We start from the raw sequence: 45,978 nt of genomic DNA on the forward strand, positions 1-45,978 counted from the left end.
GGCAAGGGCGCCAACATCGTCTTCGACGACGCCCCGATCGACCAGGCCGTCGAGGGCATCGTCACCGGCATCTTCTTCAACCAGGGCCAGGTCTGCTGCGCGGGCAGCCGCCTGCTGGTGCAGGAGTCGATCCAGGAGGAGCTGCTGGACTCGCTGAAGCGCCGGCTGTCCACCCTGAGGCTGGGCGACCCGCTGGACAAGAACACCGACATCGGCGCGATCAACTCCGCCGAGCAGCTCGCCCGGATCACCGCACTCGCCGAGCAGGGCGAGGCAGAGGGCGCCGAGCGCTGGTCCCCGGCCTGCGAACTGCCCGCCTCCGGCTACTGGTTCGCCCCGACGCTCTTCACGAACGTCACCCAGGCGCACACCATCGCCCGCGACGAGATCTTCGGCCCGGTGCTGTCGGTCCTCACCTTCCGCACCCCGGACGAGGCGGTCGCCAAGGCGAACAACACCCAGTACGGCCTGTCGGCGGGCATCTGGACCGAGAAGGGCTCCCGGATCCTGGCGGTCGCGAACAAGCTGCGCGCCGGTGTCGTCTGGTCCAACACGTTCAACAAGTTCGACCCGACCTCGCCGTTCGGCGGTTACAAGGAGTCGGGCTTCGGCCGCGAGGGCGGCCGCCACGGCCTGGAGGCTTACCTCGATGTCTGACCGTCTGAGCGTCTTCAAGACCTACAAGCTGTACGTCGGCGGGAAGTTCCCGCGTTCCGAGAGCGGCCGGGTGTACGAGGTGACGGACTCGAAGGGCAACTGGCTGGCCAACGCGCCGCAGTCGAGCCGTAAGGACGCGCGGGACGCGGTCGTGGCCGCGCGCAAGGCGTTCGGCGGCTGGTCCGGTGCGACGGCGTACAACCGCGGCCAGGTCCTCTACCGCGTCGCGGAGATGCTGGAGGGGCGGCGCGAGCAGTTCGTGCGCGAGGTGGCCGACGCCGAGGGCCTGTCCAAGTCGAAGGCGGCGGGCGTCGTGGACGCGACCGTCGACCGCTGGGTCTGGTACGCCGGCTGGACCGACAAGATCGCCCAGGTGACCGGCGGCGCCAACCCGGTCGCAGGCCCCTTCTTCAACCTCTCCTCCCCCGAGCCGACGGGTGTGGTCGCCGTACTGGCCCCGCAGGAGTCGTCGTTCCTCGGGCTGGTGTCCGTGGTCGCCCCGGTGATCGCGACGGGCAACACCGCCGTCGTGGTGGCGAGCGAGAAGGCACCGCTGCCGGCCCTGTCCCTGGCCGAGGTGCTGGCCACCTCCGACGTCCCCGGTGGCGTGGTCAACGTCCTGTCCGGCCGCACCGCCGAGATCGCGGCCCCGCTGGCCGCGCACCAGGACGTCAACGCGATCGACCTCGCGGGTGCGGACGAGGAACTGGCCGAGGAGCTGGAGATCGCCGCGGCCGACAACCTCAAGCGCGTTCTGCGTCCACAGGCTGTGGATTACTTCGAGACGCCGGGCATCGAGCGGATGACGGCGTTCCTGGAGACGAAGACGGTGTGGCATCCGACGGGGTCGCTGGGCGCCGGCGGCTCGTCTTACTGACGGGGTCCGGGCGGGGAACTGCGTGTTTCGCCGACTGCGGGTCGTCCGCGGTCGATCGCGCAGTTCCCCGCGCCCCTTTGGTCTTCCCTTCCGGGGCGTCTCAGTGACCCAGTGCTCCCAGTGCCTGGCCCACCACCGGTACCGCCCGCAGTGACTCGGCCTCCGCCACCGGAGCCGTCAGCATCTGGGAGCCCACCGGCTTGAAGTCGGCCACCTGGGTGCCCACCCCGTTGTTCAGGGGGTCGACCCCCGTGCCCGCCAGCGGGTTGGGCTTGAGGCCTGCCACCGGGCCCGTGACATAGCGGACCGCGCCACTGGTGGCGGCCAGGCCGGCCTGGGGGTCGATCCTGCCGAGGGAGGTCGGGCGCCACGGCACGTCCAGGACCGGGGCGGTGTCCGCGTGGGCCGTCGCCGCGCCGGCGCCCAGGGCCGCTCCGGCGGTCGCCAGGGCGATCAGGGCGCGCTGCGCGACGGGGTGCTGGGAAGAGGTGTCTCGGGCCATCGCCGGGTGCCGCCTTCTGGTGCGCAGGGTAATGCTGTCGGCACGTAGGGTAGTTGAGGCGGGAGTCACGCTCAAAAGCCGACCCGCGGGCTCGGCAGGCGGCTCCCCATACGACAAACTGGTGTTCCGTGAGCCTTCATCCCCCGTCTCCCGCCCGTGTCGTGCTGCTGTGCGGCCCCTCGGGCTCGGGCAAGTCCCTCGTCGCCGCCCGTGCCGGGCTTCCCGTCCTGCGTCTGGACGACTTCTACAAGGAGGCCGGCGACCCGACTCTGCCCCTGGTGGAGAGGAGTTCGGACATCGACTGGGACCACCCGGGGTCGTGGGACGCGGACGTCGCGGTCGAGGCCATCGCCCGGCTGTGCGCGACAGGTTCGACGCCGGTGCCGGTGTACGACATCGCGCTGAGCGCCCGTACCGGCGAGAAGACGCTGCACATCGGCCGTACCCCGGTGTTCATCGCGGAGGGCGTCTTCGCCGCGGAGATCGTCGAGCGCTGCCGGGAGCGGGGCGTGCTGGCGGACGCGCTGTGTCTGACCCGCGGGCCGGTCGTCACCTTCCGCCGGCGGTTCCTGCGGGACCTGAAGGAGGGCCGCAAGTCGGTGCCGTTCCTGCTGCGCCGGGGCTGGCGGCTGATGCGCGCGGAGCGGTCCATCGTCGCCCGTCAGGTGTCGCTGGGCGCCCATCCCTGCGATCGCGACGAGGCGCTGGGACGGCTGGCCGCGGCGGCGGGGCGGCATATAGACGCGAAGAGCACCGCAACCATTCATTGAGGCACCACGACGGCGAGCAACCACGTCCGCGAGAGCGGCGCCGGCTTAGGCGCAAAAAGCGAAACGGGACTGGATGGGTCCCCCCGACCCTCCAGTCCCGCCCCTTGCTCCCCCGTGTTTCCCCCGTACCCCCCGTTTCCCCCTCGGGTCACTCCCCAGTGACCCCTGGCCTTCAGGCGACGAGCTCGCCGAAGGCGTTCTCCTCGTCACGGCCGAAGCTGAGGACCTCGTCCTCGCGCAGCCGGCGGAGCGACCGCCAGATGCTGGACTTCACCGTGCCGACGCTGATGCCGAGGATGTCCGCGATCTCCGGGTCCGTGCGGCCCTCGTAGTAGCGCAGGACCAGCATGGTGCGCTGGAGCTCGGGCAGCCGGGCCAGCGCCTGCCACAGGACCGCGCGCAGTTCGGTGCCGCGCATCGCGTCCGTGTCGGAGGCCGTCTCCGGCAGTTCCTCGGTCGGGTACTCGTTCAGCTTGCGGCGGCGCCACGCGCTGATGTGCAGGTTCGTCATGGTGCGGCGGAGGTAGCCCCCGACCGCGGCCTTGTCGCTGATCCGGTCCCACGCCTTGTACGTCGAGAACAGCGCGCTCTGCAGCAGGTCCTCGGCCTCGAAGCGGTCCCCGGTCAGGTGGTACGCGGTGGCGTACAGGGAGGCGCGGCGCTCCTGGACGTAGGCGGTGAACTCCGCCTCCGTCAGGGAACGGCGCTGCTCCCCCGAGTCCTCCCTGTACGCGCTTCCCCCGTGTGCCTCCCCCGTGTGCGCGTCAACCACCGTCATGAACCCGGCGTGCTGACGCCCGGTGCCGCGAGCGCACCCCCGCCCGCTCACTGCACCGGACTTCTCGGATCCCCGGTGCACATCGTGCAGACGCGTGACCACTGCGCTGGTGCTGATGCTGTGCAGCGTGTTCATCTCGCGCTCCCCGTCGTGTACTTCCGGTGATTCGGTCCTGCCGGGCCGGCTGCGGCTCCCCCGTCCGGCCCGTGCCCAAAAGACTGCCGGGGCGACTTCATCGCCGTGTCCGCCGACTGTCACAGACCTGTCACAGGGGTTCCGGCCCCCGGCCTCGTCACAGGAGGTGCACAGAGGGTGGCGGTAGGAAGGCCCGGCGCCCGCGGGTCGTACGACGGCCCGTCCATGGGCCAGAATGAGCCCGTGCCTTCCCTGTTGCTGATCGAGGACGACGACGCCATCCGCACGGCCCTGGAGCTCTCCCTGACGCGCCAGGGCCACCGGGTGGCGACCGCTGCCAGCGGAGAGGACGGTCTGAAGCTGCTGCGCGAGCAGCGGCCCGACCTCATCGTGCTGGACGTGATGCTGCCCGGCATCGACGGTTTCGAGGTGTGCCGGCGCATCCGGCGCACCGACCAGCTGCCGATCATCCTGCTGACCGCGCGCAGTGACGACATCGACGTGGTGGTCGGGCTGGAGTCCGGCGCCGACGACTATGTGGTCAAGCCGGTGCAGGGCCGGGTGCTGGACGCCCGGATCCGGGCCGTGCTGCGGCGCGGGGAGCGCGAGTCCAGCGACTCGGCGACGTTCGGCAGCCTCGTCATCGACCGGTCGGCGATGACCGTGACGAAGAACGGCGAGGATCTGCAGCTGACCCCGACCGAGCTGCGGCTGCTGCTGGAGCTGAGCCGGCGGCCCGGTCAGGCGCTGTCCCGGCAGCAGCTGCTGCGGCTGGTGTGGGAGCACGACTATCTCGGTGACTCGCGCCTGGTGGACGCCTGTGTGCAGCGGCTGCGCGCCAAGGTGGAGGACGTGCCGTCGTCCCCGACCCTGATCCGTACCGTCCGTGGTGTCGGCTACCGCCTGGACGCGCCTCAGTGACCGACACGCAAGGGGGGCTGCGCGGCTGGTCCGCGCGGCGCACGGGAAGTCTGTCGCGGCTGAGGTTCACCAGTCTGCGGCTGCGGCTGGTCGTCGTCTTCGCGCTGGTGGCCCTCACGGCCGCCGTGTCGGCGTCCGGCATCGCCTACTGGCTGAACCGGGAGGCGGTGCTCACCCGCGCCCAGGACGCGGTGCTGCACGACTTCCGGCAGGAGATGCAGAACCGCGCGGGCGCCCTGCCCGCGCACCCCACGCAGGACCAACTCCAGCGTGCGGCGGGCCAGATGGCGGCCGGCAGCCAGCACTTCACCGTGCTCCTGGTCGGCCAGGACGCCGACGGCAGGCCGGTGTACGGCAACTCGGGCGGGATCAACGGCTTCTCGCTTCAGGACGTGCCCAGGTCGCTGCGCGCCGCGGTGAACAAGCAGCAGAAGGTCACCGACGGCAACAAGGACCCGTACCACCTGTACTGGCAGCGGGTGGTGGACCACGGCACGCCGTATCTGGTGGCCGGCACGCGCGTGATCGGCGGCGGCCCGACCGGTTACATGGCGAAGTCGCTGGAGCCGGAGGCGAAGGACCTCAACTCGCTGGCCTGGTCGCTGGGCATCGCCACCGGTCTTGCGCTGATCGGCGCCGCGCTGCTCGCGCAGGCCGCCGCCACGACCGTGCTCAAGCCGGTGCACCGGCTGGGGGTGGCCGCGCGGCGGCTCGGCGAGGGCAGGCTGGACACGCGGCTGCGGGTGTCGGGGACCGACGAACTCGCCGATCTGTCCCGGACGTTCAACAACGCGGCCGAGGCGCTGGAGCAGCGGGTCGCGGAGATGGCCGCGCGGGACGAGGCCTCGCGGCGGTTCGTCGCCGACATGAGCCATGAGCTGCGGACCCCGCTGACCGCCATCACCGCCGTGACGGAGGTGCTGGAGGAGGAGCTGGACTCCGAGGCCGGAGGCATCGACCCGATGATCGAGCCCGCGGTGCGGCTGGTGGTCAGCGAGACCCGGCGGCTGAACGACCTGGTCGAGAACCTGATGGAGGTCACCCGCTTCGACGCGGGCACCGCCCGGCTCGTCCTGGACGACGTCGACCTCGCCGACCAGATCACCGCCTGCATCGACGCCCGCGCCTGGCTGGACGCCGTGGAGCTGGACGCCGAGCGCGGCATCCACGCCCGGCTCGACCCGCGCCGCCTGGACGTCATCCTCGCCAACCTGATCGGCAACGCGCTCAAGCACGGCGGGTCGCCGGTGCGGGTGTCGGTGCGCGTGGCCGACGAGGACCTGGTGATCCAGGTCCTCGACCACGGGCCCGGCATCCCCGAGGACGTCCTGCCACACGTCTTCGACCGCTTCTACAAGGCGAGCGCCTCCCGGCCGCGCTCCGAGGGCAGCGGGCTGGGCCTGTCCATCGCGATGGAGAACGCCCGCATCCACGGCGGCCAGCTCACCGCCGCCAACTCGCCCGACGGCGGCGCGGTGTTCACCCTGCGGCTGCCACGCGACGCCTCCCGGCTGACGGAAGAGGCCGACGGGACGGCGAAGAACGACGCGCCCGACAGCGACCGCAGTCCCGGAAAGGAGGGGTCATGACCGTACGACGCCCGGCCGCACGACGCCTGCTGGCGCTGCCCCTCCTGGGCCTGCTGCTCACCGGCTGCGGCATCCGCGCCACCCAGGTGCCGACCGACTTCGGGGCGGCGCCGTCCCGGGTGCCGTGCTCGCTGGCCGGGCCCGACCTGGCCACGCAGTCCGCGCAGGGCGTGCCCGTGCAGGTCTTCCTGCTGTGCGGGGCGTCGCTGGTGGCCGTCGACCGGACGGTCCGCGTCCCGGTGGGCACCCCGGACGCGCGCCGCCGGGTGATCGTGGCCCAGGGCCTGCTGGACCAGCTCGCCGCGTCCCCGTCCGCGGCCGAGCGCTCGGCGGGCTATACGACGTACGTGCCGGGCGGTGTGACGGTGCGCGGCCCCGGCCCGGGGGAGCCCGAGGACGCCCTGCACCTGAGCACGGCCCCGTCCCGGCTCTCCTCCTACGCCCTGGCCCAGCTGGTGTGCACCCTGTCCGACTCGGCCGCCACGGAAGGCGACGGCTCGGTCATCCTGGGCGGTCCCGGCACCGGCCCCCTGCGCCGCTACGCGTGCACGGACGACGTCCGCGACCGTCCGGGCAACACGGCGCCGCCGTCCAGCGAGGTCGAGGGCGGGTAGCGGCTCGGGGCACGGCCGCGCACCCGGAAAGCGCCGGTGCGGAACCGATGGTGTCCGGTGGTGCGTCTAGGGGTTCGTGCAGCGTCAAGGCTCCATCGGCGGCAGCGCCGCGATCCGTGTCCGGGTGACAGGGGGTGTCCTCCTCGTCGCCCACCTCGCCCTCGTCGCCTGGCTGATGCTGCGGCCGCTGGACGTGCCCTGGGTGGCGCCCGCCAACGTGCACCCCCTCGCCGGCATACGCGCCGACCTGGCCCTGGGCTGGCCGCGGGCCGCAAGACCCCTCGGCGAGGGCCTGGCCCTGCTCGCCCCGCTGGGCGTACTGCTGCCGATGGCCCACGGCAGGCTCGACGTCTCCCCGCTCGGCTCCCTGATCCGTACGACCGCTTCGGGCGCCCTGGTCTCCACCGGCATCGCCCTGCTGCAGACGGGTGTGCCCGGCAGGGTGGTGGACGTCGACTCGCTGCTGCTGAACACCGTGGGCGTCGCCCTCGCGCACCTGGCCGTCATACCGGCGGGGCGCGCCCGGCTGCGCCGCCGGGAGGTGCGGCCGGGCGGCCCGGCAAAGGCGTCCGTCACCGTGCCGGAGGAGCTGCCTCAGGGTCGTACCCCGACGATTCCCAGGGTCGGGATCGCCCCTTAGAGCGACGCTTCGCCCGCTTCGTCTCCGTACCGTGGAAGACAGTTGGAAGACAGTCGAGGGGCGCCACCGGGGCGCCCCGGCCCCGGCTCCCGAGCGAGCCGACGACCACGGAGGAGACGCCATGTCCGCCCTTGCCCGCCCCACCCACGGCCGCATGATCGGCGGCGTCTGTGCCGCGCTGGCACGGCGCTTCGGCACCTCCGCGACGACGATGCGGGTGATCTTCCTGCTGTCCTGCCTGCTGCCGGGCCCGCAGTTCCTGGTCTACATAGCGCTGTGGATCCTGCTGCCGTCCGAGGACAAGGCGCGCACCGCCTGGTGAGGGTCGCGCGTGAACGCCGCTGGGGCGCCCCGGACTGCTTCGGGGCGCCCCAGCGGCGCGTCGTACGGCCGTACGGCCGGCGGTGTCAGCCGAGCGGGAGCCCGTTCACCGGCACACCGTGCGTGGGCAGGCCGGTGTTGTGCAGCGGCAGTCCGCCGAGCAGCCCGGCGACCGGCGCGGTCGGGCCCTTGGCGAGCACGTTCTCGACGGCCGGCTGCGCGGCGGCCAGCCCGGAGCCCACGGCGCCCTGCCCCTGGGCGAGGGCCTCGGTGGCGCCCGGGACCGCCCTGGAGACGTTCTCGGCCGGCAGCGTCCGGGCGACGCCGCCCAGGGCCTGCGTGGCCTGGCCGGCGTCCGGGACGGCCGGGGCCGCGTTGGCCGCGCCCGCGCCGACGGCGGCGAAGGCGGCGCCGAGGGCGGCGACACCGAGGGTCTTGGCAGCAGACTGCTTCATGGTGAATGCGTCCTTGAACTTGAATGCGGAGACGGAGATCACAAACGATCCGAGCGGTCCACGACCGTAAACATGCCGACCCGCCCCCCGCAAACACCGAAATGCGGACGCCTTGTGAAAGCGCGTCCGCATTCCGGGTCCGGATCCGAGGCGCCTTCAGCCCTTCGGACCGGCAGAACCGCTGGTCGAGGCCGTCTGCTGGAACAGCCATTCGGATTTCAGTTCTGCATATCCGGGCTTGATGACGTCATTGATCATCGCGAGTCGTTCATCGAAAGGAATGAACGCTGATTTCATCGCATTGACGGAGAACCACTGCATGTCGTCGAGCGTGTAACCGAACGCTTCGACGAGATGCTCGAATTCCCGGCTCATGGTCGTGTGCGACATCAGCCGGTTGTCGGTGTTCACGGTGGCCCGGAAGTGCAGTCGGCGCAGCAGCCCGATGGGGTGCTCGGCGTAGGAGGGCGCCGCCCCCGTCTGCAGGTTGGAGCTGGGGCACAGCTCCAGCGGGATCCGCTTGTCGCGGACGTACGACGCGAGCCGCCCGAGCGAGACGGAGCCGTCCTTATGGACCTCGATGTCGTCGATGATCCGCACCCCGTGCCCCAGCCGGTCGGCGCCGCACCACTGCAGCGCCTGCCAGATGGACGGCAGCCCGAAGGCCTCGCCGGCGTGGATGGTGAAGTGGTTGTTCTCGCGCTTGAGGTACTCGAAGGCGTCCAGGTGCCGGGTGGGCGGATGGCCGGCCTCGGCGCCGGCGATGTCGAAGCCGACGACGCCCGAGTCCCGGTAGCGGTTGGCGAGTTCGGCGATCTCCAGGGAGCGGGCCGCGTGCCGCATGGCGGTGAGCAGGGCGCCCACGCGGATCCGGTGCCCGTTCTCCCGGGCCAGCCGCTCGCCCTGCCGGAAACCCTCGTTGACGGCCTCGACGACCTCTTCGAGGCTGAGCCCCTCGTCGAGGTGCTGCTCGGGGGCGTAGCGCTCCTCGGCGTAGACGACCCCGTCCTCGGCGAGGTCCTCGGCGCACTCGCGGGCGACCCGGACGAGCGCGTCCCGGGTCTGCATCACGCCGACGGTGTGCCGGAAGGTCTCCAGATACCGTTCCAGCGAGCCGGAGTCGGCGGCCTCGCGGAACCAGATGCCCAGTTTCTCGGGGTCCGTCTCCGGCAGGCCGGAGTAGCCGGTCGCCTGGGCGAGTTCGACGACGGTGCCCGGGCGGAGCCCGCCGTCGAGGTGGTCGTGCAGCAGAACCTTGGGCGCCCGGCGGATCTGGTCCGGCGTCGGCACGTGCGCCGGGACGGTCGCCGGCTGGGTCCCGGTCGGTGCGGTCTGGCTCGTCATCTCCGCACTGTAACGCCTACGCGCGTAGAGGACGGGGTGAACGCGGCAGCTCTTTCACAGCGCTTTTCCGGCGCTTTCCCGTCGATACGCAACGGTGACCGCGAGTACGGGTTTCGTACACCGCCTCTTCTGACACTGTTCTGTCATGGGACAGCAAGCGACGCCGGTCCGAACGGCCGGGCTGGGGAAGGCAGTCGGACCGGTGCCGACGGCGGTGAGCGGAGCGGTGCTGCTGCTCCCCGGCGGCGAGGAGGTCTCCGCCCGCAGGCCGTCCCCCGTGCGGGCGGCGCTCGCCCTGCGCTCCCTGGCCCGCAGGCTCGCCCGCGCGGGCCGGAGGGAGGGGCTGGCCGTCCATCCCGTCCACTACCGGTACCGGGGCTGGAACGGCAGCGAGGCGAATCCGGCCGCGGACGCCGAGTGGGCGGCCGACGAGGTCGTACGGCGCTACGGCGACGTCCCCGTGTGCCTGGTCGGGGTGGACATGGGCGGCCGGGCGGCGCTGCGGGCCGGCGGGCACGAGGCCGTCAACTCGGTGGTGGCGATCGCCCCCTGGCTGCCGGAGGAGGACGTGGCCGCGCCCGCCGAGCCGGTCAGACAGCTCGCGGGGCGGCGGGTGCTGATCGTGCACGGCACGAACGACCAGCGGACCGATCCCGAGCTGTCGTTCCGGTTCGCCGCGCGGGCGAAGAAGGCGAACCGGGAGGTGTGCCGGTTCGAAGTGCACTCCGACGGACACGGGTTGCACGGACACCGGGACGAGGTCGCCTGTCTGGCCGTCGACTTCATGATGGGGGCGTTGTTCGGGCACCCCGTGTCCCGGCCCGTCGAGGACGCGCTGGCGGCTCCGCCGCCGATCGGTCTGCGGATGCCGCTTGCTGCGGGGTTCGGGAAGTCGTTGAAGCGGTAGGGCCGGGGGCGCCTTTGCTCACGTCGGGAGCAGGTTGCCCCTTCGCGAGAGCAGGAACTTCTTGAAGGCCGCCACCGGTGGGGTGTCCGGGCGGTCGGCGAGCCAGGCGACGCCGATCTCGCGGACCGCCCTGGGGGACGTCACGGTGAGTTCCACGACCCCCGGCCGGGGGACCGTCGGCGGGGGCAGGAGGGCGACTCCCAGGCCCGCCGCGACCAGACCCCTCAGGGTTTCCGCCTCCTCTCCCTCGAAGGCGACCTTGGGGCGGAAACCGGCCTCGCGGCACAGGGAGTCGAAGATGCGGCGCAGGCCGTAGCCGGGTTCCAGGGTGACGAAGGTTTCCTCGGCCGCCTCGGCCAGGCGGACGCGGCGCCGGGCGGCCAGCCGGTGGTCGGCGGGCACGACCAGGCGGAGTTTCTGCTCGTCCAGGCGGCGGGCGACCAGGTCCGGGGCGTCCGGGACCGGGGAGGTCAGGCAGAGGTCCAGTTCCCCCGCCCGCAGCCGCTCCAGCATCGCCTCGCCGTAGTTCTGGACCAGGCTGAAGCGGACGCGCGGGTGGTCCTCGCGGAAGGCGTGCAGCAGGCCGGGGACCGTCTCGGCGCCCATGGTGTGCAGGAAGCCGAAGGCGACCTTGCCGGTGGCCGGGTCGGCGTCGGCGCGCACCTCCTCGGCGGCCCGCTCGATCTCGGCGAGGGCGCGTTCGACGGAGGCGAGGAAGGTGCGGCCGGCCGGGGTCAGGGAGACCGTGCGGCCGTGCCGGGCGAACAGGTCGACGCCCAGGTCCTGCTCCAGGCGGGCCATCGCGCGCGAGAGGGTGGACTGCGGGACGTTCATCTCCAGGGCGGCCCGGGTGACGTGCTCGGTGCGGGCCACGCCGGCGAAGTACGCGAGGCGCGGCGCCAGCACCCGTGCCATCCGGGACATGTCTTCTGTGTCACTGTTCGGTGACAGGCGAGTCTGTGAGCTTCGCTGATGCGCCATGGGAACGATTATGGCGATTCCATGCATTGGACGGATCAGACGGGCCGTACCTACGGTCGTGTCATGACTCCCGCCAGTACCGGGGCGTCCACCACCGTGGGCGCCGTCACGTCCGTCACCGCCGCCGATCCCGTCGCCGACTCCCGTATGACTCCGGGCGGGCCCGGTTACCGCCGGATGAGCCTCGCCCTCTTCCTCGCCGGAGTCGCGACCTTCGCCCTGCTGTACTCCACGCAGGCCCTGCTGCCGCTGATCTCCGGTGAGTTCGGGGTCGCGGCGAGCGAGGCGAGCTGGACCGTGGCGGCCGCCACCGGCGGGCTCGCCCTGTTCGTGCTGCCGATGAGCGCCCTGTCGGAGCGCTTCGGCCGCCGTACGGTGATGACGGCCTCGCTGGCCGTCGCGGTGGGCGTCGGGCTGCTGGTGCCGTTCGCGCCGTCCCTCGGCGTGCTGGTGGTGCTGCGGGCGGTGCAGGGCGCGGCGCTGGCCGGGCTGCCCGCCTCGGCGCAGGCCTATCTGGCCGAGGAGGTGCGGCCGAAGGCGCTGGTGACGGCGATCGGCCTGTTCGTCGCGGGCAACAGCGTCGGCGGCATGAGCGGCCGGGTGATCACCGGCTGGGTGGCCCAGGAGTGGGGCTGGCGGGTCGCGGTCGGCGTGATCGGTGCCGTCGCGGTGGCCTGCGCGGTCGCCTTCCGGCTGCTGCTGCCGGCGCCGCGGCACTTCACGGCGGGCTCACTGCGGCCCCGCGTGCTGCTCGGCACCGTGCGCGACCACCTCGCCAACCCGCTGCTGCGGCGGCTGTACGCGATCGGCGCGCTGTTCATGACGGTGTTCGGCGGTGTGTACACGGTGATCGGCTACCGGCTGACCGGTGCGCCGTTCGGTCTGCCGCAGGGCGTCATCGGCTCGATCTTCCTGGTCTACCTGGTGGGCACGGTGTCGGCGTCCACGGCGGGCCGGCTGGTGGGCCGGCTCGGCCGCCGGGGCGCGCTGTACCTGGCGGGCGGTACGACGGCGGCGGGCCTGCTGCTGTCCCTGGCCCCCTCGCTGCCGCTGGTCCTGCTGGGCCTGGTGCTGATCACGGCGGGCTTCTTCGCGGGCCACGCGGTGGCGTCGTCGGCGGTCAGCAAGACGGCCACCCGCGGCCGCGCGCAGGCCTCGGCGCTGTACCAGTCCATGTACTACGTCGGCTCCAGCGTCGGCAGCACGGTCGGCGCGACGGCGTTCCACGCGGCGGGCTGGGCCGGCACGGTGGGCGTCGGCCTGCTGGCGGTCGTGGGGGTCGTGACGATCACGGTGCTCGGCTCGGTGGCGGCCCGGCGCACGGTCGCAGCGCACGCGCACTGAGCCGCGCCCCACCCCTCACCTGCACGTTTCCCGACTCGGGGGGCCATTGTCAGTGCCCTGCGGTAGCTTCCAAGTGCTGGGGCGCAAAGAGGCGCCGCAGGGACGGCCACAGGGGTGGGTGGACGATGGGAAACGGGACGGCGACGGCGGACCTCGACGTCGCACTGGAGAAGCACCGGACCGAGCTGACCGGTTACTGCTACCGGATGCTCGGCTCCTCCTTCGAGGCCGAGGACGCGGTGCAGGACACCCTGGTGCGGGCCTGGCGGAGCTACGGCACCTTCGAGGGCCGCTCCAGCCTCCGCTCGTGGCTGTACCGGATCGCGACGAACGTGTGCCTGGACATGCTGACGGCGGGCAACAAGCGGGCGCGGCCGATGGACCTGACCGAGTCGACCCCGCTCGCCCAGGCGGCGCTGGCCCCCCGCCCGGACAACACCTGGCTGGAGCCGGTGCCGGACGCGCGGGTGCTGCCGACGGTCGACGACCCCGCGGAGGCGGCCGTGGCGAAGGAGTCGATCCGGCTGGCGTTCATGGCGGCGCTGCAGCAACTGCCGCCCAAGCAGCGGGCGGTGCTGATCCTGCGCGAGGTGCTGGCGTGGAAGGCGAGCGAGGTCGCCGAGCTGCTGGGCACCTCGGTCGCCTCGGTCAACAGCGCGCTGCAGCGGGCGCGGGCCACGCTCGCCGAGCGCGACCCGGGCCCCCAGGGCGCGGTGTCCGACCCGCTCGACGAGGAGCAGCGGAAACTCCTCGAGCGCTATGTCCAGGCCTTCGAGGGGTACGACATGACGGCGCTGACGGCGCTGCTGCACGAGGACGCCGTCATGACGATGCCGCCGTTCGACCTGTGGCTGCGCGGCCCGGCCGACATCACCGGTTTCATGACCACCCTGGGCGCCTCCTGCGCCGGCTCCCGGCTGCTGCCGGTGCAGGTCAACGGCCTGCCGGGGTTCGCGCACTACAAGCCGGACCCGGAGCAGGGCGGCTTCAGCCCCTGGGCCGTACAGGTGCTGGAGCTGTCAGACGGCCGGATCACCGGTTTCCACTGCTTCCTCGACACCAAGCGCTGGTTCCCGCTGTTCGAGCTGCCGCTCCATCTGGAAGCGGAGTCCGACGAGGTCGAGAAGGGCGGGTAGGGCGGGGTCGGGGTCCCGCAGCCGGATCCGCCCGCCGGCCCGGCGGGCGGCCAGCTCCAGCCGGGCCAGCAGGTCCACGACGGCCAGTCCCGGTGGCCCGAGCCCGCCCACGTCGCACACGACGACCCGGCTCCCGCCGCCGGCGAGCAGCAGCCGCACCCGCTCGCACAGCCCCGCCACCTCCTCCCGGGTGACAGGGCCGGCCAGCACGAGCACGGCGGGTTCCTCGGCGTTCACGTGCGGTAGACCGGCGGGCCGGGCGGAACTCATCGGCGCCGCCGGGGCCTTCGGGCGCGTGCCCGGTCAGGCGATGCGTTCCAGGACCACCGGGGAGGGGGTGAAGCCGGTGCCGGGGGCCGCGATGTCGTAGGAGCCCTCCACCGCCTCCAGGGCGTACGCGAAGCGCTCCGGGGTGTCGGTGTGCAGCGTCAGCAGGGGCTGGCCCTCGGTCACCGTGTCGCCCGGCTTGGCGTGCATCTCGACGCCCGCGGCGGCCTGCACCGGGTCCTCCTTGCGGGCGCGGCCGGCGCCCAGGCGCCAGGCGGCGATGCCGATGCCGTAGGCGTCCAGGCGGGTCAGCACGCCCGAGGAGGGAGCCTTGATCACGTGCTGTTCCTTCGAGGTGGGCAGCGGCGCGTCCGGGTCGCCGTCCTGCGCCGCGATCATCCGGCGCCAGACGTCCATCGCCGAGCCGTCGGCCAGCGCCTTCACGGGGTCGGCGTCCTTCAGCCCGGCCGCGTCCAGCATTTCGCGGGCCAGGGCGAGCGTCAGTTCCACCACGTCCGCCGGGCCGCCGCCCGCCAGGACCTCCACCGACTCGCGGACCTCCAGGGCGTTGCCCGCCGTCAGGCCGAGCGGGGTCGACATGTCGGTGAGCAGGGCCACCGTCTTCACGCCGTGGTCGGTGCCCAGGCCGACCATCGTGCTGGCCAGTTCGCGGGCGTCGTCCAGGGTCTTCATGAAGGCGCCGCTGCCCACCTTCACGTCCAGCACCAGCGAGCCCGTGCCCTCGGCGATCTTCTTCGACATGATCGAGGAGGCGATGAGCGGGATCGCCTCGACGGTGCCCGTCACGTCCCGCAGCGCGTACAGCTTCTTGTCCGCCGGGGCCAGGCCGTCACCCGCCGCGCAGATCACCGCGCCGGTGCCCTCCAGCACGGACAGCATCTCCTCGTTGGAGAGCAGCGCCCGCCAGCCGGGGATCGACTCCAGCTTGTCCAGCGTGCCGCCGGTGTGGCCGAGGCCCCGGCCCGAGAGCTGCGGGACGGCGGCGCCGCACGCGGCCACGAGCGGCGCCAGGGGCAGCGTGATCTTGTCGCCGACGCCGCCGGTGGAGTGCTTGTCGGCCGTCGGGCGGGACAGCGAGGAGAAGTCCATGCGCTCGCCGGAGGCGATCATGGCCGCCGTCCAGCGGGCGATCTCACGGCGGTTCATGCCGTTGAGCAGGATCGCCATGGCGAGCGCGGACATCTGCTCGTCGGCGACCTCGCCGCGGGTGTACGCGTCGATGACCCAGTCGATCTGCTCGTCGGTCAGCTCGCCGCGGTCCCGCTTGGTGCGGATCACGGAGATGGCGTCCATGGCCATGGCGGGTGTGGTTCCTTCCGGGAGGTGCGAAGTGCGCGGCCCCCCTGCGAGCGGGGCAGGGGGGCCGTACGGGAGTTACGAGGAGAGGTGTCCGGGCCCGAAGGCCTGCGGCAGCATCTCCGACAGGGGCAGGACGCCCTGGGGGGTGTCCAGCAGGAGGTCCGGGCCGCCGAACTCGTACAGCAGCTGGCGGCAGCGGCCGCACGGGACGAGCAGGCCGCCGGTGCCGTCCACGCAGGTGAAGTGCGTGAGCCGGCCGCCGCCGGTGCGCTGCAGGTCGGAGACCAGGCCGCACTCGGCGCACAGCCCGATGCCGTAGGAGGCGTTCTCCACGTTGCAGCCGGTGACGGTGCGGCCGTCGTCGACCCGGGCCGCCACGCCGACCGGGAAGCCGGAGTAGGGGGCGTACGCGTGGGACATCGCCTCGCGCGCCACCGCCCGCAGCGCCTCCCAGTCGAAGTCGGCCGTGTCCCGGGTCATTTGCCCTGGCCCTTCCGGTAGCGCATGCCGTCCGCCTTCGGCATCCGCAGGCGCTGCGCCGACAGGGACAGCACCAGCAGGGTGACGACGTACGGGGTGGCGCCCACGAAGTCGCTCGGGACCTCGTCGGTGACCAGGTACCAGACCAGCACCAGCGCGGCGACCAGGAGGCTGATTCCGCCCTGCCACAGGGTCTTGCGGTACAGCTTCCAGCCGGCCAGGGCCACCAGCAGGACGACCAGCAGGAGCAGCAGGGCGTGCACGGTCGTGCCGCCGTTGCGCAGCTGGAGGGCGTCGGAGTAGCCGAACAGGCCCGCGCCCATGGCCAGGCCGCCCGGACGCCAGTTGCCGAAGATCATCGCCGCGAGGCCGATGTAGCCGCGGCCGCCGGTCTGGCCCTCGAGGTAGGTGTGCGAGGTGACCAGCGCCAGGAAGGCGCCGCCGAGCCCGGCGAGGCCGCCGGAGACGGCGACGGCCGCGTACTTGTACGTGTAGACGTTGACGCCGAGCGACTCGGCGGCGACCGGGTTCTCGCCGCAGGACCGCAGCCGCAGACCGAACGGGGTGCGCCACAGCAGCCACCAGCTGCCGACGAAGAGCACCGCGGCCAGGATCGTGATCACCGACAGGTTGGTGATCAGACCGCCGATGATGCCGGCGAGGTCGGAGACCAGGAACCAGTGGTGCTTCTCGACCGAGGCGAGGCCGTCGGACAGGCCGGGCACGGTGACCTGCGGCAGCGAGTCCACGGGCGGGGACTGCTTGGGGTTGCCGCCCGCGGTGGCCGCGCTGCCGCCCGCGAAGAACAGCTTGGCGAGGTACTGGGTGGCGCCGAGCGCGAGCAGGTTGATCGCGACACCGGAGACGATGTGGTCGACGCCGAAGGTGACGGTGGCGACGGCGTGCACGAGGCCGCCGAGGACACCGAAGCCGATGCCGCACAGCAGGCCGAGCCAGGGGCTGGACTGCCAGCCGACCCAGCCGGCGCCGAAGGTGCCGAGGATCATCATGCCCTCGAGGCCGATGTTGACCACGCCGGAACGCTCGGACCACAGACCGGCGAGGCCGGCGAGGCCGATCGGCACGGCGAGGCCGAGCGCGGCGCTGACCTGGCCGGCGGAGTCGAGCTGGTTGGAGCCGGTGATCAGGCGGACCGCGGCCAGGAGCAGCAGCGCACCCGCGACGAGCAGGAGGATCTGGCCGAAGGAGCGGCCCGAGCGCTGCGGCGCGCCCGCCGCCTTGGGCGCCGCGGGCGGCGGCGCGTCGGTCATCGTGGCAGTCATCACGCCACCTCCTGCTTCTTCGTCGGGGCGGCGGCCTGGGCCGCGAGTTCGGCGCCGACCTTCTGCTGCTGGCGCTTGAGGCCGTAGCGCCGTACGACCTCGTAGGCGATCACGACGCACAGGACGATCACGCCCTGGATGACGCCGAGGATCTCCTTGTCGTAGCCCTGGAACTCCAGGTGGTTGGTGGTGCGCTCCAAGAAGCCCCACAGCAGGGCGCCGAGCGCGATGCCGATCGGGTGGTTGCGGCCGAGCAGGGCGATGGCGATGCCGGTGAAGCCGATGCCGACCGGGAAGTCGTTGCTGAACGCGTAGGAGTCGTTGAGCAGGGTCGGCATGCCGATGAGACCGGCCACCGCACCCGAGATGATCATGCTGGTGGCGACCATCTTCTTCACCGACACACCGCTCGCGGAGGCCGCGCTCTCGGACTGGCCGACCGTGCGCAGGTCGAAGCCGAAGCGGGTGCGGCCGAGCACGAACCAGTACGCGATGCCGACGATCGCGGCGATGAAGATGAAGCCCCACAGCTCGCCGGCCGGGCCGGTGTTGATGGTGAAGAAGTGCGACGCCGACGGCAGCGGCTTGGTGGACACGACGGTGCCGCCCTGTTCCAGCTGGGCCAGTTTCCCGGGCTGCAGCAGATAGGCGATGATCGCGGTGGCGATCGAGTTCAGCATGATGGTCGAGATGACCTCGCTGACGCCCCGGGTCACCTTCAGGACGCCGGCGATGGCCGCCCACACGGCGCCGGTCGCCATGGCGCACAGCAGGATCAGGATGATGGACAGCCAGCCGGGCGTGGTCAGCGCGCCGCCGAGGACGGCGGCGAAGAACGCGGCGAGCCGGTACTGGCCGTCGACACCGATGTTGAACAGGTTCATCCGGAAGCCGATGGCCACCGAGACGCCCGCGAGGTAGTAGGTGGTCGCCTTGTTCAGGATGTAGACCTGGCTGTCGCTGGCGAAGCCGTAGGTCACCATGTCGCTGAACGCGTCGCCGGGGTTCTTGCCGGTCGCGAGGATCACCAGGGCGGTGACGACGAGCGCGGCGACGACCGCCAGCACCGGCGCGGCGAGGCCGAGGAGCAGCCGCTCCTTGTCGATCCGTGAGGTCAGCTTGTTCATCGCTCGTCGTCCTCTGTGTGCTCCAGGTGGCCGGTGGCCGCACCCGTCATGGCGGAGCCCAGCTCTTCGGGGGTGATGGTGGCGGGGTCGGCGTCGGCGACCAGGCGGCCGCGGTACATCACCCGCAGGGTGTCGGAGAGCCCGATCAGCTCGTCCAGGTCCGCGGAGATCAGCAGCACGGCCAGGCCCTCGCGGCGGGCCTCGCGGATGTGGTCCCAGATGGCCGCCTGGGCGCCGACGTCCACGCCCCGGGTGGGGTGGGCGGCGATGAGCAGCTTGGGGGCGTGGCTCATCTCGCGGCCGACGATCAGCTTCTGCTGGTTGCCGCCGGACAGCGAGGCCGCGGTCACGTCGATGCCGGGGGTGCGGACGTCGTACGCCCGCACGATCCGCTCGGTGTCGGAGCGGGCCGCCTTGATGTCGAGGAGCTGTCCGCGCGCGTTGGGCTTCTCGGTGACGTGCCCGAGGATGCGGTTCTCCCACAGCGGGGCTTCCAGCAGCAGGCCGTGGCGGTGGCGGTCCTCGGGGATGTAGCCGATGCCGGCCTCGCGGCGGTCGCGGGTGGCGGCGTGGGAGATGTCGGCGCCGTCGAGGGTGACGACGCCGGCGTCCGGCCGGCGCATGCCCATGATCGCCTCGACCAGCTCGGACTGGCCGTTGCCCTCCACACCGGCGATGCCGAGGACCTCGCCACGGTGGATGGTGAAGGAGATCTGGTCCAGGATGATCCGCTCGATGCCCTCGAGGTCGGTCTGCGCCAGGTGCAGCCCGTCGACCTCGAGCACGGGGACGTCCGTGACGGTGGACTCCTCGGTCTCCGGGGTGGGCAGTTCGCTGCCGACCATCAGCTCGGCGAGCTGCTTGGGGGTGGTGCCCTGGGGCGAGACCGTGCCCACGGTCGTGCCGCGCCGGATGACGGTGATCTCGTCGGCGACCGACAGCACCTCGCCCAGCTTGTGGGAGATGAAGATGACGGTGAGGCCCTCGGACTTCAGCTCGCGCAGGTTGTCGAAGAGCGCGTCCACCTCCTGCGGCACGAGCACGGCGGTCGGCTCGTCGAGGATGAGGGTCTTGGCGCCGCGGTAGAGGACCTTGAGGATCTCCACGCGCTGGCGGTCGGCGACGCCCAGCTCCTCCACCAGCACGTCCGGGCGGACGTTCAGGCCGTACGCGTCGGAGATCTCCTTGATCTTCGCGCGGGCCCTGTTCCCGATGCCGTACAGCTTCTCCGCGCCGAGGACGACGTTCTCCAGCACGGTGAGGTTGTCGGCGAGCATGAAGTGCTGGTGCACCATGCCGATGCCGCGGGCGATGGCGTCGCCGGGGTTGTGGAAGACGACCTGTTCGCCGCCCACGGTGATGGTGCCCTCGTCCGGCTGCTGCATGCCGTAGAGGATCTTCATGAGGGTGGACTTGCCGGCGCCGTTCTCACCGCACAGGGCGTGGACGGTGCCCGTGCGGACCGTGATGTCGATGTCGCGGTTGGCGACGACGCCGGGGAAGCGCTTGGTGATGCCGCGCAGTTCGACGGCAGCGGGAGGGCTGGACGCGTTGATGGCGCACTCTCCTCGGGGAAAGGGGCTGCGGGGGGAGGTGGCGGGCGTCGGCGACGCTAGCGCGGCAACTCCGCGCTACACGCGTAGAGTTGACACATTGTTATGGCTCGGCGGGGGGCTGGAGGAAGCCGCCCCCGCGCCGAGCCTCAGGTCCGGCGGCGCGGCCGGACCGCCTGGTCGGCGGCCGGTCGCACCGGTCGGGTCACGGGGTCGTCTTGACCTTGATCTGGCCGTCGACGATCTTCTTCTTCGCGGCGTCCAGCTTGGGCTGGATGTCGTTGATGAAGCCGCCGCTGGTGGCCAGCGAGACGCCGTTCTTGGCGAGCGAGTAGATGTTGTTGCCGGTCAGCGGCTTGCCGTCGTGGACGGACTTGATGAAGTCGTACACGCCGACGTCGACGTTCTTGACCATGGAGGTCAGGATCGCGTTCTTGTACTTGGCCAGACCCGGGATGTTGTACTGGTCCGAGTCCACGCCGATGGCCCAGGCGCCCTTGGTGCCGCTGACGGCCTCGATCGCGCCGTTGCCGGAGGAGCCGGCCGCCGTGTAGACGACGTCGGCGCCGTTGTCGAGCATGCCCTGCGCCGCCTCCTTGCCCTTGTCGGGGCTGGAGAAACCGGACAGGTCGGTGCCGTGGCTCAGGTACTGGACGTCGACCTTGACCTTCGGGTTGGTGTCGTGGACGCCCTGGACGTAACCCGCCTCGAACTTCTTGATCAGCGGGGTGTCGACACCGCCGACGAAGCCGACGTGGTTCTTCTTGGTCTTCAGCGCGGCGGCGACACCGGCGAGGTAGGAGCCCTGCTCCTCGGTGAAGGTGATGCTGTCGGCGTTCTTCGCGTTCACGACCGAGTCGACGATGCCGAAGCTGGTCTTCGGGTACTGCTTCGCGATCTTGTCGACGGCCGAGGCGTAGGAGAAACCGACCGCCACGATCGGGTTGTAGCCGGCCTGGGCCAGGTCCGACAGCCGCTGCTCGCGGTCGGCCTCGGTGTCGGAGGTCTTGGCGGTCAGCTCCTTGATGGAACCGCCGAACTCCTTCTCGGCCTTGTCGGCGCCGCGCGCGGCGGAGTCGTTGAAGGAACGGTCACCACGGCCGCCGACGTCGTAGGCGAGGCCGATCTTGATGCCCTTGCCGCCGCCCGAGGAGGCGGAGGAGGAGCTGTTGTTGTCGGAGGACGTGCTGCCACACGCGGTGGCAGTCAGTGCGAGGGCTGCGGTGGCGGCACACGCAGCGGAGATCTTGGCTACCCGGCGCACGGGAAGGCTCCTTCACCTGACCTGAGCGCCGTGTCGGCGCTTGATGTGAGCACCATGCCAGTGCTCGAGCCGAAACGCCCCGGCGGCGTCGGCTTCGCGGCATCGTAACGCGCGTAGATGTCGCAAAAAACCCCCTCTCGAAGCCGTTATCGATTCGAGGCAAACAGCGTCTGAACTCGCGCTCTCGGCCCGTCGCGCGCCTGTGTTGCGGAGTGTGCACGAATGGCTTACGACCGTGTTGCGCCGCCGACGAAACGACCCCCGGGGCCCGCTCGCGGGCGCTCCGGGGGCGCTTCGGGGACGGCCGGGCCTCAGCCCTGGGCTCCGTTGGGCTCCAGGAAGGCCGCCGCCGTGAACATCTCCACGCCGACCGTGATCGCGTGCTCGTCGGCGTCGAAGTCGCCCTGGTGGAGATCGCGTACGATCCGGTCGCCCGGCCGCCGCACCCCGAGGCGGGCCATGGCGCCGGGCACCTGCTCCAGGTACCAGGAGAAGTCCTCGCCGCCCAGGCTCTGCTCGGTGCTCTCGATGGAGTCCCGGCCGCGGCGGGCGGCCATGGCCCGGCGCAGCAGGTCGGTGGACTCGCGGTCGTTCACGACCGGCGGCACCCCGCGCACGTAGGTGATCTCGGACTTGGCGCGGTGCAGGGTGGCGATCTCGTCGACGGCCGCGTGCACGATGTCGGGGGCCTGCCGCCAGGCCTCCAGGTCCAGGCAGCGCACGGTCCCGGACAGCTCGGCGTGCTGCGGGATCACGTTCGGCGCGTGGCCCGACTCGATCCGGCCCCAGGTGAGGACCAGCCCGGCGCGGGTGTCGATACGGCGGGCGATCAGCGCGGGCACGTCGACGGCGACACGGGCGGCGGCGGTGACGAGGTCGGTGGTCAGATGCGGCCGGGCGGTGTGCCCGCCGGGGCCGTCCAGGGCGATCTCCATCCGGTCGCAGGCGCTGGTGATCGCCCCGTGCCGCAGCCCGATCTTCCCGGCGTCGACCCGCGGATCGCAGTGCAAGGCGAGGATCCGCTCCACCCCCTTGAGGGCCCCGTCCTCGATGGCGTCCAGCGCGCCGCCGGGCAGCACCTCCTCGGCAGGCTGGAAGATCAGCCGCACCGGCCGGGGCAGCAGGCCCTTGGCGTGCAGGTCGGCGAGGACCAGCCCGGTGCCGAGCACGACGGTCGTATGCACGTCATGGCCGCAGGCGTGCGCCCGGTCGGGGACGGTCGACCGGTACGGGCAGTCGTTCTTGGTGTCGGGGATGGGCAGGGCGTCGATGTCCGCGCGCAGCGCCAGCAGCGGCAGGGACGACCGCGCGCCCTCCCCCACGCCGATGTCGCACACGAGTCCCGTGCCCTTGGCGAGCACCCGGGGCCTCAGTCCGGCCGCCTCCAGCCGTTCCTTGATCGCGGCGGTCGTACGGAACTCCTGATTGCCCAGCTCGGGGTGCATGTGCAAGTCGCGACGGAAGGCGACGAGCTCGGCGTGCAGGGCTTCGCTCAGCACGCCGGGGAGCACATCCCCCGCGAGGCCGGCCTCGGACTCTAGGGACATCAATTGCTTCACCCTCTGAAGGGTAGGACGCCCGGCTGATCAACTACCCCTCGATCAACAAAAGTTCAGCCCGTTAGGGGAATAAAATCTGATCGGCGGACGCATGGCGGCGGACACTGATGGGTAGAACCCTTCTTTCCTCCTTCCACGGATACCACGCCTCGCTGCAGTCACGCTCGCCATGTCCACGAACCGGACTACAGCGCGGCCCCCCTCCCGCTAGGGTCCGCAGTCGTGACCGACGCCACCGAGAACCTCCCCGCCGACGCGACCGAACCCTTCCTCCGCACGACCCGCGCCTCCTACGACGCGATCGCCAAGGACTACGCCGCCCAGTTCCCGGCCGGCGACTGGCACCCCCTGGACCGGACGGTGATCACCGCCTTCGCCGAGCTGGTCACCCGGCACGGCACGGCCCCCGTGGCCGACCTGGGCAGCGGCCCCGGCCATGTGACCGCGCTCCTCGACGAGCTGGGCGTCGGGGCCTTCGGCGTCGACCTCTCCCCCGCCATGGTGGCGCTGGCCCGTGAGAGCTACCCGCGGCTGCGCTTCCACATCGGCTCCATGACGTCCCTGGACCTGCCGGACGCCACCCTGGGCGGCATCCTCGCCCTGTACTCGACGATCCACGTCCCCGACGACCGCCTGCCCGCGGCGTTCGCCGAATTCCACCGCACCCTGCAGCCCGGCGGCCACGCTCTCCTCGCCTTCCAGACGACCGACTCGCCCGGCCGTCTGCATCTGCCGGAGCGCTTCGGCCACGAGATCGACCTCGACTACTACTGGCGCACCCCGGAGCAGATGACCGCGTTCCTGACGGAGGCCGGCCTGGAGCTGGTGGCGACGATCCGCCGCGAGCCGGCCGGCGAGGAGAACCGGGCCCGCGCCTTCGTCCTGGCCCGCAAGGGCTGAGCCCGCGCCGCCGGCGGGGGACGCGTTCACGGCGATCCCCTGCCCGGCGCGGGTGCCCTGACCTCGGGCGCGGTCGCCGGACGGGCGCGGCACGCGGGGTCACTCCATCGGTCGTAGGCAGAAACGATGCTCCAGCGCCTGGACTGCGCCGCCCCGGTGATCCTCTTCGCGAGAGGTGTGATGCGCTTCGGCGGGCCGTCCGGCGCCGAAAGACTGCACGCGGGTGTCTCCGCCCTTCCCCCCGATCCCCGTTCGCAGTCTTGAGGAGTAGTGCATGTCGCAGATCACCGACCCGGCTCCAGGCACCGTGTTTCCTCGTCTGGGCTGGGCCGACGACCTGCTCGCCCCGGCGCTCAGAGAGGCCGTCGCGGCGCTGCCGGCGGCCGAGAGCCGTGTGGCGGGCTATCACCGCGGCTGGTGCGAGGCCGACGGCACGCCCGTGGCGTCGGCTCCCCGCCGGGGCAAGGCGGTGCGGCCGGCGCTGACGCTGCTGTCCGCGGTCGCGGTCGGCGGCAGCCCGGAGCAGGCGCTGCCCGGCGCCGTGGCCGTGGAGCTGGTGCACGACTTCACCCTGCTGCACGACGACGTCATCGACGGCGACGCGCTGCGCCGGCACCGCCCGGCCGCCTGGTCGGTGTTCGGCACCCCGGCGGCGGTCCTGGCCGGGGACGCCCTGCTGGTCGCGGCGCTGCGCGCGCTCACCGACGTGCCCGCGGCGCGGGGGGCCGCGGCGGTGCGGGAGCTGGTCGGCACCCTGCTGGACCTGGTCGAGGGGCAGAGCCGGGACGTGGCCTTCGAGGAGGCGGCGCAGGTGACGGTGGCGCAGTACCTGGCGATGGCCGAGGGCAAGACGGGCTCGCTGATGGGATGCGCCTGCGCGCTCGGCGGGGTGCTGGCCGGCGCCGACGCCGAACGGGTCGGCGGGCTGCGGGAGTTCGGGCGCCGGCTCGGGGTCGCCTTCCAGTGCGCCGACGACCTGCTCGGCATCTGGGGCCGTACCGCGCGCAGCGGCAAGCCGGTGGGCGCGGACCTGGCGGCGCGCAAGAAGTCGCTGCCCGTCGCGGCCGCCCTGGAGGGCGCCGACCCGGCCGCCGAGCGGCTGCGCGAACTGTACGGCTCGGGGCGTCCGCTGGACGCGGAGGAAGTGGAGCTGGCACGGGAGTTGGTGGAGAAGGCCGGTGGCCGGCAGGCGGCGGAGGACGAGGCGCGCCGGCAGATGTCGGCAGCGCTGCGGGCGCTGTCGTACGCCCGGCCGACGGCGGACGCCTACCGGCAACTGCAGGAGATCGCCTGGGCGATGATCCGACGGGATTCCTGATCACCTGGGCGGCCCGGTGGCGCGGCGCGCGGGCGTGACCTCGGCCCCGGTGGGCCGTTGTCCGTGGGGTGGGCCGTGCCACGGCGTCCGTCCGGCCGCTCCGGCCGCACCCTGACCACCCGGAACGGGACTCTTTCGTGACGAAACGCAGTGGAGTTGTGCAGCAGACCGAGCCCAGCACGCCCCTCCCCGGTGACCTTCCGGCCGTGTCCGCCTATGGACTCCATGTGGTCCGCGGCACGCACACGGTGCTGGCGAACGTCACCTTCACCATTCCCCGCGGCTGCATCGTGGGCCTGCTCGGCCCGAGCGGCTGCGGCAAGACGACCCTGCTGCGCTCGGTGGTGGGCGTGCAGCAGGCGAGCGCCGGCCATGTCCAGGTCCTCGGGTTCCCGGCGGGCGCACGGCAGTTGGGAACCCGCGTCGGGTACGTCACCCAGGCCCCGTCGGTCTACGCCGACCTGACGGTGCTGGAGAACCTGCGCTATTTCGCCGCCGCGCTCGGCATGCGGGGCTGGCGCAGGGAGGACGCGGTGGTGCGGGTGGTCAAGGAGGTCGATCTGGCCGGGTACGCCGACACGCTGGTCTCCCGGCTCTCGGGCGGCCAGTACTCGCGTGTCTCGCTGGCCGTGGCCCTGCTGAACAACCCGGACCTGCTGGTGATGGACGAGCCGACCGTCGGGCTGGATCCGATCGTGCGCCGGGAGTTGTGGCTGGTGTTCCAGCGGCTCGCCCTGGCGGGCACGACCCTGCTGATCTCCAGTCATGTGATGGACGAGGCCGACCGCTGCGACCGGCTGCTGCTCATGCGCTCCGGCCGGCTGCTGGCCAGCGCCGACCGGGCCGGGGTGCTGGAGCACACCGGCTGCACGGATGTGGAAGAGGCGTTCATGCACCTGGTGGAGGCCGCGACGGCGGCGGAGGCGCGCGCCCGGCAGCGCGCGGCGGCGCACGGCCTGCCGCCCGGTCTGTCCGGGCTGCTCGACCAGGCCGGCGCGCCCGACGCCGAGCGGGCCTTCTTCGCCTCGGACGCCCGGTCGTGAGCCTCGAAGCCCCGCTCGCGCACCGCCCCCGCCTCGTCGAACGGCTGCCGTTCTCCCCCACCGTCACCGGCGCGACCGCGGTCCGGGTGCTCCAGCAGATCTCCCGCGACAAGGGCAGCACCGCCCTGCTGCTGGGCATCCCGTGCATGCTCATGGTGCTGCTCAAGCTGATGTTCCACGGCTCCGACCCCACCTTCCAGCGCGTCGGGCCGCAGGTCTTCGGCGTGTTCCCGGTCATCGTGATGTACCTGGTGGCGTCCGTGTCCACGCTGCGGGAACGCACCACCGGCACCGCCGAGCGGCTGCTGACGATGCCGGTACGGCGCCTGGACATCGTGCTCGGCTACAGCCTGGCCTTCACCTTCCTGGCGCTGCTGCAGGCGGTGCTGTCCACCCTGCTGTCCGTCGGCCCGCTGGGCCTGCACATCAAGGGCCCCGCCTCTCTCCTCATGGTGATCGCCATGCTCGGCGCCCTGCTGGGTCTGGCGCTGGGGCTGCTGGTGAGCGCCTTCGCCCGCAACGAGTTCCAGGCGGTGCAGTTCCTGCCGGCCGGAGTGCTGCCGCAGTTCCTGGTGTGCGGGCTGTTCGTGCCCCGCGACCAGATGCAGGGCGCGCTGTCGGCCGCGGCGAAGGTGATGCCGATGACGTACGGCGTCCAGGCCGCGGGGGAGGCGGCCGCGCACTCCGGGGTCACCGGGCTGTTCGTGCGGGACGCGCTGCTGATCCTGGGCTGCGTGATCCTGGTGCTGGTCGCGAGCGCCGCCACGCTCAAGCGGTGACAGACCTGCGGCCCCTCCCGGTGGCGCGCACCGGAAGGGGCCGCAGGGCGACGGGCGTTCAGTCGCTGGTGTTCCAGGCGAAGCCGCCGGACACCGTGCCGGAGCGGGGGATGTCGAAGGGGCCGATGTGCCACCGGTCGTGGCCGCGGTAGCCGCCGTCGAAACCGCCGTCCGGGCCGCCGTCCGGGCCGGGGAAGCTCACGGCCCGCACGGTCTGGGCGGTGTGGGCGGACGCGGAGCCGGCGGTGACCGCACCGGCCGCGGTCAGGGCCAGCGCGGCGAGCGAGACCACGGCGATCCGGCGCATGCGCAGTGACATGAAAATCCTCCCAAGCGATAGATTTCAGAAAAGGGATGAGAAAGTGGGTGTTTTTACCCTAGCCGTGTCACGTCTATTGCCCGGCCGGAGAAATGCCGGATTCCCCCGAAAGTTCGCCGTGCTGTGCGTTGTTCTGACCGTGTCCCTGGCGCCGCCGTGCGCCCCGGCGGCCCGGGCGGAGCCGCCTGTGCCCGGCCCGCCGCCGTACCAGGTCCCGCAGTGGCCGGTGCCGCCCCTGCCGGGCCACGGCCGGTCGCACGCGTCCCCGTCGCGGGCCCGGACCGGCATGGTGTCCGAGCTCAACCGGCGCCGCACCGAGGCGGGTTGCTCGCCGGTGCGGCAGCGGGCGTCCCTCGTGCGGGCCGCGCGCAGGCACAGCGCCGACATGGCCCGGCACGGACGGCTCACCCACGCCGGGTCCGACGGCAGCAGCCCGGAGCGCCGGATGCGGGCCGCCGGCTACGGCCGCGGCGAAACCGGCGAGGTGGTGGCGGCCGGGCCCGCCGGCGCCCGCGCCGCGCTGGCCGAGTGGATGGACAGCCCGCCGCACCGCGCCATCCTCCTCACCTGCCGCTACACCGTCGCCGGCGCGGGCCGGGCGGACGGCCCGGGCGGCCCCTGGTGGACCCTCGACCTGGCGTCGGTGCGCTGAGCGTCGGCCGAGGTCCGCGTCGGGGCGCTGCCCTCAGCCGAGATCCACGCCGGCACGCCGAGCCGCAGCCGAAGTCCACGTCGGCACGCCGAGCCGCAGCCGAGATCCACGTCGAGGCGCGAGCCTCAGCCGAGATCCACGCCGGCACGCCGAGCCACAGCCGAGATCCACGCCGGCACGCCGAGCCACAGCCGAGATCCACGTCGAGGCGCGAGCCGCAGCCGAAGTCCACGTCGGCGCGCCGAGCCGCAGCCGAAGTCCACGCCGGCGCGCCGAGCCGCAGCCGAAGTCCACGCCGGCACGCTGAACCTCAGCCGAGATCCACGTCGAGGCGCGAGCCTCAGCCGAAGTCCACGCCGGCACGCCGAGCCTCAGCCGAGATCCACGTCGAGGCGCGAGCCTCAGCCGAAGTCCACGTCGGCGCGCCGAGCCTCTACCGAGATCCGCCTCTGGGCGCGAGCCTCAGCCGAGGTCCGTGTCCCACCACCAGGCGATGCCGGGCGCGCCCTCCACCGGGCCGGGCCGGGTGTCGTACGGCTCCTCGGACCAGGCAAGCCGGGTGTCCTCCATCTCGTCCGGCCAGTGCCCGATGCTGAGGTAGCGCGGGACGCGCAGTCCCCACTCGTTGTTGCCGCGGATGCCGTAGCGCAGTCCCTGGAGGTAGCCGGCGAGGTCGGCGCCGGCCGTCGGCCGTACGCGCTCGTGCAGCTCCAGGAAGCGGCACAGAATCCGGTCCCGCAGCGCGCACGCCTCCTCGACGGCCCGCTGGAGCGGCAGGCCCCGTTCGGCCATCAGCACGGTGTAGACGTTCTGGTCGGCGTGGCCGAGGGTGAGCTCCTTGCGCAGCGAGTGCCGGTCGTTGTCGAGAGAGGCCACCATCATCGCCATCTCGGTCAGCGCCCGTACCGCCGGCCGGTGCAGCTCGGCGTCGGGGACCTCGGCGCCGGTGGCCAGTTCCAGCAGGGCGTACGTCGGCTCGCCGCCCGCCGCCAGCCGCCGCATGGTCAGGTACTCGTCGAGTCCCGGCATACGGCCCAGCGCCTGGTTCCCGATCTGCCAGGCGACCCCGGACAGCCAGGCCCGGTGGGCGTGGACGAAGCGGGTCACCTGGGTGGGCGGCGCGAAGGAGCGGAACCGGCGCATGATGTCCTGCAGGGCCACCGCGTACGGGTCGCCGGGCCTGGCCGAGTCGGTCTCGCAGGCCCGCTGCACCTGCCCGGCCAGGGCGTTGAACTGAGCGGGCCGCCCGCTGAGGGGGCCGTTGTCGCAGCGCGCGTCGTCGAAGGCGAACCCCCAGTACACCCACAGGGCGGCGGCGAGCAGCCGGTCGTCGTCGGCCACCGGGGCGAACCGGCCGAAGAAATCGGTGCTGTGCGTCGCCACGACCCACGCCTTTTCCCGTTCCGACGCGCACATTCCGCTGCTGCCGATCCATTCCACGGCCCGTTCGTCGATCTGCCGGACCCGGGGATGCACGGCGGATTCCAGGGGGCAGAAAATCGGCGGCAATTCGGCTTCGGACAGACGGGTTCCCATGAGGGCGCGAACCTTCCGAGAAAAGGGCGGGGAGAGATCACGATCATGTGGGAGACCGCGCGTCCGGCGCGACGAGGCTTGCCCGGCCGCCCCGGCTCTCAGCCGAACGAATGGCGCCCCGTCCGCCGTTGACCCCGCGCCGCGCACCTACCCCTTAGATCACACTTTCGCCACCCCGGTGACCAGGCGTACAGCGCGTCGTTGAGGCGGGCATGCGATCCCGTACTCACTCCTGCCGGCGTGCCGCCGTCCTGCTCCTCGTCCTCCTCGCCGCCCAGAACGGCGCCGTGGCCCTGGCCGACGGAAAGGGCCCGAACACACCGCACGGCCCGTCGGCCCCGGCCCCCGCCCGTTCCGGCTCCGTCAACCCGCTGGCCCCGTTCCAGCAGGGCGCCCAGGCCCTGGCCGGCATGGCCGCGCCCTTCTTCGACGCGGCCAGCACCATGAGCGACACGGTGTTCCCGAGGGGCTGACCGCCCCCAGGGGGCCTGGTCAGGCCGGGCTCACCGCCGCCAGCCGGTGTACGTCACGTGCCGTGCCCGTCACGCCCGACAGGAAGCCCTGTGCTCGCGGGGACGCGTTCTCCGTGAGCCAGGTCGGGTCGATGTCGCACACCGCGACCCGCACCCCCGTGCCCGCCAGCGCCAGCGGCAGGGTGTGGACGACCGTGGAGGGGAAGCTGAGGACCGTACGGCCGATGGGGCCGCGGCGGGCGATCAACTCCAGGGGGAGGTCCGGGCGGACGATCTCCAGGCCGGTCTCGGCGGCCAGCCGGTGGAGTTTCTCCGCGCTCTCCCTGCGGTGTGCGAAGTAGCGTGTCGCGCCGTGTGTCTTGGACAGGTGGCGGACCGCCTCCAGGTAGGCCTCGCCGTCCACGACTCCCGTTTCCACCAGGGACGTGCCGACCATGTCCGCGCCCTTGGAGATGCGCGGCGGCCCGAAGCGGGCGCGGGTCCAGGAGAAGTCGTTCGCGGTGACCGTCACCCCGTCCGGGGTCTCGGTCACCGGCATGGAGGAGAAGACCTCGACCCTGCGGCGCGCGCTCGGCGTGAGCCGGCGGCGGGCCGAGGAGGACACCGGGGCGAACAACAAGTCCCTGGCGCCCGGGCGGCCGCCCTTGCGGTGCCAGCGGACCAGGCGCTCGCCCCGGGCGAGCTGGGCGACGAACTCCATCGTCGCCGTGCCGTCGTCGACCACGACCAGGTCCTTCGCCCGCGTGATCGTCAGCAGCAGCTGCACATACCGGGAGAACGGGTCTCCCATGACGATCCGGTCCGCCCTGCGCAGCGGGCCCGCGAGGCCGCCGATCGTCGAGAAGGGCGCGGCCGGGCCGCCCCGCGCGTCCTCCCAGCGCACCCGGTACCCCTCGTCCCGGGCCAGGTCCGCCATGCGGCGCAGCTGGCCCCGGGTCATGGGGTCGGTCGGGGACAGGACGACCACCGTGAGGTCCGCGCCGGCCGGCGCCGGGTCGCCGGCCGCCGTCCGCCGCACCGGCACGGAGGGCAGCGGGCCGGAGCCCGGCAGCGGGTCCTGCTCGGCGCCGCGCAGTCCGTGCAGGTGCGCCCACTCCAGCACGTTCAGCAGCTGGACCGGGCTCTCCACGAAGGCGAGCGTGCGGGGAGGGTGGCCGGCGTGACCGGCGCGGGGGCTCATCGGCGTACGACCGTCCCGTCGTAAGGGGATCAGAACACTCAGACCGTGACCGGCTCGCCCGCCGCCGCCGCGATCTCCGCCTCGGCGACGGCACCGGCGACACGGCGCAGCTTCTTCATCGGGGCCAGCTCGGAGTCGTAGACCTTCTTGACGCCGTCGCCCAGGGAGGCCTCGATGACGCGGATGTCGCGGACCAGGCGCTCCAGGCCCTGCGGCTCCACCGACGCGGCCTGGTCGGAGCCCCACATGGCGCGGTCGAGGGTGATGTGGCGCTCGACGAACACGGCGCCCAGCGCCACCGCGGCCAGCGTGGTCTGCAGGCCGGTCTCGTGGCCGGAGTAGCCGATCGGGACGTTCGGGTACTCCTTCTCCAGCGTGTTGATCACGCGGAGGTTCAGCTCCTCGGCCTTCGCCGGGTAGGTGGAGGTGGCGTGGCACATCAGGATGTTGTCGCTGCCCAGGACCTCGACCGCGTGGCGGATCTGCTTCGGGGTCGACATGCCGGTGGAGAGGATGACCGAGCGGCCCGTTGCGCGCAGGGAGCGCAGCAGCTCGTCGTCGGTCAGGGAGGCGCTCGCCACCTTGTGGGCGGGGACGTCGAACTTCTCCAGGAAGGCGACGGCCTCGGTGTCCCACGGGGAGGCGAACCAGTCGATCCCCTTCTCCTTGCAGTACTCGTCGATCTGCCGGTACTCGTCCTCACCGAACTCCACGCGGTGGCGGTAGTCGATGTAGGTCATCCGGCCCCAGGGGGTGTCGCGCTCGATGTCCCACTGGTCGCGCGGGGTGCAGATCTCCGGGGTGCGCTTCTGGAACTTCACCGCGTCGCAGCCGGCCGCGGCGGCCACGTCGATCAGCTTGAACGCGTTCTCCAGCTCACCGTTGTGGTTGATGCCGATCTCGCCGCAGATGTAGACGGGCTTGCCCGGGCCGACCTCGCGGGAACCGAACGTACGCAGACGGGAGTTGGTGCTCATCAGGGAGATGTCCTTACTTGGGGAGGGAATCGAGAGAGGGGCCGAGGATCCAGCTGGCGATCTCTCGGATCGCGCCGTCACCGCCGGGGACGGTGGTGACCGCGCGTGCGGCGCCGCGTACGACGTCGTGGGCGCTCGCGACCGCCACGGGCCAGCCGACGAGGGCGAAGCACGGCAGGTCGTTGACGTCGTTGCCGACGTAGAGCACGCGCTCCGGCGCGATGCCCTGCTCCTCGCACCACTGCTTCAGCGCGAGGTCCTTGCGGTCGATGCCGTGCAGCACCGGGAGCTTGAGCTTCCGGGCGCGGGCGGCCACCACAGGGTTCTGTTCCGTGGACAGGACCAGCATCTTCAGGCCGCTCCGGCGGAGGGCCGCGATGCCGAGTCCGTCGCCGCGGTGCACGGAGACGAACTCCCGTCCTTCGGAGTCGATCAGCACCCGGTCGTCGGTCTGGGTGCCGTCGAAGTCGAGGACTACGGCGTCGATGTCGTCGTAGGCGGGCAGCGAACCGGGGCGGTCCGCGTCGAAGAGGGGGGCCAGCGCGCGGGCGCGGGCCAGGTCGTGCGGGTCGTCGATCTCCAGCACGCGCGCGGGGTCGGTGCGCACGAGTTCCGTACGGCCGAAGAAGCGGTGCAGGTGCTTGCGGAAGCCGGCCGCGTCCATCGCGTAGGCGGCGCCGGTCTCCAGGAAGTCCTGGGGACGGTCCTGGCGGCGCGGGCGGTAGGACTTGTCGTGGTTGACACCCACCCCGCCCTCGGACCCGGCGTCGGCCTCCCGCCAGACGAACCCGTGGAACGGCGCGACCGTCAGCGCGGTGTCCGCACCGTCTTCGATCACCGCCGACGCCACCCCGTCGATGTCCTCGCGGACGATGAACGGGCTGGTGCACTGCACGAGCAGGACCACGTCGACGGGCGCGCCGTGCAGGGCCTCGTGGGCGTCCACGGCGTGCAGCACCGCGGCCTCGGAGGTCGCCGTGTCCCCGGCGATGGCGGCGGGCCGCAGCACGACCTCGGCGCCGGCCTCGCGGGCGGCGGCGGCGATGGCCTGGTCGTCGGTGGAGACGACGACGTCGGTCACCAGCCGGGCGGCCCGGCACTCGCGGACCGCGCGAGCCACCAGCGGGACGCCGCCGACGGGCGCGAGGTTCTTCGCGGGCACGCCCTTGGAGCCGCCGCGGGCGGGGATCACCGCGAGCACGCGGCGCACCGTCGCGCCTCGGCCCGCTTCCGGGTTGGACATGGGGTCTCCTTGGATGGTCCCTTGGAAGGTCACAGCTCCCCCATCCGGCGGATCACCGGGGCGACCCGCTGCACGCCGTGGCGGTAGGCGCCGCGCGCGGCGCGGCGCACGATCTGGCGGACCGCTCCGGGCTCCTTGTCGGCGGCGGGCGCGCCGGGCAGCGGGACGCCGTCGGGGCCGAGGTGGTGCCGGGCGAGGATGCCGGGCAGGTAGCCGGGCGCGGTCTCGGGGGTGTAGTAGGGGTTCAGGGGCGGCAGGCCGCCGGGGCGGTCGAGCAGCTTGGCGATGCGTTCGCGGGCGGTGTCGAAGGCCGTCTCGTACGAGCCGTCGGCGGCGACCCCCTGCCGCGCCACCCACTCCTCGTCCGGCACCGGCCGGTGCCCGGCGTCGAGCTGGTCCCAGGAGGCGAGGCAGCCGGAGCCGGTGAAGTGGTGGTTGCCGAGCACCTCGCGCACGCCGAGGTCGGTCAGGATCACCGTGGGGACACGGCGGTGCAGGGCCTCCAGGGCGGCGGTGGAGCTGACCGTGACCAGCAGATCGGTGCGGTCCAGCACCTCGCCCATGTGGCCGTACACCAGGCGGAAGTTGGCGGGCAGGTCCCTGCCCTGCGCCAGCTTCTGGTACGGCAGCTCCTCGATGTGGGTGGTGTGCTCGCCCGGCTTGGAGCGCAGCTTCAGCAGCACCTCGCGCTCGGGGTGCCTGCGGGCGTGCTCGATCAGCCGGTTCAGCAGGTACACGCGGTCCTTGCGGCTGTCCGGGACGGACGGCTGGGCCGCGAACACCACGGTGTAGGGCTCGTGTTCACCGGTGTACGGCGCCCCGCCGAGGAAGGGCAGCGCGACCTCGGTGACCGAGGAGGCGTCGGCGCCCACGCCCTCGTACACGGCCCGGAAACGGTCCGCGTCGTGGCGGGAGTTGGCGAGGACCAGGTCCGCGCCGTGCCGCAGCAGCAGTCCGTCGGCGAGCTTCTCGTAGACGACACCGACGTATCCGGTGACGACGACGGGGCGCTTGCCGGCGCCCGCCCAGGCGGCGCGCAGTCCGTGCAGCATGGCCTGGACGCCGCCGCCGACGAGCGCGAGGACGAGGACGTCGTACGACGCCGCGTCCATGGCGCGCAGGAACTCGACGCCGGTGACCTCGCGCAGGGAGTCCGCCCGGACGCCGACCTCCTGCAGCTGGCGGGCTGTCGGGGTGGCGCGCCCCCGCAGGAGGTAGCCGTCGAGCCGGATCTCGGCGCCGGTGGGGGCGAGGCGCTGCGCGGTGAGCGCGCCCCACTTCCACCGGGTGTCGGAATCGGCGAGGACGGCGACCCGCAGGGACTTCGTAGTACTTGCTGGCACGCCGAAGACGCTAGGAAGCCATGGAGAGGTTCCGCCCAACCCGAATGCAACAAACGGTTAACAGCACATCGCCGAATGGCGAATCGGGCCGTGGGAACGCTGGAAAAAGGTCCGGTTCACAGCTTCGCCACGTGCCGTTCACCCCGCATCAAGCGGACGGTCAAGACGAATGACGGGCTTCGTCCTAACGTTCAAGCCGTGGTCAAGCTCTCCGTCATCGTGCCGTTCTACAACGTGCAGCAATACGCGCCCGACACGCTCAGGAGCCTGAAGGCGAACGCGCGTGAGGACTTCGAATTCATTCTCGTCGACGACTGTTCCCGCGACGGGACGCCAGAGATTCTCGCGCGCGCGGAGCGCGAGCTGCCCGGGGCGGTCCTCGTCCGGCACGAGCAGAACGGGGGTCTGGCGACCGCCCGCAACACCGGCATCGACCGGGCGCGCGGCGAGTACCTGACCTTCCTGGACGGCGACGACTGGCTCGCCCCCGGCTACTTCGCGCGGCTGGTGACCGCCATGGAGGACCTGGGCTGCGACTTCATCCGCACCGACCATGTGCAGTGCACCGCGCGGTCGCGCACGGTGAACCGGGTGCCCGTCGGCCGCCGGAACGTGGTGATGGACCCGCGCGAGGCGATCCTGCCCGCCGACCGGTCGACGTCCGTGGACTACGCGTTCGCGTGGGCCGGCGTCTACCACCGCCGGCTGGTGGACAAGGGGCTGCTGCACTTCACCGACGGACTGCGCACGGCCGAGGACCGGCCGTGGATCTGGAAGCTGCACCGCGAGGCGGAATCCTTCGCCGCGGTGAGCCTGCTCGGCGTGTTCTACCGGCGCGGGGTGGCTTCCTCGCTCACCCAGATCGGCGACGTCCGGCAACTCGACTTCATTCGCGCGTTCGATCAGGTCGTCGCGGAAACCGCCCAGGACCGGGACGCCGAACAGCTGTTGCCGAAGGCCGTCCGCACCTATTGCGCCATCATTTCCCATCACCTGGGATCCATCGAAAGGTTCGAGCCCGCGGTGGCGAAGAAACTGAAATCCATGAGTGCCGCGGCCCTGCGGCGCATGCCGCAGGACGTACTGGACGAGGCGCTCGACTCCATGGACCTGACGCGCGCCACCAAGCTGCGCCGGCTGCGCCGCCGTCCCGCTCCCGCGGGGGCCGCCGCGTGACCACCCAGATCTTCCAGGCGTCGACGCTGTACGGCACGGCCACGCTCGCCGCCGCCCTGGACTCCGGCTGCTTCCGCCCGGCCGACCGGCGGATCCTGCTGGTCTGCAACAACGCGGCCACCCCCGAGACCACGCCCGCGCTGGACGAGGCGCCCGGTTTCGAGAGGCTGCGCGACCGGTTCGACGAGGTGATCTCGTACAACGAGACCATCTTCCCGTTCCACCCCGGCGGCTGGACGCCCCGCGGGGACGATCTGCCGCTGTGGGAACGCTTCCTGCGCCACGAGTGGCGGCTCGCCGACGACGACGTGGAGCTGGCCGTCGAGTCGATCCAGGTCAACCCCGCGCTGGGCCTCGCGCAGATCTTCACCGGCGCCCCGGTGACCGTCTACGCCGACGGCCTGATGAGCTACGGCCCCACCCGCAACAAGATCGACCCGCTGGTCGGCACCCGCGTGGACCGGGTGCTGCACCTGGACCTGGTCCCGGGGCTGAAGCCGCTGCTGCTCACCGAGTTCGGCGTGCCCGGCGAGCTGGTGCCGACCGCCGCCTTCACCAAGGTCCTCGCCGAACTGGCGCCGGTCGGCGAGGAGTTGCCCGGGATCGAGGAGCCCGCGCTGCTGCTCGGGCAGTACCTGTCGGCGCTGGAGATCCTCACCGCCGAGCAGGAGGAGCGCCTGCACGTGCGGATGCTGAAGGGAGCCGCCGCGCTCGGCCACACGAAGGTGGTGTTCAAGCCGCACCCGTCCGCCCCGGCCCGCTTCACCCGGCTGCTGGAGCAGGAGGCGGAGCGGCTGGAGGTGGAGCTGACCGTGCTCGACACCCCGGTCCTCGCCGAGGTGCTGTACCAGCGCATGCGTCCGGCGCTGGTCGTGGGCTGCTTCTCCACCGCCCTGCTCACGGCGCAGGCGCTGTACGGCCTGCCGGTCGCCCGCGTCGGCACCGGGCTGCTGCTGGAGCAGCTGACGCCGTACGAGAACAGCAACCGGGTCCCGGTGACCATCGTGGACGCGCTGCTGCCCGACCTCGGCGACCGTGCCGCGGTCACCGAGCAGCGCCCCGGGACGGACGTGGCGGCGCTCGGCGCGCTGATCGGCGCGGTGGGCTTCGCGATGCAGCCGAAGATCCTCCCGGGGCTGCGCGACCACGCCGAGACCTGGCTCGCGACGCACCTGAACCAGCACACCATGCGCTACTTCAAGCGCCGGCGGCTGTCCTCGCTGGCCCTGCCCGGCGGGGTGCCCGCGCAGCTGGCGTTCATCCCGCGCAACGCGACGGTGCGCCGGGTGGCGAAGAAGGCGCGCAGCCTGCGCAACTCGGTGCGCCGCTGACCCCTTCAAGTGAACGGCCGCTGACAGGTTGACGAACAGTCGGCCGGAGAGCTCAGTCGATGGTGTGAGGCGCCGGGTTCCGGCAAGGCGCCTTGCACCATGGCTGCTTCATCCCCCACTCTCGCCGCCGTTCCCGCACCCCCCACCCGCGGAACGGCCCCCGCACCCAGGCCGCGCGGCCGGCTGCTCGCGCTGGACGGTCTGCGGCTCGTCGCCGCCCTGATGGTCTGCCTCTACCACTACACCGGGCGCGGCGGCACGGTCTCCGCGTCCTGGCACACGCACCCGGCCCGCCTGTTCCCGGTCCTGTCCCGGGCGGCCGTCTACGGCAACCTGGGCGTGCAGTTCTTCTTCGTCATCAGCGGTTTCGTGATCTGCATGAGCAGCTGGGGCCGCACCCTCGGCGACTTCTTCCGCTCCCGGGTCGCGCGGCTGTACCCCGCCTACTGGGTGGCCCTCGTGCTCGTCACGGCGGCATCGCTCGCCCTGCCGGCCGTGGTCCGCCCGGTCCGCCTGGACGAGTTCCTGGTCAACCTGACGATGCTGCAGCAGCCGATGGGCGCCACCCGGGTCCTCGGCGTGTGCTGGACGCTGTGGGCCGAGGTCCGCTTCTACGTGCTGTTCGCGCTGCTCGTCGTCCTGCGCGGGGTGACCTACCGCCGGGTGGTGCTGTTCGCCGCCGTCTGGACGACGGCGGCCGTCCTGTGCCGTTCGTCGGGCGACGAGCTGCTGAACCAGGTGGTCATGCCCGACTACGCCCCGTTCTTCGTCGGCGGTCTGGCGCTGTACCTGATCCACCGCTTCGGCGGCGACCCGCTCGCCCGGGGCATCGTCGCGATGTCCTGGCTGCTCGCCCAGAGCGAGGCCACGCACGGGCTGTGGGGCCCGCACCCGCACCGCGACCCGTACGTCGTCATACTCGTCGTCACCGCCGCCTTCGCCGCCGTCGCCGCGGTGGCCCTGGACTGGACACGCCGGGCCTCCTGGCCCTGGCTGGCCACGGCCGGCGCGCTGACGTACCCGTTCTACCTGGTCCACGAGCACCTCGGCTGGTTCGTGATCCGGGTGCTGCACCGGGGGCTCGGGCTGCCGGCGTGGCCGACGCTGGCGGTGACCGTGGCCGGGATGCTGCTGCTGGCCTGGCTGATCCACCGCTTCGTGGAGCGGCCGCTCGGGACCCGTCTGAAGCGGGCGCTGAAGGAGCGGAAGTTGGGCAGCCGTTCACCTCGTCGTGGGTTTTGAACCGGGCCCTCGGGCAGGCACGGTAGAGCCCTTGCCACCGACACCCCACAGGCTTTCCGCAGGGATCCCACAGACGCCGTACCGAGGGAGCGCCACCCCGCATGGCCACCATCCAGGAAACGACACGACCGCCCCGCCGTCTCGACGACGTGCCCGGCTGGTTCCCGGTGCTCGACCAGCTGCTCTTCGGCTGGTTCCTGAACCGGCAGGAAGACTCCGGGATGCGGGGTGATCTGCTGGAAGTCGGGGTCTACATGGGCAAGAGCGCCATCTTCCTCGGCAGCCACCAGCAACCCGGCGAGCGGTACACCGTGTGCGACCTGTTCGAGGGCGACGCCCCCGACGGCGCCAACCAGGCCGAGGCGGCCAAGTCCTACGCCACGCTGACCCGTCGGGTCTTCGAGGAGAACTACCTCTCCTTCCACGACGAACTGCCCCGTGTGCTGCAGGGCCCCAGCTCGCTGGTGCCCGCCGAGGTCGAGCCCGGCTCCTGCCGGTTCGTGCACATCGACGCCTCCCACCTGTACGAGCATGTCCACGGCGACATCGGCGCCGCCCGCGATCTGCTGCTCCCGGACGGGATCGTCGTCCTGGACGACTTCCGCTCCGAGCACACCCCCGGGGTCTCCATAGCCACCTGGGAGGCCGTGCTCAACCGCGGGCTGCGCCCGGTCTGCCTGAGCACGCAGAAGCTGTACGGCACCTGGGGCGACCCGGAGCCCGTGCAGGAGGAGCTGCTGGCGATGGTGCGGGAGCGGTCCGACTGCCATCTGAGCGTCCAGGAGGCCGCCGGGCACCGGATCGTCCGGCTGAAGTCGAGGGGCATGCGTGCGCCCGAGTTCCCGCCGTCCAAGCACGCCCAGGCGGTCGCGGAGCCGGAGCCCGAGCCGGTGGCGGCGCCGCTGCCTCCACGGGAGGCCCCGGCGCCCGCCGTCCCGGCGGCGCGCCGCGGCCCGAGCCGGGTGCGCCGGGTCGCCGTGGACCTGCTGCCGCCGGTGGTCACCCGGGCGATCCGCAGGGCGCGCTCCGCCCGGCATTGAGGGGCGGCTCAGCCGATGCCGTAGCGCGCCCCGATCCCCGCGATCACGAACGCGAGCCCCTCCTCGAACTGCTCGTCGTAGCCGTCGAAGAGCAGCCGTCCGGCCTCGGCGGCGAGCGGGAAGGCGGCCATCCGCCGGGCGCGGTCCTCGATGTCGTACCCCTCCCGGCGCTCGTCCGGGAGGGGCCGCACGCCCTGCTCCTCGGTGACGAAACCGATCGTGTACGCGTAGGCCGTGCGGCCCGCGTGGACCGCCTGGGCGAGGGTGAAGCCGGCCTGCGTCAGCAGCCGCAGGTCCGCCTCCTGGGCGGCGGCGTGCTCGGTGCCGGTGAAGCGTGAGCCGCTGAACACCTTGGCGCCGTCGCGGTAGCCGAGCAGCGCGGCCCGCAGTCCGCGGTTGGCCTTCAGCAGCCGCTCCTGCCAGGTGTCGGCGGGGTCGAGCGCGATGCCGGCGGCCATCCGGCGGTACATCTCGGTCGCCATCTCGTCCAGCAGCGCCTGCTTGTCCTTGAAGTGCCAGTACAGCGCGGGCGCCTTGACGTCCAGCTCCTTGGCGATGGCGCGCAGGGTCAGGCCCTCCAGACCGACCTCGTTCAGCAGCCGCAGCGCGGTGCCGGCGACGCGCCGGCGGTCCAGGGGGGCGCGTTTCTCGGGGCTCACCTTGACAGCTTAACAGCGTTAAGGCACGCTCATCGGCATCGGCACTTAACACCGTTAAGGAGAAATGCGATGGACGTTCTGATCGTGGGCGCGGGTCCGACGGGTCTGGTCCTCGGCGTCGACCTGGCGCGGCGCGGGGTGGAGGCGCTGGTGGTGGAGCGGTCCGCGGGCCTGTTCCCCGGCTCGCGCGGCAAGGGCCTCCAGCCGCGCACCCTGGAGGTCTTCGACGACCTGGGTGTCATCGAGGCGATCCGCGCCGCGGGCGGCCCCTACCCGCCGCGGACGATCTGGGTGGACGGCGAACGGGCCGGCGAGCAGCCGATGTTCGACCGCATCGACACGGACGAGGGCACGCCGTACGCCGAGCCGCTGATGGTCCCGCAGTGGCGCACGCAGGAGATCCTGTACGCGCGGCTGCTGGAGCTGGGCGGGAAGGTCGCCTTCGGCCGCGAGGCGACCGGTCTGGAGCAGGACGCCGAGGGCGTGACCGTGCGGTTCGCCGACGGTACGACCGCCCGCGCGGCGTACGTCGTCGCGGCCGACGGCGGACGCTCGGCGGTCCGGCAGGCGGTGGGCGTGGGCATGGCCGGACAGACGGTGGACCCGGCGCCGTTCCTGGTGGCGGACGTACGGCTGAGGGGCCTGGACCGGGACCACTGGCACACGTTCCCGGGAGCGGACGGCACCGGCGTCGCACTGTGCCCGCTGGCCGGCACGGACGATTTCCAGCTGCAGGCGCGCCTGCCGGAGGGCACCGAACCCGACCTCACCCTGGACGGCGTCCGCAAGCTGGTCGCCGCGTACACGCACCTGGCCCCCGAGGACGTCACCGACCTGCGCTGGTCCTCCGACTTCCGCCCGCGCGCCGCCCTCGCCGACCGCTTCCGGGCCGGCCGCGTCCTCCTGGCGGGCGACGCCGCCCACGTCCACTCCCCGGCCGGCGGCCAGGGCCTGAACACCAGCGTCCAGGACGCCTACAACCTGGGCTGGAAGCTGGGCGCCGTGCTGCGCGGCGGGGCACCGGAGACGCTGCTGGACACCTACGAGGAGGAGCGGCGGGCCAACGCGGCGGAAATGCTGGAGCTGTCGACGGGCGTGCACCGCGGGGAGGTCCGGCGCGGCAGGGCGACGGTCCAACTGGGGCTGGACTACCGGGAGTCGTCGCTGAGCGTGGAGACGCGGGACGACCCTGCCGGGGTCCGGGCGGGCGACCGGGCTCCGGACGGCACGGTGGACGGCGTACGGCTCTTCGACGCGTTCCGGGGGCCGCACTGGACGCTGCTGGGCGCGCAGTCCCCCGGCGCCGGTGTACGGGCGCTGCCCGCCGCTCCGGAGTCGTACGGCCCGGGCCTCTTCCTGGTCCGGCCCGACGGCTATGTGGGCTGGGCGGGCGACTCGGCGGACGGGGCCCGGGCCTACCTGGCCGGAGTCGGCGCCTGAGCCCTGACTAGGCGCTGGCCAGCGTCAGCTTCACCGCGAACCCGAGGAACAGCGCGCCCGCCACCGAAGTGGCCGTCGCCGACAGCCGCTTGCGGCGCCGGAACGCGGCGGCGAGGCGCGTGCCGCTGAATATCAGCGCGCTCAGGTAGAGGAAGCTGGCCAGCTGGGCGAAGGCGCCGAGGACGACGAAGGACAGGCCGGGGTAGGCGTAGTCCGGGTCGACGAACTGCACGAAGAAGGCGACGAAGAACAGGATCGCCTTGGGGTTGAACAGGCTGACGACGAGGGCCCGCCGGAAGGGCCGTTCGTACCCGGCGGTGGACGGGGCCTCCTCCTCGACGGCCTTCTCTCTCCGGGTCCGCCACATCTGCCAGGCGGCCCGCATCATGCCGATCGCCAGCCAGGTCAGATAGCCGGCGCCGGCGTACTTCACGATCCCGAACAGCACCGCGTTGGCCTTCAGCAGGGAGGCGACACCGGCGGCGGACAGCGTCATCAGCACGGTGTCCCCGCACCACACGCCCGCGGCAGCGGTGTAACCGGCCCGCACACCGCGCCGGGCGGCCACGGACAGGACGTAGAGGGAGTTGGGCCCGGGCAGCAGGACGATCAGGACGAGTCCTGCCAGATAGGTGGGGAGATCGATCACGCCGAACATGGAAAGGAGTGTCGCACGGGGGTACGACAGTCCGGACCGGGGTGGCGGTCAGTCGTCGCCGTCGAGGAGGGTGTCCACCGAGAGGTCGAGGGCGACGCCGACGGACTCGGGGAGGGGGACGGTCTGGCCTCGCTTGCAGCGGAGGGGGTCTGGGTACTTTCCGTCGACCGGGTCTGTGTAGAGAAGGACCTCGTCGTGTTTGCGGTCGGCGACGAGGTAGGCCGGGAGGCCGGCCTGGGCGTAGCACTCGACCTTGGGACCGAGGTCGTCAGCCCAGTTCGAGGACGTCACTTCCACGACCATGCGGAAGACGTTCGGTGCGTAGTAGTTCTTCGTGACATGGGCGTCGCGGAAGTCTAGGTCGACGACCGAGAAGTCGGGAATTGCGAAGTCTTCGGGCAACGTAGGCAGCCAGAGCCCGACGCCCTGAACGTACTCATACCCTGCCTCAACGAGTCCCGCCCGGTCGAGAGCCCTGCCCAGTTTCGTCAGCGACAGAGCGTGCGAACCATCCGACGGTGGTGTCACAGTGAGCCTCCCCTGGAGAATCTCCACGCGGTGGCCAGGCAGTGCACGGGCGAGCTGATCAGCAGCCTCGCCCAGGGTCATCTCCTGCTGCAGTACGGCCATGGCGTCCTCCTTTTCGGGGCCCACTCTCCACGAGAGTAACCGGGGCCACGCGGTTTCCGCCCCCGATCACCCGTACGAAGTATTTGCCCAGCTCAGAACACCTCCGACGGCTCATAAGCCCCCCACACCCCGCGGAGCGCCCCGCACACCTCCCCCACCGTCGCCCGCCCCCGCAGCGCCTCCTTCATCGGGTACAGGACGTTGTCCTCGCCCTCGGCCGCCTTCCGCAACGCGTCCAGTGCCGCGTCCACCGCCCGCTGGTCCCGCTCGGCCCGGAGCTTCTCCAGCCGCTCCGCCTGGCGGGCCTCGATGGCCGGGTCGACGCGCAGGGGCGCGTAGGGCTCCTCCTCGTCCAGCTGGAAGCGGTTGACCCCTACGACCACCCGCTCGCCGGAGTCGGTCTCCTGGGCGATGCGGTAGGCGTTCCTCTCGATCTCGGACTTCTGGAAGCCCCGCTCGATCGCCGCGACCGCGCCGCCCAGGTCCTCGACCCGCCGCATGAGGTCGACGGCCGCCTCCTCGACGTCGTCCGTCATCCGCTCCACCGCGTACGACCCGGCGAAGGGATCGACCGTCGCCGTCACGTCCGTCTCATGGGCCAGCACCTGCTGGGTGCGCAGGGCGAGGCGCGCGCTCTTGTCCGTCGGCAGCGCGATCGCCTCGTCGAAGGAGTTGGTGTGCAGGGACTGGGTGCCGCCCAGCACGGCGGCCAGGGCCTGTACGGCGACCCGGACCAGGTTCACTTCCGGCTGCTGGGCCGTCAGCTGGACCCCGGCGGTCTGGGTGTGGAAGCGGAGCATCAGGGACTTCGGGTTCCGCGCGCCGAACTCCTCCCGCATCACCCGGGCCCAGATCCTGCGGGCGGCGCGGAACTTGGCGACCTCCTCCAGCAGCGTCGTACGGGCCACGAAGAAGAAGGACAGGCGCGGGGCGAAGTCGTCCACGTCCATGCCCGCCGCCACCGCCGTACGCACGTACTCGATGCCGTCGGCGAGCGTGAACGCGATCTCCTGGACGGGCGAGGCGCCCGCCTCGGCCATGTGGTAGCCGGAGATCGAGATCGTGTTCCACTTCGGGATCTCGGCGGTGCAGTACCTGAAGATGTCCGCCGTCAGGCGCAGGGAGGGCTTCGGCGGGAAGATGTAGGTGCCGCGCGCGATGTACTCCTTCAGCACGTCGTTCTGGATCGTGCCGGTCAGCTGGTCGGCGCGCGCCCCCTGCTCCTCCGCCACCAGCTGGTACAGGAGCAGCAGCAGGGCGGCCGGGGCGTTGATGGTCATGGAGGTCGACACCTGGTCGAGCGGGATGCCGTCGAACAGCACCCGCATGTCGTCGATCGAGTCGATCGCCACGCCCACCTTGCCGACCTCGCCGTGCGCGAGGGGCGCGTCGGAGTCGTGGCCCATCTGGGTGGGCAGGTCGAAGGCGACCGAGAGGCCCGTGGTGCCGTGGGCGATCAGCTGCCGGTAGCGGGCGTTCGACTCGGCGGCCGTGCCGAAGCCGGCGTACTGGCGCATGGTCCACGGGCGGCCCGTGTACATGGACGGGTAGACCCCTCGGGTGAAGGGGTATGTGCCCGGTTCGCCCAGTTTCTCGGCCGGGTTCCAGCCCTGCAGAGCCTGCGGTCCGTAGACCGGCTCGATCGGCAGTCCCGACTCCGACTCACGCGTCATGGGTGCCTCCGCGGTACGTCCTGTCACCCCTCACCATGCCCCGTCGTTCGGCGGCGGTCACGCTGGGAAGCATCCCGGCATGAGGAACTCGCGAAGACCCGCCGCCGTACTGGCCTCGGCCGCCGCCCTCGCCGCGCTGTGCGGCTGCACCGTGCAGCCCGCGGGCGCCGACGGAAAACCCCCGGCGCCCACGCGCACCCGGACGCCGGCCCATGGCTCGAACGGGGCCCCGGCGAGCCGGCCGGCGGATCCCACCCGGACGGCCCAGCGGCCGCCCGCCGCGCCCGCCCGGGTGCTGTGGTCGCGCGGGGACAGCGGGCCGGGCGTACGGGAGCTGCAGGCCCGGCTGCGCCAGTTGGACTGGCTGTTCGACGGTCCGACGGGGTCGTACGACGACCTGACCGAGCGGGCGGTCCGGGGCTTCCAGGGCAAGCGCGGGCTGCCCGCGACCGGGCGGACGGACACCGTGACCTGGCAGCGGCTGGTCGCCATGACGCACCCGCCGGGGACCTGGGAGCTGTACCTGATGGGCGGTCAGCCGGCGGGGGCGCCCGACCCGCGCTGCATGACCGGGCGCGTCCTGTGCATCGACAAGACGACGCGGACGCTGCGCTGGATGGTCGACGGGCGGACGCTGTCGACGACGGCGGTCCGGTTCGGGGCGCAGTACACGCCGACCCGGGAGGGTGTGTTCCACGTCTACTGGAAGGCACGCGACTGGGTGTCCACGCTCTACCACTCGCCGATGCCGTACGCGATGTTCTTCAGCGGCGGCCAAGCCGTGCACTACTCCTACGACTTCGCGGCGCGGGGTTACGCGGGGGCCTCGCACGGGTGCGTGAACGTGCGGGACGAGACGGTGATCGCCGGGCTGTTCGCGCAGGTGCGGGTGGGCGACAAGGTCGTCGTCCACTGGTGACGCGCCCAAGGGCGAGGGGGATTTGCGGGGCGCGGGCGGGACCGGGGGAACGTGTCCCGCCCGCGCCAGGTGCACGAGCCGTGGGTACGGGGGGAACCCCGGCTCAGTGCGACGGCCGATGACCAGTCGGCTCACTCAGTACTGCGTACCGGGCTCCGAAAACGTCACACCCTGCGCGGAAAATTTTTCGGGGACGGCGAAGTCGCAGGTCAGGTGGGGGTTCGGGGAGGTGGGGAGGGGTGGCCGGGTTCGCGAGTGGGGGTGGCCGAGGCGGGGGCCGGGGTGACTGTGGCGGGGGCTGGGGCGGCCGGGTGGGGAGGGGTGACCCTGGTGGGGCAGGGGCGGCCGTGGTGCGGAGGGTGGCCCTGGGGGGGAGGGGTGACCCTCGTGGGGCCAGGGGCCGCCGTGGTTGGAAGGGGTGGCCGGGGTGCGGGCCAAGGCCGGGCCGGGACCCGGGCGGAGGCCGAGGTGCGGGACGGGACGCGGGCGGCGGCAGAGGTGCGGGCCGAGGCGGGGCCGGGACGCGGGCCGGGACCCGGGCGGGAGCCGAAATGCGAGCCAAGGCCGGGCCGAGACCCGGGCGGGAGCCGAGACGGGGACGGGACGCGGGCCGAGGCCGGGCC

General features: G+C 72.2%; 46 protein-coding genes (1 of these 46 running past the window's edge). 23 read left to right on the forward strand and 23 right to left on the reverse strand.

Annotation, left to right across the window (positions count from 1 at the left end; translation table 11 throughout):
• Both AB0950_RS01820 and AB0950_RS01825 read left to right on the forward strand, forming a co-directional pair.
• A protein-coding gene (locus AB0950_RS01820; RefSeq protein WP_360575533.1) for an aldehyde dehydrogenase family protein crosses the window boundary here: on the forward strand, window positions 1-657 show its final stretch. It extends 780 nt beyond the left edge of the window; the window shows 657 of its 1,437 coding nt (coding positions 781-1,437); its start codon lies off the left edge, out of view; it ends in the stop codon at window positions 655-657.
• The gene (locus AB0950_RS01825) at window positions 650-1,534 is read left to right on the forward strand and encodes an aldehyde dehydrogenase family protein (RefSeq protein WP_366777572.1); all 885 of its coding nucleotides are present in this window, start codon (window positions 650-652) and stop codon (window positions 1,532-1,534) included. The genes AB0950_RS01820 and AB0950_RS01825 overlap by 8 nt, the downstream gene beginning before the upstream one ends.
• A 100-nt stretch (window positions 1,535-1,634) precedes the next feature.
• On the opposite strand, the gene AB0950_RS01830 is transcribed toward AB0950_RS01825, so the two are convergent.
• The gene (locus AB0950_RS01830) at window positions 1,635-2,036 is read right to left on the reverse strand and encodes a hypothetical protein (protein ID WP_360149075.1); all 402 of its coding nucleotides are present in this window, start codon (window positions 2,034-2,036) and stop codon (window positions 1,635-1,637) included.
• A 161-nt stretch (window positions 2,037-2,197) separates the two neighbouring features.
• Between AB0950_RS01830 and AB0950_RS01835 the strand changes: the two genes are divergently transcribed.
• Window positions 2,198-2,806 (forward strand): uridine kinase, encoded by a 609-nt coding sequence (locus AB0950_RS01835; protein WP_360149801.1) that lies wholly within the window; start codon window positions 2,198-2,200, stop codon window positions 2,804-2,806.
• A gap of 172 nt (window positions 2,807-2,978) precedes the next feature.
• On the opposite strand, the gene AB0950_RS01840 is transcribed toward AB0950_RS01835, so the two are convergent.
• Window positions 2,979-3,719: a SigE family RNA polymerase sigma factor gene (locus tag AB0950_RS01840; RefSeq protein WP_360149078.1), complete on the reverse strand. Its 741-nt coding sequence runs from the start codon at window positions 3,717-3,719 to the stop codon at window positions 2,979-2,981.
• Between the two features lie 243 nt (window positions 3,720-3,962).
• On the opposite strand from AB0950_RS01840, the gene afsQ1 reads away from it, so the two are divergent.
• The 5 genes from afsQ1 (at window position 3,963) to AB0950_RS01865 (ending at window position 7,805) form a co-directional block, all read left to right on the forward strand.
• Window positions 3,963-4,640 carry a two-component system response regulator AfsQ1 gene (afsQ1, locus tag AB0950_RS01845; protein WP_031024517.1) on the forward strand — a complete coding sequence of 226 codons (678 nt, stop codon included), beginning with the start codon at window positions 3,963-3,965 and terminating at the stop codon, window positions 4,638-4,640.
• Window positions 4,637-6,229 (forward strand): HAMP domain-containing sensor histidine kinase, encoded by a 1,593-nt coding sequence (locus tag AB0950_RS01850; protein WP_360149081.1) that lies wholly within the window; start codon window positions 4,637-4,639, stop codon window positions 6,227-6,229. Before afsQ1 ends, AB0950_RS01850 begins: the two co-directional genes overlap by 4 nt.
• Window positions 6,226-6,843: a hypothetical protein gene (locus AB0950_RS01855; RefSeq protein WP_360149084.1), complete on the forward strand. Its 618-nt coding sequence runs from the start codon at window positions 6,226-6,228 to the stop codon at window positions 6,841-6,843. The genes AB0950_RS01850 and AB0950_RS01855 overlap by 4 nt, the downstream gene beginning before the upstream one ends.
• A 76-nt stretch (window positions 6,844-6,919) precedes the next feature.
• Window positions 6,920-7,483, forward strand: a complete 564-nt coding sequence (locus AB0950_RS01860; RefSeq protein WP_360149087.1) for a VanZ family protein — start codon at window positions 6,920-6,922, stop codon at window positions 7,481-7,483.
• Window positions 7,484-7,604: 121 nt separating this feature from the next.
• On the forward strand, window positions 7,605-7,805 hold the full coding sequence (locus tag AB0950_RS01865) for a PspC domain-containing protein (RefSeq protein ID WP_330338165.1): 201 nt from the start codon (window positions 7,605-7,607) through the stop codon (window positions 7,803-7,805).
• Window positions 7,806-7,890: 85 nt separating this feature from the next.
• Here AB0950_RS01865 and AB0950_RS01870 read toward each other — a convergent pair whose 3' ends face one another.
• Window positions 7,891-8,259, reverse strand: a complete 369-nt coding sequence (locus AB0950_RS01870) for an ATP-binding protein (protein WP_360149090.1) — start codon at window positions 8,257-8,259, stop codon at window positions 7,891-7,893.
• A 156-nt stretch (window positions 8,260-8,415) separates the two neighbouring features.
• Entirely contained in the window at window positions 8,416-9,603 is a 1,188-nt protein-coding gene (locus AB0950_RS01875; RefSeq protein ID WP_366777573.1) for an adenosine deaminase, read from the reverse strand.
• A gap of 145 nt (window positions 9,604-9,748) precedes the next feature.
• Between AB0950_RS01875 and AB0950_RS01880 the strand changes: the two genes are divergently transcribed.
• Window positions 9,749-10,510, forward strand: a complete 762-nt coding sequence (locus AB0950_RS01880; RefSeq protein ID WP_360575531.1) for a prolyl oligopeptidase family serine peptidase — start codon at window positions 9,749-9,751, stop codon at window positions 10,508-10,510.
• A gap of 18 nt (window positions 10,511-10,528) precedes the next feature.
• Here the strand turns inward: AB0950_RS01880 and AB0950_RS01885 are convergent, their stop codons facing one another.
• Complete coding sequence (locus tag AB0950_RS01885) at window positions 10,529-11,491, reverse strand: LysR substrate-binding domain-containing protein (protein WP_366777574.1); 963 nt, start codon at window positions 11,489-11,491, stop codon at window positions 10,529-10,531.
• Window positions 11,492-11,554: 63 nt separating this feature from the next.
• Between AB0950_RS01885 and AB0950_RS01890 the strand changes: the two genes are divergently transcribed.
• Window positions 11,555-12,835, forward strand: a complete 1,281-nt coding sequence (locus AB0950_RS01890; protein ID WP_360575530.1) for an MFS transporter — start codon at window positions 11,555-11,557, stop codon at window positions 12,833-12,835.
• Window positions 12,836-12,960: 125 nt separating this feature from the next.
• Window positions 12,961-13,971, forward strand: a complete 1,011-nt coding sequence (locus AB0950_RS01895; protein ID WP_360149105.1) for a sigma-70 family RNA polymerase sigma factor — start codon at window positions 12,961-12,963, stop codon at window positions 13,969-13,971.
• On the opposite strand, the gene AB0950_RS01900 is transcribed toward AB0950_RS01895, so the two are convergent.
• The 8 genes from AB0950_RS01900 to AB0950_RS01935 form a co-directional block, all read right to left on the reverse strand.
• On the reverse strand, window positions 13,855-14,241 hold the full coding sequence (locus AB0950_RS01900) for an STAS domain-containing protein (protein WP_360149108.1): 387 nt from the start codon (window positions 14,239-14,241) through the stop codon (window positions 13,855-13,857). The two genes, AB0950_RS01895 and AB0950_RS01900, sit on opposite strands and share 117 nt — an antisense overlap.
• 33 nt (window positions 14,242-14,274) lie before the next feature.
• On the reverse strand, window positions 14,275-15,558 hold the full coding sequence (locus AB0950_RS01905; protein ID WP_366777575.1) for a thymidine phosphorylase: 1,284 nt from the start codon (window positions 15,556-15,558) through the stop codon (window positions 14,275-14,277).
• Window positions 15,559-15,633: 75 nt separating this feature from the next.
• Complete coding sequence (locus AB0950_RS01910) at window positions 15,634-16,038, reverse strand: cytidine deaminase (RefSeq protein WP_360575528.1); 405 nt, start codon at window positions 16,036-16,038, stop codon at window positions 15,634-15,636.
• A complete protein-coding gene (locus AB0950_RS01915; RefSeq protein WP_360149117.1) occupies window positions 16,035-17,321 on the reverse strand; it encodes an ABC transporter permease in 1,287 nt (428 codons plus the stop codon). Before AB0950_RS01915 ends, AB0950_RS01910 begins: the two co-directional genes overlap by 4 nt.
• A complete protein-coding gene (locus AB0950_RS01920) occupies window positions 17,321-18,448 on the reverse strand; it encodes an ABC transporter permease (RefSeq protein WP_360149120.1) in 1,128 nt (375 codons plus the stop codon). Before AB0950_RS01920 ends, AB0950_RS01915 begins: the two co-directional genes overlap by 1 nt.
• Window positions 18,445-19,971 carry an ABC transporter ATP-binding protein gene (locus AB0950_RS01925; protein WP_360149804.1) on the reverse strand — a complete coding sequence of 509 codons (1,527 nt, stop codon included), beginning with the start codon at window positions 19,969-19,971 and terminating at the stop codon, window positions 18,445-18,447. The genes AB0950_RS01920 and AB0950_RS01925 overlap by 4 nt, the downstream gene beginning before the upstream one ends.
• A 235-nt stretch (window positions 19,972-20,206) precedes the next feature.
• Complete coding sequence (locus AB0950_RS01930) at window positions 20,207-21,265, reverse strand: BMP family ABC transporter substrate-binding protein (RefSeq protein WP_360149123.1); 1,059 nt, start codon at window positions 21,263-21,265, stop codon at window positions 20,207-20,209.
• A gap of 311 nt (window positions 21,266-21,576) precedes the next feature.
• Window positions 21,577-22,812, reverse strand: a complete 1,236-nt coding sequence (locus tag AB0950_RS01935; protein WP_360149126.1) for a M20 family metallopeptidase — start codon at window positions 22,810-22,812, stop codon at window positions 21,577-21,579.
• Window positions 22,813-23,046: 234 nt separating this feature from the next.
• Here AB0950_RS01935 and AB0950_RS01940 point away from each other — a divergent pair, with 234 nt between their 5' ends.
• The 4 genes from AB0950_RS01940 to AB0950_RS01955 all read left to right on the forward strand — a co-directional run bounded on the left by AB0950_RS01940 (window position 23,047) and on the right by AB0950_RS01955 (window position 26,864).
• Window positions 23,047-23,724: a class I SAM-dependent methyltransferase gene (locus tag AB0950_RS01940; protein WP_366777576.1), complete on the forward strand. Its 678-nt coding sequence runs from the start codon at window positions 23,047-23,049 to the stop codon at window positions 23,722-23,724.
• A gap of 274 nt (window positions 23,725-23,998) precedes the next feature.
• The gene (locus tag AB0950_RS01945; RefSeq protein ID WP_366777577.1) at window positions 23,999-25,042 is read left to right on the forward strand and encodes a polyprenyl synthetase family protein; all 1,044 of its coding nucleotides are present in this window, start codon (window positions 23,999-24,001) and stop codon (window positions 25,040-25,042) included.
• Window positions 25,043-25,248: 206 nt separating this feature from the next.
• Window positions 25,249-26,085: an ABC transporter ATP-binding protein gene (locus AB0950_RS01950; protein WP_360149134.1), complete on the forward strand. Its 837-nt coding sequence runs from the start codon at window positions 25,249-25,251 to the stop codon at window positions 26,083-26,085.
• Window positions 26,082-26,864, forward strand: a complete 783-nt coding sequence (locus AB0950_RS01955) for an ABC transporter permease (RefSeq protein WP_360149137.1) — start codon at window positions 26,082-26,084, stop codon at window positions 26,862-26,864. The genes AB0950_RS01950 and AB0950_RS01955 overlap by 4 nt, the downstream gene beginning before the upstream one ends.
• Before the next feature lie 58 nt (window positions 26,865-26,922).
• Here the strand turns inward: AB0950_RS01955 and AB0950_RS01960 are convergent, their stop codons facing one another.
• Entirely contained in the window at window positions 26,923-27,183 is a 261-nt protein-coding gene (locus tag AB0950_RS01960; protein WP_360149140.1) for a hypothetical protein, read from the reverse strand.
• 187 nt (window positions 27,184-27,370) lie between these two features.
• Between AB0950_RS01960 and AB0950_RS01965 the strand changes: the two genes are divergently transcribed.
• Complete coding sequence (locus AB0950_RS01965; RefSeq protein ID WP_360575526.1) at window positions 27,371-27,835, forward strand: CAP domain-containing protein; 465 nt, start codon at window positions 27,371-27,373, stop codon at window positions 27,833-27,835.
• Window positions 27,836-28,297: 462 nt separating this feature from the next.
• Here AB0950_RS01965 and AB0950_RS01970 read toward each other — a convergent pair whose 3' ends face one another.
• Window positions 28,298-29,218 carry a terpene synthase family protein gene (locus AB0950_RS01970; protein WP_360149146.1) on the reverse strand — a complete coding sequence of 307 codons (921 nt, stop codon included), beginning with the start codon at window positions 29,216-29,218 and terminating at the stop codon, window positions 28,298-28,300.
• A 365-nt stretch (window positions 29,219-29,583) separates the two neighbouring features.
• Between AB0950_RS01970 and AB0950_RS01975 the strand changes: the two genes are divergently transcribed.
• Window positions 29,584-29,844, forward strand: coding sequence for a hypothetical protein (locus AB0950_RS01975; protein ID WP_360149149.1), 261 nt, complete (start codon window positions 29,584-29,586; stop codon window positions 29,842-29,844).
• Between the two features lie 19 nt (window positions 29,845-29,863).
• Here the strand turns inward: AB0950_RS01975 and AB0950_RS01980 are convergent, their stop codons facing one another.
• The 4 genes from AB0950_RS01980 to AB0950_RS01995 are packed head-to-tail and all read right to left on the reverse strand — an operon-like array spanning window position 29,864 to window position 34,587.
• Window positions 29,864-31,024, reverse strand: a complete 1,161-nt coding sequence (locus tag AB0950_RS01980; RefSeq protein WP_366777579.1) for a hypothetical protein — start codon at window positions 31,022-31,024, stop codon at window positions 29,864-29,866.
• Window positions 31,025-31,062: 38 nt separating this feature from the next.
• Window positions 31,063-32,001, reverse strand: a complete 939-nt coding sequence (locus AB0950_RS01985; RefSeq protein ID WP_360149155.1) for an N-acetylneuraminate synthase family protein — start codon at window positions 31,999-32,001, stop codon at window positions 31,063-31,065.
• Between the two features lie 13 nt (window positions 32,002-32,014).
• Entirely contained in the window at window positions 32,015-33,244 is a 1,230-nt protein-coding gene (locus tag AB0950_RS01990; RefSeq protein ID WP_360149158.1) for an N-acylneuraminate cytidylyltransferase, read from the reverse strand.
• 29 nt (window positions 33,245-33,273) lie between these two features.
• Window positions 33,274-34,587 (reverse strand): DUF6716 putative glycosyltransferase, encoded by a 1,314-nt coding sequence (locus AB0950_RS01995; protein WP_360149161.1) that lies wholly within the window; start codon window positions 34,585-34,587, stop codon window positions 33,274-33,276.
• Between the two features lie 198 nt (window positions 34,588-34,785).
• Between AB0950_RS01995 and AB0950_RS02000 the strand changes: the two genes are divergently transcribed.
• The 4 genes from AB0950_RS02000 (at window position 34,786) to AB0950_RS02015 (ending at window position 39,376) form a co-directional block, all read left to right on the forward strand.
• Window positions 34,786-35,763 (forward strand): glycosyltransferase family 2 protein, encoded by a 978-nt coding sequence (locus tag AB0950_RS02000; RefSeq protein WP_366777668.1) that lies wholly within the window; start codon window positions 34,786-34,788, stop codon window positions 35,761-35,763.
• A complete protein-coding gene (locus tag AB0950_RS02005) occupies window positions 35,760-37,094 on the forward strand; it encodes an alpha-2,8-polysialyltransferase family protein (RefSeq protein WP_366777580.1) in 1,335 nt (444 codons plus the stop codon). The genes AB0950_RS02000 and AB0950_RS02005 overlap by 4 nt, the downstream gene beginning before the upstream one ends.
• Window positions 37,095-37,193: 99 nt before the next feature.
• On the forward strand, window positions 37,194-38,336 hold the full coding sequence (locus AB0950_RS02010) for an acyltransferase (protein ID WP_360149167.1): 1,143 nt from the start codon (window positions 37,194-37,196) through the stop codon (window positions 38,334-38,336).
• Between the two features lie 101 nt (window positions 38,337-38,437).
• Window positions 38,438-39,376 (forward strand): class I SAM-dependent methyltransferase, encoded by a 939-nt coding sequence (locus tag AB0950_RS02015; RefSeq protein ID WP_366777581.1) that lies wholly within the window; start codon window positions 38,438-38,440, stop codon window positions 39,374-39,376.
• A gap of 8 nt (window positions 39,377-39,384) precedes the next feature.
• Here the strand turns inward: AB0950_RS02015 and AB0950_RS02020 are convergent, their stop codons facing one another.
• Window positions 39,385-40,035, reverse strand: coding sequence for a TetR/AcrR family transcriptional regulator C-terminal domain-containing protein (locus tag AB0950_RS02020; protein WP_360149173.1), 651 nt, complete (start codon window positions 40,033-40,035; stop codon window positions 39,385-39,387).
• A 69-nt stretch (window positions 40,036-40,104) separates the two neighbouring features.
• Between AB0950_RS02020 and AB0950_RS02025 the strand changes: the two genes are divergently transcribed.
• Window positions 40,105-41,475 carry an FAD-dependent monooxygenase gene (locus tag AB0950_RS02025; protein WP_360149176.1) on the forward strand — a complete coding sequence of 457 codons (1,371 nt, stop codon included), beginning with the start codon at window positions 40,105-40,107 and terminating at the stop codon, window positions 41,473-41,475.
• 7 nt (window positions 41,476-41,482) lie between these two features.
• Here AB0950_RS02025 and leuE read toward each other — a convergent pair whose 3' ends face one another.
• The 3 genes from leuE to AB0950_RS02040 form a co-directional block, all read right to left on the reverse strand.
• Complete coding sequence (gene leuE, locus AB0950_RS02030) at window positions 41,483-42,133, reverse strand: leucine efflux protein LeuE (protein WP_360149179.1); 651 nt, start codon at window positions 42,131-42,133, stop codon at window positions 41,483-41,485.
• A 48-nt stretch (window positions 42,134-42,181) separates the two neighbouring features.
• Window positions 42,182-42,763, reverse strand: coding sequence for a Uma2 family endonuclease (locus tag AB0950_RS02035; RefSeq protein ID WP_366777582.1), 582 nt, complete (start codon window positions 42,761-42,763; stop codon window positions 42,182-42,184).
• A 92-nt stretch (window positions 42,764-42,855) separates the two neighbouring features.
• Window positions 42,856-44,436 carry a methylmalonyl-CoA mutase family protein gene (locus AB0950_RS02040; RefSeq protein WP_360149185.1) on the reverse strand — a complete coding sequence of 527 codons (1,581 nt, stop codon included), beginning with the start codon at window positions 44,434-44,436 and terminating at the stop codon, window positions 42,856-42,858.
• A 79-nt stretch (window positions 44,437-44,515) separates the two neighbouring features.
• Here AB0950_RS02040 and AB0950_RS02045 point away from each other — a divergent pair, with 79 nt between their 5' ends.
• On the forward strand, window positions 44,516-45,355 hold the full coding sequence (locus AB0950_RS02045) for a L,D-transpeptidase family protein (RefSeq protein ID WP_360149188.1): 840 nt from the start codon (window positions 44,516-44,518) through the stop codon (window positions 45,353-45,355).
• Window positions 45,356-45,978 lie beyond the last annotated feature (623 nt).

This window comes from Streptomyces sp. NPDC007189 (assembly GCF_040703635.1).
GTDB lineage: Bacteria > Actinomycetota > Actinomycetes > Streptomycetales > Streptomycetaceae > Streptomyces.

Coding starts and splice junctions, on each gene's coding strand:
- AB0950_RS01915 (WP_360149117.1), bottom strand. CDS start 17,321: ATGACTGCCACGATGACCGACGCGCCGCCGCCCGCGGCGCCCAAGGCG.
- AB0950_RS02045 (WP_360149188.1), top strand. CDS start 44,516: ATGAGGAACTCGCGAAGACCCGCCGCCGTACTGGCCTCGGCCGCCGCC.
- AB0950_RS01960 (WP_360149140.1), bottom strand. CDS start 27,183: ATGTCACTGCGCATGCGCCGGATCGCCGTGGTCTCGCTCGCCGCGCTG.
- AB0950_RS01990 (WP_360149158.1), bottom strand. CDS start 33,244: ATGTCCAACCCGGAAGCGGGCCGAGGCGCGACGGTGCGCCGCGTGCTC.
- AB0950_RS01905 (WP_366777575.1), bottom strand. CDS start 15,558: ATGGCCATGGACGCCATCTCCGTGATCCGCACCAAGCGGGACCGCGGC.
- AB0950_RS01855 (WP_360149084.1), top strand. CDS start 6,226: ATGACCGTACGACGCCCGGCCGCACGACGCCTGCTGGCGCTGCCCCTC.
- AB0950_RS01980 (WP_366777579.1), bottom strand. CDS start 31,024: ATGAGCCCCCGCGCCGGTCACGCCGGCCACCCTCCCCGCACGCTCGCC.
- AB0950_RS01840 (WP_360149078.1), bottom strand. CDS start 3,719: ATGAACACGCTGCACAGCATCAGCACCAGCGCAGTGGTCACGCGTCTG.
- AB0950_RS02025 (WP_360149176.1), top strand. CDS start 40,105: ATGGACGTTCTGATCGTGGGCGCGGGTCCGACGGGTCTGGTCCTCGGC.
- AB0950_RS02010 (WP_360149167.1), top strand. CDS start 37,194: ATGGCTGCTTCATCCCCCACTCTCGCCGCCGTTCCCGCACCCCCCACC.
- AB0950_RS02035 (WP_366777582.1), bottom strand. CDS start 42,763: ATGGCCGTACTGCAGCAGGAGATGACCCTGGGCGAGGCTGCTGATCAG.
- AB0950_RS01885 (WP_366777574.1), bottom strand. CDS start 11,491: ATGGCGCATCAGCGAAGCTCACAGACTCGCCTGTCACCGAACAGTGAC.
- leuE (WP_360149179.1), bottom strand. CDS start 42,133: ATGTTCGGCGTGATCGATCTCCCCACCTATCTGGCAGGACTCGTCCTG.
- AB0950_RS01895 (WP_360149105.1), top strand. CDS start 12,961: ATGGGAAACGGGACGGCGACGGCGGACCTCGACGTCGCACTGGAGAAG.
- AB0950_RS01900 (WP_360149108.1), bottom strand. CDS start 14,241: ATGAGTTCCGCCCGGCCCGCCGGTCTACCGCACGTGAACGCCGAGGAA.
- AB0950_RS02015 (WP_366777581.1), top strand. CDS start 38,438: ATGGCCACCATCCAGGAAACGACACGACCGCCCCGCCGTCTCGACGAC.
- AB0950_RS01945 (WP_366777577.1), top strand. CDS start 23,999: ATGTCGCAGATCACCGACCCGGCTCCAGGCACCGTGTTTCCTCGTCTG.
- AB0950_RS01975 (WP_360149149.1), top strand. CDS start 29,584: ATGCGATCCCGTACTCACTCCTGCCGGCGTGCCGCCGTCCTGCTCCTC.
- AB0950_RS01825 (WP_366777572.1), top strand. CDS start 650: ATGTCTGACCGTCTGAGCGTCTTCAAGACCTACAAGCTGTACGTCGGC.
- AB0950_RS01910 (WP_360575528.1), bottom strand. CDS start 16,038: ATGACCCGGGACACGGCCGACTTCGACTGGGAGGCGCTGCGGGCGGTG.
- AB0950_RS01920 (WP_360149120.1), bottom strand. CDS start 18,448: ATGAACAAGCTGACCTCACGGATCGACAAGGAGCGGCTGCTCCTCGGC.
- AB0950_RS01865 (WP_330338165.1), top strand. CDS start 7,605: ATGTCCGCCCTTGCCCGCCCCACCCACGGCCGCATGATCGGCGGCGTC.
- AB0950_RS01985 (WP_360149155.1), bottom strand. CDS start 32,001: ATGAGCACCAACTCCCGTCTGCGTACGTTCGGTTCCCGCGAGGTCGGC.
- AB0950_RS01870 (WP_360149090.1), bottom strand. CDS start 8,259: ATGAAGCAGTCTGCTGCCAAGACCCTCGGTGTCGCCGCCCTCGGCGCC.
- AB0950_RS01890 (WP_360575530.1), top strand. CDS start 11,555: ATGACTCCCGCCAGTACCGGGGCGTCCACCACCGTGGGCGCCGTCACG.
- AB0950_RS01880 (WP_360575531.1), top strand. CDS start 9,749: ATGGGACAGCAAGCGACGCCGGTCCGAACGGCCGGGCTGGGGAAGGCA.
- AB0950_RS01875 (WP_366777573.1), bottom strand. CDS start 9,603: ATGACGAGCCAGACCGCACCGACCGGGACCCAGCCGGCGACCGTCCCG.
- AB0950_RS02040 (WP_360149185.1), bottom strand. CDS start 44,436: ATGACGCGTGAGTCGGAGTCGGGACTGCCGATCGAGCCGGTCTACGGA.
- AB0950_RS01935 (WP_360149126.1), bottom strand. CDS start 22,812: ATGTCCCTAGAGTCCGAGGCCGGCCTCGCGGGGGATGTGCTCCCCGGC.
- AB0950_RS01830 (WP_360149075.1), bottom strand. CDS start 2,036: ATGGCCCGAGACACCTCTTCCCAGCACCCCGTCGCGCAGCGCGCCCTG.